53 protein-coding genes, 1 tRNA gene and 1 riboswitch (1 of these 55 only partly in view) are annotated in these 57,333 nt (G+C 74.1%); of the genes, 21 read left to right on the top strand and 33 right to left on the bottom strand.

Annotated elements, in window-relative coordinates:
• The 3 genes from cphA to VF202_04710 all read left to right on the top strand — a co-directional run.
• Positions 1 to 2,353: the 3' portion of a cyanophycin synthetase gene (cphA, locus tag VF202_04720; protein HEX7039397.1), read on the top strand. It extends 320 nt beyond the left edge of the window; only the last 2,353 of its 2,673 coding nucleotides appear in the window; its start codon lies beyond the left edge, outside the window; its stop codon occupies positions 2,351 to 2,353.
• Positions 2,354 to 2,480: 127 nt separating this feature from the next.
• A complete protein-coding gene (locus tag VF202_04715; protein HEX7039396.1) occupies positions 2,481 to 2,819 on the top strand; it encodes a metalloregulator ArsR/SmtB family transcription factor in 339 nt (112 codons plus the stop codon).
• Between the two features lie 45 nt (positions 2,820 to 2,864).
• Positions 2,865 to 3,371 carry an SRPBCC domain-containing protein gene (locus tag VF202_04710; GenBank protein ID HEX7039395.1) on the top strand — a complete coding sequence of 169 codons (507 nt, stop codon included), beginning with the start codon at positions 2,865 to 2,867 and terminating at the stop codon, positions 3,369 to 3,371.
• A gap of 88 nt (positions 3,372 to 3,459) precedes the next feature.
• Here the strand turns inward: VF202_04710 and VF202_04705 are convergent, their stop codons facing one another.
• Complete coding sequence (locus VF202_04705) at positions 3,460 to 3,756, bottom strand: hypothetical protein (protein HEX7039394.1); 297 nt, start codon at positions 3,754 to 3,756, stop codon at positions 3,460 to 3,462.
• A 50-nt stretch (positions 3,757 to 3,806) separates the two neighbouring features.
• Between VF202_04705 and VF202_04700 the strand changes: the two genes are divergently transcribed.
• A complete protein-coding gene (locus VF202_04700; protein HEX7039393.1) occupies positions 3,807 to 5,189 on the top strand; it encodes an amidase family protein in 1,383 nt (460 codons plus the stop codon).
• A gap of 65 nt (positions 5,190 to 5,254) precedes the next feature.
• On the opposite strand, the gene VF202_04695 is transcribed toward VF202_04700, so the two are convergent.
• Positions 5,255 to 5,710, bottom strand: a complete 456-nt coding sequence (locus tag VF202_04695; GenBank protein HEX7039392.1) for a MaoC family dehydratase — start codon at positions 5,708 to 5,710, stop codon at positions 5,255 to 5,257.
• A complete protein-coding gene (locus tag VF202_04690; protein HEX7039391.1) occupies positions 5,707 to 6,636 on the bottom strand; it encodes a VUT family protein in 930 nt (309 codons plus the stop codon). The genes VF202_04695 and VF202_04690 overlap by 4 nt, the downstream gene beginning before the upstream one ends.
• A 110-nt stretch (positions 6,637 to 6,746) precedes the next feature.
• Between VF202_04690 and VF202_04685 the strand changes: the two genes are divergently transcribed.
• Positions 6,747 to 7,178 carry a PaaI family thioesterase gene (locus tag VF202_04685; protein HEX7039390.1) on the top strand — a complete coding sequence of 144 codons (432 nt, stop codon included), beginning with the start codon at positions 6,747 to 6,749 and terminating at the stop codon, positions 7,176 to 7,178.
• 93 nt (positions 7,179 to 7,271) lie between these two features.
• On the opposite strand, the gene VF202_04680 is transcribed toward VF202_04685, so the two are convergent.
• From VF202_04680 to VF202_04665, 4 genes are all read right to left on the bottom strand, one after another.
• A tRNA-Pro gene (locus VF202_04680) sits at positions 7,272 to 7,348 on the bottom strand.
• A 150-nt stretch (positions 7,349 to 7,498) separates the two neighbouring features.
• The gene (locus tag VF202_04675; GenBank protein ID HEX7039389.1) at positions 7,499 to 8,095 is read right to left on the bottom strand and encodes a regulatory protein RecX; all 597 of its coding nucleotides are present in this window, start codon (positions 8,093 to 8,095) and stop codon (positions 7,499 to 7,501) included.
• 31 nt (positions 8,096 to 8,126) lie between these two features.
• The gene (locus VF202_04670) at positions 8,127 to 9,311 is read right to left on the bottom strand and encodes an ABC transporter permease (protein ID HEX7039388.1); all 1,185 of its coding nucleotides are present in this window, start codon (positions 9,309 to 9,311) and stop codon (positions 8,127 to 8,129) included.
• A 163-nt stretch (positions 9,312 to 9,474) separates the two neighbouring features.
• Positions 9,475 to 10,116, bottom strand: a complete 642-nt coding sequence (locus VF202_04665; protein ID HEX7039387.1) for a hypothetical protein — start codon at positions 10,114 to 10,116, stop codon at positions 9,475 to 9,477.
• Positions 10,117 to 10,336: 220 nt separating this feature from the next.
• On the opposite strand from VF202_04665, the gene VF202_04660 reads away from it, so the two are divergent.
• Entirely contained in the window at positions 10,337 to 12,916 is a 2,580-nt protein-coding gene (locus VF202_04660; protein ID HEX7039386.1) for a glycosyltransferase family 2 protein, read from the top strand.
• Here VF202_04660 and VF202_04655 read toward each other — a convergent pair.
• Both VF202_04655 and VF202_04650 read right to left on the bottom strand, forming a co-directional pair.
• A complete protein-coding gene (locus VF202_04655; GenBank protein HEX7039385.1) occupies positions 12,879 to 14,054 on the bottom strand; it encodes a PQQ-dependent sugar dehydrogenase in 1,176 nt (391 codons plus the stop codon). The two genes, VF202_04660 and VF202_04655, sit on opposite strands and share 38 nt — an antisense overlap.
• 164 nt (positions 14,055 to 14,218) lie before the next feature.
• On the bottom strand, positions 14,219 to 15,229 hold the full coding sequence (locus tag VF202_04650) for a glycosyl hydrolase (protein HEX7039384.1): 1,011 nt from the start codon (positions 15,227 to 15,229) through the stop codon (positions 14,219 to 14,221).
• Between the two features lie 84 nt (positions 15,230 to 15,313).
• Positions 15,314 to 15,397: riboswitch (cyclic di-GMP riboswitch) on the bottom strand.
• Between the two features lie 116 nt (positions 15,398 to 15,513).
• Between VF202_04650 and tgt the strand changes: the two genes are divergently transcribed.
• The gene (gene tgt, locus VF202_04645) at positions 15,514 to 16,800 is read left to right on the top strand and encodes a tRNA guanosine(34) transglycosylase Tgt (protein ID HEX7039383.1); all 1,287 of its coding nucleotides are present in this window, start codon (positions 15,514 to 15,516) and stop codon (positions 16,798 to 16,800) included.
• Positions 16,801 to 16,895: 95 nt separating this feature from the next.
• Here tgt and VF202_04640 read toward each other — a convergent pair whose 3' ends face one another.
• From VF202_04640 to VF202_04595, 10 genes are all read right to left on the bottom strand, one after another.
• Entirely contained in the window at positions 16,896 to 17,546 is a 651-nt protein-coding gene (locus VF202_04640) for a hypothetical protein (GenBank protein ID HEX7039382.1), read from the bottom strand.
• Positions 17,543 to 18,355 (bottom strand): pyrroline-5-carboxylate reductase, encoded by an 813-nt coding sequence (gene proC / locus VF202_04635; protein ID HEX7039381.1) that lies wholly within the window; start codon positions 18,353 to 18,355, stop codon positions 17,543 to 17,545. The genes VF202_04640 and proC overlap by 4 nt, the downstream gene beginning before the upstream one ends.
• 143 nt (positions 18,356 to 18,498) lie before the next feature.
• Positions 18,499 to 18,936, bottom strand: coding sequence for a VanZ family protein (locus tag VF202_04630; protein ID HEX7039380.1), 438 nt, complete (start codon positions 18,934 to 18,936; stop codon positions 18,499 to 18,501).
• Positions 18,933 to 19,946: an asparaginase gene (gene ansA / locus VF202_04625; protein ID HEX7039379.1), complete on the bottom strand. Its 1,014-nt coding sequence runs from the start codon at positions 19,944 to 19,946 to the stop codon at positions 18,933 to 18,935. The genes VF202_04630 and ansA overlap by 4 nt, the downstream gene beginning before the upstream one ends.
• Positions 19,947 to 20,091: 145 nt before the next feature.
• Complete coding sequence (locus VF202_04620) at positions 20,092 to 20,673, bottom strand: N-acetyltransferase (protein HEX7039378.1); 582 nt, start codon at positions 20,671 to 20,673, stop codon at positions 20,092 to 20,094.
• Positions 20,663 to 22,060, bottom strand: a complete 1,398-nt coding sequence (gene argH / locus VF202_04615) for an argininosuccinate lyase (protein HEX7039377.1) — start codon at positions 22,058 to 22,060, stop codon at positions 20,663 to 20,665. The genes VF202_04620 and argH overlap by 11 nt, the downstream gene beginning before the upstream one ends.
• Positions 22,061 to 22,136: 76 nt before the next feature.
• Positions 22,137 to 22,613: a GNAT family N-acetyltransferase gene (locus tag VF202_04610; GenBank protein ID HEX7039376.1), complete on the bottom strand. Its 477-nt coding sequence runs from the start codon at positions 22,611 to 22,613 to the stop codon at positions 22,137 to 22,139.
• Position 22,614: 1 nt separating this feature from the next.
• On the bottom strand, positions 22,615 to 23,901 hold the full coding sequence (locus tag VF202_04605; protein ID HEX7039375.1) for an argininosuccinate synthase: 1,287 nt from the start codon (positions 23,899 to 23,901) through the stop codon (positions 22,615 to 22,617).
• Between the two features lie 54 nt (positions 23,902 to 23,955).
• Entirely contained in the window at positions 23,956 to 24,879 is a 924-nt protein-coding gene (locus tag VF202_04600) for an EamA family transporter (GenBank protein ID HEX7039374.1), read from the bottom strand.
• Positions 24,876 to 27,506, bottom strand: coding sequence for a hypothetical protein (locus VF202_04595; protein ID HEX7039373.1), 2,631 nt, complete (start codon positions 27,504 to 27,506; stop codon positions 24,876 to 24,878). Before VF202_04595 ends, VF202_04600 begins: the two co-directional genes overlap by 4 nt.
• Before the next feature lie 89 nt (positions 27,507 to 27,595).
• On the opposite strand from VF202_04595, the gene VF202_04590 reads away from it, so the two are divergent.
• From VF202_04590 to VF202_04575, 4 genes are all read left to right on the top strand, one after another.
• Entirely contained in the window at positions 27,596 to 28,357 is a 762-nt protein-coding gene (locus tag VF202_04590; GenBank protein HEX7039372.1) for a hypothetical protein, read from the top strand.
• Positions 28,358 to 28,373: 16 nt separating this feature from the next.
• Positions 28,374 to 29,123 carry a metallophosphoesterase gene (locus VF202_04585; protein HEX7039371.1) on the top strand — a complete coding sequence of 250 codons (750 nt, stop codon included), beginning with the start codon at positions 28,374 to 28,376 and terminating at the stop codon, positions 29,121 to 29,123.
• Positions 29,124 to 29,202: 79 nt separating this feature from the next.
• Entirely contained in the window at positions 29,203 to 30,075 is an 873-nt protein-coding gene (locus tag VF202_04580) for an aminoglycoside phosphotransferase family protein (protein ID HEX7039370.1), read from the top strand.
• A gap of 87 nt (positions 30,076 to 30,162) precedes the next feature.
• Positions 30,163 to 31,098, top strand: coding sequence for an aminoglycoside phosphotransferase family protein (locus VF202_04575; protein ID HEX7039369.1), 936 nt, complete (start codon positions 30,163 to 30,165; stop codon positions 31,096 to 31,098).
• A 103-nt stretch (positions 31,099 to 31,201) separates the two neighbouring features.
• On the opposite strand, the gene ftsE is transcribed toward VF202_04575, so the two are convergent.
• Genes ftsE through gyrA form a run of 3 tightly spaced genes read right to left on the bottom strand, consistent with a single transcriptional unit; the run spans position 31,202 to position 35,282 of the window.
• Entirely contained in the window at positions 31,202 to 31,882 is a 681-nt protein-coding gene (ftsE, locus tag VF202_04570) for a cell division ATP-binding protein FtsE (protein HEX7039368.1), read from the bottom strand.
• Positions 31,879 to 32,835: a nucleoside hydrolase gene (locus tag VF202_04565; protein HEX7039367.1), complete on the bottom strand. Its 957-nt coding sequence runs from the start codon at positions 32,833 to 32,835 to the stop codon at positions 31,879 to 31,881. Before VF202_04565 ends, ftsE begins: the two co-directional genes overlap by 4 nt.
• Complete coding sequence (gene gyrA, locus VF202_04560; protein ID HEX7039366.1) at positions 32,835 to 35,282, bottom strand: DNA gyrase subunit A; 2,448 nt, start codon at positions 35,280 to 35,282, stop codon at positions 32,835 to 32,837. Before gyrA ends, VF202_04565 begins: the two co-directional genes overlap by 1 nt.
• A 158-nt stretch (positions 35,283 to 35,440) precedes the next feature.
• Here gyrA and purB point away from each other — a divergent pair, with 158 nt between their 5' ends.
• From purB to VF202_04545, 3 genes are all read left to right on the top strand, one after another.
• A complete protein-coding gene (gene purB, locus VF202_04555; GenBank protein HEX7039365.1) occupies positions 35,441 to 36,745 on the top strand; it encodes an adenylosuccinate lyase in 1,305 nt (434 codons plus the stop codon).
• 128 nt (positions 36,746 to 36,873) lie between these two features.
• A complete protein-coding gene (gene purC, locus VF202_04550) occupies positions 36,874 to 38,001 on the top strand; it encodes a phosphoribosylaminoimidazolesuccinocarboxamide synthase (GenBank protein ID HEX7039364.1) in 1,128 nt (375 codons plus the stop codon).
• On the top strand, positions 37,994 to 38,887 hold the full coding sequence (locus VF202_04545) for an alpha/beta fold hydrolase (GenBank protein ID HEX7039363.1): 894 nt from the start codon (positions 37,994 to 37,996) through the stop codon (positions 38,885 to 38,887). The genes purC and VF202_04545 overlap by 8 nt, the downstream gene beginning before the upstream one ends.
• On the opposite strand, the gene VF202_04540 is transcribed toward VF202_04545, so the two are convergent.
• A complete protein-coding gene (locus tag VF202_04540; protein ID HEX7039362.1) occupies positions 38,827 to 39,990 on the bottom strand; it encodes a PatB family C-S lyase in 1,164 nt (387 codons plus the stop codon). The two genes, VF202_04545 and VF202_04540, sit on opposite strands and share 61 nt — an antisense overlap.
• A gap of 38 nt (positions 39,991 to 40,028) precedes the next feature.
• Here VF202_04540 and VF202_04535 point away from each other — a divergent pair, with 38 nt between their 5' ends.
• The 3 genes from VF202_04535 (at position 40,029) to fumC (ending at position 45,111) form a co-directional block, all read left to right on the top strand.
• Positions 40,029 to 41,024 (top strand): alpha/beta hydrolase-fold protein, encoded by a 996-nt coding sequence (locus tag VF202_04535; GenBank protein ID HEX7039361.1) that lies wholly within the window; start codon positions 40,029 to 40,031, stop codon positions 41,022 to 41,024.
• 44 nt (positions 41,025 to 41,068) lie between these two features.
• Positions 41,069 to 43,624 carry a G8 domain-containing protein gene (locus VF202_04530; GenBank protein ID HEX7039360.1) on the top strand — a complete coding sequence of 852 codons (2,556 nt, stop codon included), beginning with the start codon at positions 41,069 to 41,071 and terminating at the stop codon, positions 43,622 to 43,624.
• Between the two features lie 107 nt (positions 43,625 to 43,731).
• Complete coding sequence (gene fumC / locus VF202_04525) at positions 43,732 to 45,111, top strand: class II fumarate hydratase (GenBank protein ID HEX7039359.1); 1,380 nt, start codon at positions 43,732 to 43,734, stop codon at positions 45,109 to 45,111.
• 109 nt (positions 45,112 to 45,220) lie between these two features.
• On the opposite strand, the gene VF202_04520 is transcribed toward fumC, so the two are convergent.
• A complete protein-coding gene (locus VF202_04520) occupies positions 45,221 to 45,934 on the bottom strand; it encodes an outer membrane lipoprotein carrier protein LolA (GenBank protein ID HEX7039358.1) in 714 nt (237 codons plus the stop codon).
• Positions 45,935 to 46,132: 198 nt separating this feature from the next.
• Between VF202_04520 and VF202_04515 the strand changes: the two genes are divergently transcribed.
• The 3 genes from VF202_04515 (at position 46,133) to VF202_04505 (ending at position 48,701) form a co-directional block, all read left to right on the top strand.
• Complete coding sequence (locus VF202_04515) at positions 46,133 to 47,296, top strand: PEGA domain-containing protein (GenBank protein HEX7039357.1); 1,164 nt, start codon at positions 46,133 to 46,135, stop codon at positions 47,294 to 47,296.
• A 71-nt stretch (positions 47,297 to 47,367) separates the two neighbouring features.
• Positions 47,368 to 48,144 carry an NTP transferase domain-containing protein gene (locus tag VF202_04510; protein HEX7039356.1) on the top strand — a complete coding sequence of 259 codons (777 nt, stop codon included), beginning with the start codon at positions 47,368 to 47,370 and terminating at the stop codon, positions 48,142 to 48,144.
• Complete coding sequence (locus VF202_04505) at positions 48,141 to 48,701, top strand: hypothetical protein (protein HEX7039355.1); 561 nt, start codon at positions 48,141 to 48,143, stop codon at positions 48,699 to 48,701. Before VF202_04510 ends, VF202_04505 begins: the two co-directional genes overlap by 4 nt.
• Here the strand turns inward: VF202_04505 and VF202_04500 are convergent.
• The 9 genes from VF202_04500 to VF202_04460 form a co-directional block, all read right to left on the bottom strand.
• Complete coding sequence (locus tag VF202_04500) at positions 48,694 to 49,527, bottom strand: DUF692 family protein (GenBank protein ID HEX7039354.1); 834 nt, start codon at positions 49,525 to 49,527, stop codon at positions 48,694 to 48,696. The two genes, VF202_04505 and VF202_04500, sit on opposite strands and share 8 nt — an antisense overlap.
• The gene (tsaD, locus tag VF202_04495) at positions 49,524 to 50,510 is read right to left on the bottom strand and encodes a tRNA (adenosine(37)-N6)-threonylcarbamoyltransferase complex transferase subunit TsaD (GenBank protein HEX7039353.1); all 987 of its coding nucleotides are present in this window, start codon (positions 50,508 to 50,510) and stop codon (positions 49,524 to 49,526) included. The genes VF202_04500 and tsaD overlap by 4 nt, the downstream gene beginning before the upstream one ends.
• A gap of 10 nt (positions 50,511 to 50,520) precedes the next feature.
• Positions 50,521 to 51,432 (bottom strand): homoserine kinase, encoded by a 912-nt coding sequence (thrB, locus tag VF202_04490; GenBank protein ID HEX7039352.1) that lies wholly within the window; start codon positions 51,430 to 51,432, stop codon positions 50,521 to 50,523.
• Positions 51,429 to 52,982, bottom strand: a complete 1,554-nt coding sequence (locus VF202_04485) for an NAD(P)H-hydrate dehydratase (GenBank protein HEX7039351.1) — start codon at positions 52,980 to 52,982, stop codon at positions 51,429 to 51,431. The genes thrB and VF202_04485 overlap by 4 nt, the downstream gene beginning before the upstream one ends.
• Entirely contained in the window at positions 52,979 to 53,926 is a 948-nt protein-coding gene (locus VF202_04480) for an aldo/keto reductase (GenBank protein HEX7039350.1), read from the bottom strand. Before VF202_04480 ends, VF202_04485 begins: the two co-directional genes overlap by 4 nt.
• Positions 53,923 to 54,288, bottom strand: coding sequence for an HIT domain-containing protein (locus VF202_04475; protein ID HEX7039349.1), 366 nt, complete (start codon positions 54,286 to 54,288; stop codon positions 53,923 to 53,925). The genes VF202_04480 and VF202_04475 overlap by 4 nt, the downstream gene beginning before the upstream one ends.
• A gap of 169 nt (positions 54,289 to 54,457) precedes the next feature.
• Complete coding sequence (gene pyrE / locus VF202_04470; GenBank protein HEX7039348.1) at positions 54,458 to 54,991, bottom strand: orotate phosphoribosyltransferase; 534 nt, start codon at positions 54,989 to 54,991, stop codon at positions 54,458 to 54,460.
• A gap of 84 nt (positions 54,992 to 55,075) precedes the next feature.
• The gene (locus tag VF202_04465; protein HEX7039347.1) at positions 55,076 to 55,399 is read right to left on the bottom strand and encodes an AzlD domain-containing protein; all 324 of its coding nucleotides are present in this window, start codon (positions 55,397 to 55,399) and stop codon (positions 55,076 to 55,078) included.
• Entirely contained in the window at positions 55,396 to 56,109 is a 714-nt protein-coding gene (locus tag VF202_04460; GenBank protein HEX7039346.1) for an AzlC family ABC transporter permease, read from the bottom strand. The genes VF202_04465 and VF202_04460 overlap by 4 nt, the downstream gene beginning before the upstream one ends.
• A gap of 159 nt (positions 56,110 to 56,268) precedes the next feature.
• On the opposite strand from VF202_04460, the gene VF202_04455 reads away from it, so the two are divergent.
• Positions 56,269 to 57,057 carry a hypothetical protein gene (locus VF202_04455; GenBank protein HEX7039345.1) on the top strand — a complete coding sequence of 263 codons (789 nt, stop codon included), beginning with the start codon at positions 56,269 to 56,271 and terminating at the stop codon, positions 57,055 to 57,057.
• Positions 57,058 to 57,333 lie beyond the last annotated feature (276 nt).

The following is a 57,333-nucleotide window of genomic DNA, read 5'->3' as shown; positions in this document are numbered from 1 at the left end:
CTACCACGTCGTCGTGCGCTTCCGCTCGGAGCACGCCATGCGGCGGCTCCTGCGCGGGGCGGTGGCGCTCGTCGAGGCGGTGCTGCGCGGCGAGTCGTTCGACCTGCGCGCGCTGCTGGAGGAGGCCGACGCGGACGCGCGTCACACCGACCTGGGCCCCAGCACCGCCGCGATCGTCGCGGCGGCGGAGCGTCGCGGCATCCCCTGGCGCCGTCTCAACGACGCCAGCCTCGTCCAGCTCGGCCATGGTCGCCACAGGCGCCTCGTGCAGGCCGCGGTGACGAGCGCGACCAGCCACGTGGCCGTCGAGGTGGCCTCCGACAAGGCGCTCACGAAGACGCTGCTGCGCGAGGCCGGCGTGCCGGTCCCCGACGGGTTCGTCGTGGACGACATCGACGGCGCGCTCCGGGCGCTGCTCGACCTCGGCGGGCCCGTGGTCGTCAAGCCCCTCGACGGCAACCAGGGCAAGGGCATCACTGTCGGCGTGGAGCAGCCCGTGCGCCTGCTGGGGGCGTACCAGCTCGCCAGGCGTTTCGCGGACCGCGTGATCGTCGAGAGGCAGCTCTGCGGCCGCGACTACCGGGTCCTCGTCGTCGGCGGCGAGGTCGTGGGCGCCTGCGAGAGGCGGCCGCCGCAGGTCGTCGGGGACGGCGTCTCCACCGTCAGGGAGCTGATCGACGCCGTGAACCGCGACCCGGACCGCGGCGAGGGGCACGAGCGGCCGCTCACGCGCATCACGGTGGACGAGGAGCTCGTCGACCGGCTCGGCGAGGTCGGGATGAGCCTCGACTACGTGCCGGCGGCCGGCCAGGCGGTGGTCCTCAAGCGCGCGGCGAACCTCTCGGTCGGCGGCACGGCCGTCGACGTCACCGACTTGGTGCACCCCGAGGTCGGGCGGGTCTGCGAGCGCGCGGCGCGGGTCGTGGGCCTCGACGTCTGCGGCGTGGACATCGTCACCAGCGACATCGCCGCGCCGCTCGACGGCGGCGTCGTCGAGGTCAACGCCTCGCCGGGCCTGCGCATGCACGTCAGCCCCAGCGAGGGCGCGGCGCGCGACGTGGGCGCGGCCATCGTCTCGCTGCTCTACCCGCCCGGGGCGCCGGCCCGGGTGCCGCTCTGCGCCGTGACCGGCACCAACGGCAAGACGACCGTCACGCGGCTCCTCGGACACGTGCTGGCCGAGGCCGGCGAGCACGTCGGCATGACCACCACCGACGGCATCTACTCCGGCGGTCAGCTCGTCAGGCCCGGCGACAACACCGGCCCGGCCTCGGCCCGTGCCGTGCTCTCCGACCCGCTGGTCACCGCGGCGGTGCTGGAGACGGCGCGGGGCGGCATCCTCAGGCGCGGCCTGGGCTACGACTGGTCCGACGTGGGGGTCGTCACGAACGTCACCATCGACCACGTGGGGCAGGACGGCATCGAGGGGCTCGACGACCTCGTGTGGATCAAGTCCCTCGTCGCCGAGCGCGTGCGGGACGGCGGCACGCTGGTGCTGAACGCCGATGACCCGGAGTCGTCCGGCATGGCGGACCTCGAGAGGGTCGACGCCTCGCGTCTGCGGGTCGCCTACTTCTCCCGCTCCGGCACCGCCGAGCGTTACTGCCGGCACGTCGCCGGCGGGGGCCTCGGCTACACGGTGAAAGGCGGCGCCATCGTCGAGGAGCGCGGGGCGGCGCGGCGCCTTGTGGCGCGCGTCGCCGACGTGCCGCTTCTCGCCTCGGGGACGTCCTTCCAGCTCGAGAACTGCCTGGCGGCCGTCGCCGCGGCGGTCGCGCTGGGCTGCGACCTCCGGGTGGTGGCGCGAGCGCTGGCGACGTTCGACAGCGCCGTCCACAACCAGGGACGAGCGAACCTCTACGCCATGGGCGCCGGCTGCGTGGTCGTCGACTACGGGCACAACCCGGCGGCGTTCACGGCCTCGGCGGAGCTCGGCGCGCGTTGGCCGGGGCCCGTCGTCGGCGTCGTCGGCGTGCCCGGCGACCGGCGCGACGACGTCGTACTCGCGGCGGCCAGGGCGGCCGCCGGGGCGTTCGACAGGCTCTACGTGCGCGAGGACGAGGACCTGCGCGGCCGCGCGCCCGGGGCCGTCGCCGCGCTGATGCTGGCCGAGGTCGCCAGGGTCGCGCCGCGCCTGCCGTGCGAGCACGTCGGGGACGCGCTGGACGCGCTCCACCGCCTGGCTCCCGAGGTCGCCGCCGGCGCGATGCTCGTCTTCTACTACGAGCGCTTCGCGGAGCTCCACGAGGCCCTCCTCGCCCTGGGCGCGCGGCCGATGTCCTCACTGGCCGCCATGACGCAAGGAGCCGGGGCCGTGCCGGCGCCGGCCGAGAGCCCCACGGCCGGCGGCTGAGGCGCGGACCCTGGCGCCGGACCGCGCGCCCTGGCTCCTGCCGCGCGGGCCCTGGCGCCGGACCGCGCCCGCCTGACACTTAAGCGGTCACTTGACTTTCGCGCGCGGCCGGGCCATAGTTAAGTCCGTGCTTCAGCTTCCCGCTCCCGACACGGTCTTCGAGGCCCTCGGGGACGGCACGAGGCGGGCGATCGTCGAGCGCCTGAGCCGCGGGCCGGCCTCGGCGTCGTCGCTGGCCGAGCCGCTCGGCGTGACCGTGGCGGCCGTGCTCCAGCACCTGCGGGTGCTCGAGGAGGCGCGCCTCGTCAGGACGAGCAAGGAGGGGCGCGTTCGCGTCTGCCGGCTCGACCAGGAGGGGCTCGGCGTCGCCAGGGCGTGGATCGACGCGCGTCGCCGGGAGCAGGAGCGCAGGCTCGACCGCCTGGCGCGGGTGCTGGGCGAGGCCGACGAGGAGGAGGGCGGCTGAGCGAGGCGCCGGCGCGCGCCGCGCTGCCGCCCGAGGAGGTGGCGCATGACCACGCAGGTCAGTCCGGAGGTAGTACACGACAGCTTCACGATCACGCGGCGCTACCGCTCGGGCGTCGACGCCGTGTGGCGGGCCTACGCGGACCCGCAGGTCAAGCGGCGCTGGTTCGCCGAGGGCGAGGGGTTCGAGGTCATCGACTACGGCCTCGACTTCCGCGTCGGCGGCCGCGAGCACGTCAGCTTCAGGGTCGTGGACGCTCCCGTCCCGCTCGGCGTGATCGCGAACGAGACCCGCTACTTCGCCATCGCGGAGGGCCGGCGCCTGACGGCGGCCTACTCGATGTCCAACGACGGGGTGCCGTTCTCGGTCTCGCTAGTCACGGTCACGTTCGAGCCGGACGGCGACGGCACGCTGCTCACCCACCACGAGGCCGTGACGTTCTTCGCGGGCGGGGACGGCGTGGAGATGCGCGAGCGTGGCACGAGGACGCTGCTCGAGGCCCTGGCGAGGGAGCTGGGCGAGGAGGCCGCCGCGGTCGCCTGGGTCGACTGAGGGCGTCCGTCAGGCACGCCGAGGCCCGAAGGTAAGCGGACTGCGGCGCGCGAGGACCGGCCCCGCGGCGCCGGCGGCCCGACCCCCTTCAGAACGCCGCGCCGGCCTGGGCGCGCTTGCGCGCGGCGCCCAGCGGGTTCGACACCGCGTGGCGCGCCGCCGCCCAGGCCCTCTTCAGCTCCAGCTCCTCCGGGTCCAGCGTGGCGTCGGGGGCGTCGGCGTAGCGGGCGACCTCCTCCGCCTTGGCGTTCAGCACCGTGTTGAGGACGGCGTGGAGGGAGTCGCGCACGGCCAGGCCCTCCCGCAGCATGTCCTGCAGCTCGAGTACGCGGTTGACCAGCTCCTCGTGGCTCATGGCCTCGAGCTCCGCGCGGGTCCTCTGCATGCCAGGAGTCTAGCGCCTGCCGCTCGGGGCCCGCGGGTTATCGTGCCGACATGCCCCATGACCCCGTCCGCGCGAGCGTGGCGGAGTTGGGCGCCGCCTACCGGTCGGGGAGCCTCGACCCCGTGGAGGTGACGCGCGCCTTCCTGGACCGCGTCGCCGCTCACCCCCACGGGCGGCTCGTCTACCGGCGCGTCACGGCGGAGCGGGCGCTGAGGCAGGCCGAGCACGCCGCGCGGCTCTTCGCCGCGGGCGTCGACCTCGGGCCGCTGCAGGGGGTGCCAGTCGCCGTCAAGGACAACCTCGACATGGCCGGCGAGGTCACCGCCGCGGGCTCGCGGGTGCTCGCCGGGCGCCCGCCTGCCGGCGAGGACGCGCCCGTGCTGGCCCGGCTCGACGCCGCCGGCGCCGTCTTCCTCGGCCGCACGAACATGACCGAGCTGGCCTACTCGGGCGTGGGCATCAACCCGCACTTCGGCACTCCCCCCTGCGCCCTCGACGAGACGAGGGTGCCTGGCGGCTCGTCCTCCGGCACCGGCGTGGCCGTCGCCGCCGGCCTCGCCACGGTGGGAGTGGGCTCCGACACCGGCGGCAGCGTGCGCATACCGGCGTCCGTGAACGGGGTCGTCGGGCTCAAGACGACCGACGGCCTGGTGCCCACTGCCGGCTGCGCGCCGCTGTCGACGACCCTCGACACGCTCGGCCCGCTGGGGCGCACCTGCGACGACGCCTGGACGCTCTTCACGGCCATGACCGCCCAGCGCCACGCCCCGCTGCGCCCGCCCCGGGAGCGGCTCACGCTGCTTGCCCCCACGACGCTCCTGCAGGACGACCTCGAACCGGAGGTCGAGGCGGCGTTCGGCGCCGCCCTGGAGCTCCTCGAGGCGCTGGGGCACGAGGTGCGGTCGGCGCCGGTGCCGGCGCTCGCCGAGGCGCCGGAGCTGTACCGACGCTACGGGAGCTTCGCGAGCCACGAGGCGCTGGCGCTCTACGAGAGGGAGCTGACCGAGCGCGGCGAGGAGATGGACCCGCGGGTCGTGCGACGCGTCATGGAGCACGCCGGACGTCCGGCGACCGACTACGTCCGGCTCAGCCTGGCCCGCGAGTCGCTGCGGCGCGCCTTCTGGCCGAGCCTGGCGGGGGTCGACGCCGTCGTGGCGCCGACGCTCCCGATCCTGCCGCCGCGCGTCGCCGACCTGGAGGAGGACGCCGCCTACTTCCGCTTCAACGCCCTGCTGCTGCGCAACACGGCGCCGTTCAACGTGCTCGGCTGCCCCGCGGCCAGCGTGCCGTGCGGGCGCACGGGCGGGGGGCTCTCGGTCGGCCTGATGATCGCGACCCGCCCCGGCGAGGAGGAGCTGGCCCTCGGCCTGGCCAAGCAGGTCGAGGAGGGGCTGCTCGCGGGACGCGCCTCCGCGGCCCGGTCGGCCACGTAGCCCGGCCGGCGGGGCGTCGCGCCGGCGAGGTCACCGCTCGGCACCGACCGCGTCGCCGCACGGGGTCAGCCCGCCGCGTAGAGGTAGAGGACGTCGGCGACCAGCGCGGGCGCGTCGGCGCCGTCGGCGCGCACCTCGCAGGCGAGCCTCGCCAGCAGGCGACCCTCGCCCTTGGGGGTCAGCTCGGTCAACCTCGCCCTCAGCCTCACGGCGGAGCCGGAGGGCAGCGGGGCGGGGAAGCGCAGCCTGTCGATCCCGTAGTTGATCACCGTGACGCCGGGCGGGAAGAGCCCCAGGTCGGTGCAGAGGTGCACGAGCAGCGAGAGGGTGAGGTAGCCGTGAGCGACGGTGCCGCCGAAGGGCCCGCGCGCCGCGCGCTCGCGGTCGACGTGGATCCACTGGCGGTCGAGGGTGCAGTCGGCGAAGGCGTCGATGCGCTCCTGCGAGACGACGACCGGCCGGCTGGGGCCGAGCTCGCGGCCCTCGAGCTCCCTGAGGAAGTCGAGCGTGGCCGCGCTCACGCCGGACCGACGCTCCCGCCGGCCGCGCCGCGCGGGCTCAGCGGTGCGGCGGGCCCGCCCGGCGGCGGAGCGGGCGGAGCCCCCGGCCCGGACGGCAGGGCCGAACGCACCAGCGCGATCACGCCCAGCGCGGCCAGCAGGCCGCTGGCGTACTTCACGAGCACGTCGGTGACGATCACCTGCGTCAGCCACAGCGGCGTCGCGAAGGTCTCGCCCCAGAACGCCAGCAGCGTGAACACGATCGTGTCGAGGGGCGCGCTGATCGCGTTCGAGCTGGCCACGCGCGTCACCCAGCGGCGCCCGCGCAGGCGGTGGAACACCTCGGTGTCCGCGGTCTCGGCCATGACGATGCTGAGGAAGCTCACGCCGACGTAGCGCAGCGGCGTGCCCAGCGAGGCGGCCAGCGCCACGTTGCTGACGGCGGCGAGCAGGATCATCCGGTAGACGGTCGGGCGCCCGAAGCGGTGGACGCGGTCGCGCTGGGTGAAGGTGATGCCGAAGAACAGCGTGCCGACGTTGACGAGGAAGAACCCGCCCAGGGGCAGGAAGCTGTCGAAGGTGAAGTTCGCGAGCAGCGTGCAGGCGACGTAGACGACGACGGCCGGGGCCAGCCCCAGCGGCCTCGCCTCCCTCAGGGCGGCGGCCAGCAGCACGGCCGTCGCCGGGCAGAGCAGGTAGAAGGCGCCCGCGGCCGGCAGCGCCAGCGTCGCCGACGCCGCGCCGAGGCCGACGGCCAGCGCCGCCGCCAGCCAGGCGAGGGCGACCCGCCGCCGCAGGCCCGCCGTGAGGTCGGTGAGCGGTCCGCTGAGCACCGCGCCGAGGAGCGGCACGGCGGCCAGCGGCAGGCGGTCCGGCGGCTCCTGGCCGAAGCCGGCGAGCCAGTAGAGGACGGCCGGGCCCACGCCGGCCACCGCGGACGTGACCACCAGCAGGGTGGCGGCCCCGGGCCTGAGGCGCCCGGCGGGGGAGGGGGCGCGTACTACTCCGCGCGGAGCTTGCGTCGCGTCGTCACCAAGCACGTCAGCTATCCTTGACCATGCCGACAGAAGCGGGCAAGGGCTCCGCCGCCGCGGGGGAGCCTCGCTACCTGGGGACCGTGCCGGGCACGCTCCTCGAGACGCTGGGCATCGTGGTCACGCGGGCCGAACCGGAGAGGGTCGAGGCCACGATGCCGGTGACGCCGGCCCACCACCAGCCGCACGGGATCCTCCACGGCGGCGCCTCCGTCGCTCTCGCCGAGACGGTGGCCAGCGTCGGCGCCAGCCAGGGCCTCGCTCCCGGCGAGCGGGCGGTGGGCCTGGAGATCAACGCGAACCACGTCAGGCAGGTGTCGAGCGGCACCCTCCACGCCGTGGGCACGCCGCTGCACCGCGGGCGGCGGACGCACGTCTGGCACGTGGAGCTGAGGAACGGCGAGGGCAAGCTCGTCTGCGTCTCGCGCTGCACGGTCGCGATCATCGCTGGGTGAGGCCGGCCGGGGTCTCGACCCGGGACGGGGAAGAGGCCGCGGGCCTGCTGCCGCACACGAGAGAAGCGGCGGAGCCGCAAGGCTCCGCCGATCTGGTCGGGGCGAGAGGATTCGAACCTCCGACCCCATCGTCCCGAACGATGTGCGCTACCAGGCTGCGCTACGCCCCGACGCGAATAGCTAGTTTACTAGGCCGCGCGGCCGCCAGGCAACCTCGGCGGCACCGGCGCCGTCCGCAGGTGCCGGTCCGCGACGCCCCCGTGCCGAGCCGCGCGGTGCCGGCCGCGAGCGCGTCGCCGGGCGGACGGCGCCACGGCCCGCTACGTCTCGAACCAGCCCACGGCCTCGATGGCGGACTGGGTGGCCTCCGGGTCGAACCCGCGGCGCGCCAGGAACGCCCGGGCGCGCGCCTCGGCGCGCTTCAGCCGCACGAACCTGGCGTGCTCGTCCTCCTCGCCCTCGCCCTCGTCCGGCTCCGCGGGCCGGTAGCGCCAGGCGAGCTTGCGCAGCAGCGCCGTCGCGGCCGCCGCCTGCTGGTCAGGGTCGAGCGCGCCCAGGTGCGGCGCGGCCACCTGCTCGTCGACGCCGCGCCTGACCAGCTCGCGCCGCAGGGCCAGCCGGCCGTGCGAGAGGCGCCGGTTCGAGACGTAGCGCTCGGCGTAGGACGCGTCGTCGACGAGCCGCAGCTCCACCAGCCGCGCCAGCAGCTCCACGGCGAGCCCCTCCTCGACGCCGCGCCGCGCCAGCTTCGCGCGCAGCTCCGCCACCGTGTAGTCCTGGCGCGTGAGGAGGTTCAGCAGGTACTCCCAGGCCCGCTCGCGCGAGGCCGGACGCCGGGCGTCCTCCCGCGCTGCGCCCTCACCGGCCCCGCTTCCCGCCCGCCGCCGGGCCGAACGCCCACCGCGTCGGCGGCTCACCCGAGCCACCTCGCGGGTTCGCGTCGGAGGCTCACCTCAGCACCCTCACCGGGTCGAGGCGCGCGGCGCGGCGCGCCGGGAAGACCCCCGCCAGCGCGCTGGTGGCGAGCGACACGCCGCAGACCCAGAGGACGTCGAGCGGCTGCACCTCCACGGGGAGCTGGGTGATGAAGTAGAGGTCGCCGGGCAGCGGGAAGGGCTGCACGCGGAAGTACGTGGCGACGGCCAGGCCGAGCAGCCCCCCGAGGACCGTGCCGAGCGCGCCCAGCAGGAACCCCTCGAGCACGAAGACGGAGACGACCTGCCGCTCCGAGGCCCCGAGCGCCCGCAGGATGCCGATCTCCTCGGTCTTCTCGGCGACCGTGAGCACCAGGACGTTCGCGATGCCGAACGCCGCCACGACCACGATGAGGAACACGACCACGCCGATCACGGCCTTCTGCAGGCGCAGCTGGCTGATGAGGCTGGCGAAGAGGCTCTCCCAGGTGATGGGCCGGAGCGAGAACCTGGCGGCCAGGTCGAGGCCCACGGCCTGCGCCCGCGTGGGCTCCGCCACCCTTACGTGGTAGCCGCTGATGCGCCCTGGCACGCCCATGTACTCCTGGAGGGCCGCGAGCGAGAGGTACGAGGTCACGGCGTCGATCAGCTCGTTGCCCACCCTGAAGGTGCCGGCGACGGTGAAGGTCGCGGTGGCGCCGGTGATGTCGCGCAGGATCACCTCGTCGCCCACGCCGACGCCGAGCTGCTGGGCCAGCGAGGAGCCGAGGACGATGCCTCCCGCGGTGCCGATCGCCTCCGCCTGCGCCTCGAGCACGGGCAGGTCGAGGACCGCGTTCTCCAGGGACGGGTCGATGCCGACGACCTGCGTGTACCCCTGCCTGGCCGAGATGCCCAGGGAGGCGCTGGCCCTCCTGGCGATCAGCGCCTGGGTGCCCAGGTAGGGGGCGACGGCCGTCACGCCCGGGCTGCTCGCGATGGCCTCGCGGACCGCCGGGTCGTCCGGCAGCGTGTCGCCGGCGAGGTAGCTCTGCAGCGTCACCATCGGCGTGGCGCGCAGCGTGCTCGTCACCAGCTCGTCGATGAAGCCGTTCGTCAGGGAGAGCGCGACGATCAGCACGGCCACGCCGGTGGCGACGCCGGCCACCGTCAGCGACGACTGCAGCAGGCGGCGCCTGACGTGCTTGAGCGCGAGGTACGGGACGAGCGGCCTTCTCACTGCCGGCAGGCTATACGGGCGGGGCGCGCGGGCGCCAGGGCCCTTCGGCAGCCGCCGAGCCGTTCCGCGGACACGGCGCTGCGCGCGGCTCCGGCCGCGCCCGCGGCGCCGGCAGGCGAGCCGGGCCCAGGCCTAACCGCGGGCCGACGACCGGTCCCCGGCCTCAGCGCAGCGCGACCAGCTGTGGCACGGCCTCGAAGTCCTCGGCGTGCGCGGTGTCCAGCTCCGGGCCGAAGCGTCCGTAGCGCACGACCTCGACCTCGACCTTCCGCACGCCCCAGCTGATGGCGGTCGAGTAGTCGGGGAACCAGACGTCGATCTGCTGCGACTTCCGCGAGTGCATCGTGTCCTCGACGATGAAGAGCGTCTGCGAGTCGAGGAGCTTCTGGAACGCCCCGGCGCCCCGGCCCGTGTAGTAGCTGCCCAGGTCCCTGAGCCGCACCAGCGAGCCGTAGGGCAGGCTGCTGCCGAGCAGGTCGCGGCTCACGGCCACGACGCCGAACCGCGTCCTGGCGCCGGTGGCCGTGACGTAGGGCGTCGCGTCGGTCTGGCCGGCCACCGAGTTGTAGCCGGTGGCGCGCAGCACCAGGCGAGGCGTCGGCTCGGGCCCAACGCTGACGGTGAAGCGGAGGTCGGCGTCGACGGGCTGGTCGCGCAGGGCGGCGACGGGCTGCAGCGTCAGGTGTACGGGAGCGGGCTCGGCGACCGCCGCGACGGCGGGCTCGCGGGGGGCGCTGAAGGCGGTGATGAGCGCGGTGATCACGACCCCCAGGGCCGCGAGCTTGCCGCTTACGTGCCAGGCCATGAGCCTCCCAACCTGGCGAATGGTATCAGACGCTCATGAGAGGCGGGGTGCCGATGAGTGAAGGGAAGGACCGGCTCTCGCACACCCCGCTCATGAGACCCGTGAGACGTACGTACGTCGGAACCCTCCATGGGCGGGATAGGCTCGGGTCCGTGAGCCGACGCCGGCCGTTCGGGCACTGCAAGACCTCGACCTCACCATCAGAAGGAACGCGCGAGACGTGATCCCCTTCCCGGGCCTCATGGCCATGCCGACGGTCCTCATGAACGCGTGCCTCAACCTGGTCCGCGAGCGGGGGAAGGTGGCGCTGGGACCCGACCGGCTGGCCGTGGTGGCGCCCATGTACGACGAGGAGGCCGGCGCCGCGCGGGCGCTGCGCTCGCTCCTGGCGCAGACGGAGCCCTTCGACGAGGTCCTGGTCAGCATCAACGGCGGCACCGACGACACGCCCGCCGTGGTCGCGGCGACGCTGGCCGCGTCCGGCTACGCGGCGCTGGAGCCGGAGGCGCTGGCCGACTGCACGGTCACGCGCTGGCGCCGCGAGGGCGCCAGGACCGCGGTCGTCGTCGTCGAGTACCGCCTGCCGGTGTCGAAGGCGCGCAGCGTCAACCTGCTGCTCGAGCGGGGCCTCCTCGTCGCCGAGAGGGTCCTCATCGTCGACGGCGACACCGAGCTGCACCCCGGCTTCGCCGCCGCGGCGCGCCGCGCCACCTACCGCCTCGACTTCAGGCGCTTGGGCGACGGCCGCCACGGCTACGTCCTCGAGGACGCCGCCCTGGTGTCGGGCGCCGTGAGGTCGCTGCCCGGCGCCTCGCTGCAGTCGCGGCTGATCTCCGCCGGCCGCGACGCCGAGTACGCGTTCTCGGCGGTCGTGCGCGGCGGCCAGTGCCGCCGGGTCGGCGAGGGCGCGGTGTTCGGGCGCACGCGCCTCTTCACGGTGGTCGGCTGCGGCTTCGTGGCGCGCCGCGACGCGCTGCCGGTGCCCGACGACACGATCACCGAGGACCACGACCTGACGCTGGCCGCGCAGAACGCGCCGGTGACCGAGGAGCTCGCCACCGCCGGCGAGCTCGACGCGCGCGGCTTCCGCCTCGAGGTGGACGGCCGCGAGCGGCCGCTGTCGAGCATCATCGGCCCCCGGACCCCCGTCGTCCTGCGCCGCGGCGCGGACGCGCGGTTCGTGCCCGCTGCGCTCATGCGCACCGAGGACCCGCCGCACCTCGGCGGCTTCCTGCGCCAGGTCGAGCGCTGGAACGGCGGCGCCATCCAGAACGCCCTCAAGCGGCTCTTCGTGGCGGAGCGCCGCCGCGGCCTGGCGCCCAACGTGGCGTTCACCGTCGTCGCCGCGCAGGCCGAGAACGTCCTGGGGCTCTTCCTCGCGCTCCTCCTGCCCGCTCTCCTCGGCCTCCGCTACGCTCTCCCGAACGCCTCGATGCCGGCCACGGCCCTCGCCGCTTGGCTCGGCATCGACGCCCTCGCCAGCCTGCTCATCGTCGTCGCGGGCGCCAGGCGCCTGGGCGACCCGTGGGGGCGGGCGCTGTGGGTGGCGCTGCGCGGCGTGGCGCCGCTGATGCTGCTGCGGGGTCTCAACGCCCTGGCCTACGTGACGGCGGCCACGCGCATGGTGCCGCAGTTCGTGGCCCAGCGGCGGGCGTCGCGGGCCGGGCGCGTCCGCAAGGAGGCCGTGACCACCTGGGTGCGTCCCCGCGCCAGCCTCGGGGTCTCGGCGTACCGCCGCGCCGGCAGCGTGGCCACCGCGGTGCTGGCGCTGAGCCTCTCCGTGTTCGCGGGCACGGCCCACGTGGCACGCACCTACCTCAGGCCCAGCGACGCGTGGCTCTACGTCCACGCCGTCCAGCGCCTGAACCAGGAGGACTTCGAGATCCTCCCGCTGCCGCCGCTGCTCGCCGTCGAGCAGCCGCGGCAGGTCGAGGAGCCCGCGCCCGCGGCGACGCCCTGGCTCTCGTCCTACTGCCCGCCGGGGAGCGTGGCCACGTACGCGAACCGGCTCGCGGACGGCGAGGAGCCCGCGCAGCGGCGGCTCGAGGCACCGGGGGCGTACGAGCCACTCACGCCGTGGGGCCTGTTCATGCTCGCCCGCCTCACGCCGCTGCTGGCCCACCTCGAGGAGGCGGCCACGGCCTACGACGTCGACGCCGGCTTCCTCCTGCAGGTGCTGATCAACGAGTCGTACCTCGACCCGCTGGCGCACGGGCCCACCAACGACCTCGGCCTCTCCCAGGTCACCTCCGACGCCCTGACGCTGCTCGCGGCGATCTCCTCCGACCCGGGCTCGCCGTTCGCCAACCCGGCGCTGTTCGCCCGCCGCGCCAGCGCCTACGACCCCGGGTTCTCGCTGTGCGCCGGCGCCGCGAAGCTCGCGTGGGCGGTCGCGCAGCCGTTCGGGGAGGACCGCCGGGTCGCGTACGCCCGCTACATCAACCCCATCGACGGCGTGCGCGACGGGGCCGTGGCGCCCACGCACGTGGCGCCCGTCGAGGCCATGACGAAGCTCGCCGACCTGGTGCACGGCCTGGCGGCGGTCGTGGCGGCGTACCGCGCCGACCCCGCCGCCGTGGCGCCCGCCGAGCGCGCGCTGCTCGACGTGTCGAGCGCCGTCGCGGCGGGCGAGCTCGGGCTGGAGAGCGCCTACGCGCGCGTCGCCGGGCTCGTCGACGAGCTCGGCATCGACGACTCGGGGTTCTACGCGGCGGTGCTGGACCGGCTCTACGGGCCGGGCCTGGCGTCGGCCGACGGCGAGGTCAGGGCCGTCGCACCAGCCGGGACAGCGTCCCGTTGATCTCGGCGACGAGCACCTCGCCGTGCGGCCCCTCGGCCAGCTCGGTGATGGGTAGGTCGGTGTCGAGCAGCTCCTCGGCCGCCCCGGTCTCGAGGTCGAGCGCCCAGACGCGCCCGGTCACGAAGTCGGCGAACAGGTAGCGACCCGCCAGCTCGGGCAGCTCGGGGTCCCGCACCACGACGCCGCCGGTCGCGGCCTGGCCGCCCGCGGGGTCGATGGCGAGGTGCCCGTAGACGTGGAGGGGAGGCACCTGGTCGAGATCCTCGCAGCGCGGCTCCACCAGGCCGGGGGCGTCGGGGTACGCCAGGCACTCGCGGCCCTCGCGCGCCGGCCAGCCGTGGTCGCCGCCGCGGCGTACCACGTTGACCTCCTCCCAGCGGTCCTCGCCGACGTCCTCGAGCAGCACCTCGCCGGTCTCGGGGTGGAACGAGAACTTCCAGGGGTTCCGGAAGCCGTACGCGTAGATCTCGGGCCGCGCGCCCGGCTGGCCCACGAACGGGTTGTCGGGGGGGACGGCGTAAGGCTCGCCCGGGGCGGCGCCGGAGAGGTCGAGGCGCAGCAGCTTCCCGCGCAGCGTCGACAGGTCCTGCGAGGAGTAGGGGCGGACGCGCAGGTACGCGGGCGAGCGCTCGCCGTTGCCGACGCTGACCCACAGCATGCCGTCGGGGCCGAAGCTCACGTGCCCCGCGTAGTGGAAGGGCTCGGGCACGTCGACGCGCAGGAGGTCGCGCTCGGCGGTCGTGTCCGCGACGTGGGCCTCGTCGTCGTAGGGGAACGCGGAGACGATCAGGTCGCCGGTGTCGCGCTCGGAGTAGGCCGCCACCAGCCAGCGGGGCCTGCCCCTGGCGGCGCCCTCCGGCTCGAGAGCGACCCCGTAGAAGCCCTGCTCTCCCTGCAGCGCGGTGACGCGGGGCGTGACGTCGAGGACCGTCTGCGGGCGCACCCCGCCGTCCTCGAGCAGGTAGACGCGTCCGTCGAGGGAGGAGAGGAGGAGCCCGCCGCCCTCGAGCGCGAGCACGGAGACGGGCTTCTCGAGGCCCTCGTAGAGGACGTCGAGCCCGTAGGCGGGCTGGGCCGCGGCCGTGACTGTGAGGAGCGCGAGCGAGACCGGCAGGAAGAGTGGGAGATGGCGTCTCAAAGCCCCGCAAGCATAGCCCCGGAGGGGCCGGAGGCGGCCGTGACATCCCGCCCAGTGGTCCGGGGCGGGCGCCGGGACCCGGCCGCGGGGGAGGGGGTCACATGGTCCGGGCCAGGCGGCTCCGGGGTCGCGCGTGCGAGCCGCGCCGCGCCCGGTCGCGCGGCTCAGCGCGCCGCGATGTCGGCGCGCGTCAGGCCGGCGCGGAAGGCGTCGGCGACGCGCGGGTCCGCGACCATGCGCCAGTCGGCCTCCTTGTGCTCGTCGAACCAGACGATGGCCTCGAGGCGCGCGAACGCCGTGGAGTCGAGCATGGACTGCACCCAGCCCGCCTTGTCGCCGCCCTCGGTGGAGCTGGCGAGCTCGGCGAACCACACCGGCTGGGGGCCGAGCGCGGTGATGCGCGCGTAGCCGGAGGCGAAGACCTCCTCGAACGCCCGCCACTCGGTCCAGGGGCGCGTGGTGCCCCAGTTGTAGCCGTCGAGCGCGAGGACGTCCACGACGTCGTCGCCCGGGTAGTAGAGCTCCATGCGGTTCGAGGCCACGCGCGGCTCGTCGGTGACGTTGGGGCTGAAGACCCAGCGGACGTTGGTGGCGCCCTCCTCCTCGAAGAGCGCGGCCATGTGCCGCCAGGCGGCGACGAGGCCCGCGGGGTCGCCGTTCCAGCTCACCCACTCGCCGTTCATCTCGGGGAACGGCCGCAGGTAGACGGTGACGCCGGTGCCGGCGAGGTCGCGCGCCCAGGAGCGGATGTAGTCGTCGAGCTTCCCGGCGGCGATGTCCCTGACGTCGACGTCGTGCGGCTGCCAGGAGATCAGCGGGTACCTGCCCGCCTCCGCCACCGCCATGACCATCTCGGGGTAGGCCTCGTTGCGCCAGTTCGTGAACCAGTGGACGACGTCGAGGCGCCGGCCCAGCTCGGCCTCGAGGTCGAGCACGGGCCCCATGCCCTGCCAGACGCCGCCGTAGGTGAACGCCCCCACCATCACGCGCTGGGCCAGGGGCAGGGCGGCGTGGTCGATCACCGCGGGCTCGCCCTCGTCGTAGGCGCTCTCCGGGGCGTTGTCGGGGTTCGCGCAGGCGGTGCCGACCAGTGCGAAGGCGGCCGCGAGGAGCAGGCGAAGGAGGGACGACCGCCGGACACCGTTCGCGGGGAGGTGCGGTGTGAAGACGCTCATCCGACGATCGCCCTTCCGGGCGCTCGACCGGAGCCTTGTTGTCGCTTCGGGCACGTTCGGAACCTATGGGCCGAACGTGAGAAGTAGACCGCTGGCCGGTTGCGCTACTGGCTCCACCTGTCCCAAGCGCCCAAGTGCAGGACAGGCTTCACAGCCTCCAAGGGGGCGAGGCTCGCTGGCCTCGCAACGTGATGCTACTCACCTTGGCCCGCCCTCGTGGTGAGCGAGTTCACCATGCTCTTACGGGATCCTTACACGGGGTCGCCCTGCTAGCATGGCTCCCCGTGCCGGCGCGAGACTCTCCCTCAGCGACGCCTTCCGAGGCCGAGGAGCAGGTCCGCGGCGAGTTCGGGTTCGAGGTCGTCCTCCGCCGCGGGCGAGCGCGCCTCGGCGTGCTGACCACGCCGCACGGCGCGGTGCGGACGCCGGCCTTCGTCGCGGTGGGCACGCAGGCGACCGTGAAGAGCGTGGCGCCCGAGGCCGTGATCGCGACGGGCACGCAGCTCGTGTTCGCGAACACCTACCACCTCTACCTGCGGCCCGGCGCCGAGGTCGTCGCGGCGCACGGCGGCCTCCACAGGTTCATGAACTTCCCGCGGCCCGTCCTCACCGACTCCGGCGGCTTCCAGGTCTTCTCGCTCGGCGCCTCGATCGAGCACGGGGTCGGCAAGGTCGCGAGCATCTTCCCCGACGAGTCGACGCGGGCCCCGCAGAAGGTCGGTGAAGGTCTGGTGAAGGTCGGCGAGGACGGGGTGGTGTTCCGCAGCCACATCGACGGCTCGACGCACCTGTTCACGCCCGAGCGCTCGATCGAGCTGCAGCGGCAGCTCGGCGCTGACATCGTGCTGGCCTTCGACGAGTGCACGAGCCCGCTGCACGACGAAGCCTACACCGCGGCCTCGATGGAGCGCACGCACCGCTGGGCCGAGCGCAGCCTCGAGGCGTTCAGCTCCTCCAGACCGCTGCACGGCTACCGGCAGGCGCTCTTCGGCATCGTCCAGGGCGGCGCGTTCCGGTCGCTACGGGAGCGCAGCGCGGCCTTCGTCTCCGCGCTGCCTTTCGACGGCATCGCCGTGGGGGGCAACCTCGGCAAGGGCCACGAGGAGATGAACCTGGTGCTCGACTGGACGGAGCCGCTGCTGCCGATTGAGAAGCCGCGCCACCTGCTCGGCATCGGGGACGTGGCCGGCGTGTTCGCGGCGGTCGAGAGGGGCATGGACACCTTCGACTGCGTGATGCCCACGCGCAGCGCCCGCGCCGGCGCCCTCCTGACCTTCGCCGGCGAGGAGGAGAGCGCGAAGCGCGGCGTGAACGCCCGCCACCGCATCAACATCTACAACGCGCGCTTCGCCCGCGACCTGCGGCCCGTGGAGGAGGGCTGCGACTGCTACACGTGCGCGCACTACACGCGCGCCTACCTGCGGCACCTGTTCAAGGCCGGCGAGCAGCTCGGCCAGCAGCTCGCGACGATCCACAACCTTAGGTTCATGGCGCGGCTCATGGACCGCATCAGGGAAGCCCTGGCCGCGGACCGCCTCGCCGCGCTGCGGCGCGAGGTGCTGGGCGAGTGAGCGAGCGTCCGGCCCCCTAGAGCTGTCCTCGGCCCGCCGCGGGCCCCTGGACGAGGGCTCGGCCGCGCCCTACCCGGTCCGTCGGTCCGGCGGGCTCAGAAGCTCTTCTCGATGAGGTCGATGACGGTGCCGTCCTGGGTCTCGAACCTGACGATGCCCACCGTAGGGACGAAGTAGATGTCGAGGACCGTGCGTCCGCCGTTGCTCGTCAGCGTCGTCTGCCTGATCAGGAAGGCGTTGAAGCGCCCGGCCGGCGTCGCCACTCCGCGCAGGCCCAGCACCTCGGCGCTGAGGGTGAGGTCGAAGCCCGGCAGCGACGTCGTGCCGGTCCAGGCCTTGCCGGCCTCGAGCGGCGCCGGCGGGTAGACGACCAGCGCGGGCTGGTACTGGTAGACCTGGCCGCCCGCGGCCGAGCCGTAGGTGAACACGCCCTCCTCCGAGTAGACGAGGTAGTCCTCCGAGATCGGCACGCCGTCGAAGTAGTGAGTCAGCACGAGCACCTGGCGTCCGCCCAGGTCGCGGGGCCCTGACAGCGTCTGCGTCTCGCCCGAGGAGTAGGTCCAGCTCATGCCGGGCCGGCTCGGGTAGTAGTCCTGCGCCCACGCGACAGGCGCGGCGAGCAGGGCGACCGAGGCCGCCAGCGCCAGGGCGGCGCGGCGCCCGACGCGGGCACCGAACCCGGCGCCGGCGCGGGGCCGCAGGCGGGCGCCGCGCCAGACGACGGCGTGGGGCCGGAAGCGTCTCATGGCTCCTCCTGGCTGAGCTCGCCGGCGCGCTTGGTGGCCTCCTCGACGGCGTCGATGAGGGCGAAGCGCAGGCGGTGACGCTCGAGCGTGCGCACGCCGGCGATCGCCGTGCCCCCCGCCGACGACACCTCGTCCTTCAGCTCGCTCGGGTGGCGGGTCTCGAGCAGCCTGGCGGCGGCGAGCAGCACCTGCCTGGCCAGGTCCCGCGCCAGCGTCCTGTCGAGACCGACCCGCACGCCGCCGTCGGCGAGGGCCTCGGCCACGACGGCGGCGTAGGCCGGGCCGGAGCCGGCCATGCCGGTGAAGGCGTCGAACTGCTCCTCGCGCAGGTCGTAGACGCTGCCCACGGCGCCGAAGAGGCTCCTGGCCACGCTGACGTCCTCGGGCCGCGCCTCCGGCAGCGCCGCCAGCGCCGTGGCGCTCACGCCCAGGCTGGCCCCGAGGTTCGGCATCGCCCTTATCACGCGGCGGCTGCCGACGCGCTCGGCGATGCGGCGCGCGGGCACGCCCGCCATCAGCGATATGAAGCCGGCGTCGCGGCGCGCCACGAGGGGCGCCACGCGCGGGAACGACTGCGGCTTGACGGCGAGCAGCACGTACTCGGCGCGCGTGATGCCCGCGTCGCCCACGTACGCCACGCCGTGCCGCTCGGAGAGCTCGGCGCCGCGCCGCTCGTTGGGGTGGTAGATGGCCACCTCGTCCGGCGCGATGACGCCGGCGCCGAGGGCGCCCTGCAGCACGGCACCGCCCATGCGGCCGGCGCCGACGATGACGAGCTTGAGGTCGGGGGCGTGCCCGCCGGAGGTCACGGCGGCCATCGTACCCGCCGCCGCGTCCGCGGCCCGCGGGGATAGCGCACACCTCGCGGACTCCGAGGGTCGCATGGCGGCCGGTCCGGGCGTGACGCCTCCCTCGTCCCCGCCGCCCGTCGCCGCGCGCGGCCCACGCGCCCTCAGACCGCTCCGCGCCCCCGCCGGCGCAGGGCCCGGGCCACGAGCCAGGCGCCCAGGGCGGCGCCCGCCGTGTCGGCGACGAGGTCGAGGGCGTCGCTGCTCCGGCCCGGCACGAACGCCTGGTGGACCTCGTCGCTGGCGCCGTAGAGGACCGCCAGCGCGGCCGCGACGAGCGGCCTGCCCGTCGCCAGCGTGAGCAGGCCGGCGAGGACCAGGAACGCGACGGCGTGGGCGACCTTGTCCGAGCCGGGCGGCAGCCAGTCGAGCATCCCGCCGGCGTCAGGCGTGCTCGACTGCCAGAAGATGAAGGCCGCCCACAGCACAGCCAGGGACCAGCCCAGGCGGCGGCGCGTCCGCTGGGGGCGTGCGCCGCGCGGCGCCGGGGTGCCGGCGGCCGGGCGCGTCGGGCGCGCCCCGTGGTCGTCGTCGCCCCTCACGCCGTCAGCTCCCCGCGCAGGTCGCGGGCGGCGAGCTCCCTCACCAGCGCCGGCTCCAGGCCTTGCCCCAGGAGCCAGATCAGCTTGGCGAGGGCCGCCTCCGGCGTCATGTCGGCGCCGGAGACGACGCCGACGCGGCGCAGCGCCGAGCCCGTGGCGTAGCCGTCCATGTCCACGCCGCCGCGCAGGCACTGGGTGGTGTTCACGACGACGACCCCGCGCTCCACGGCCGCAGCGATGGCCTCGAGGAGCGCGGGGTCTCGACCGGGCGCGTTGCCGGCGCCGTAAGTTTCCAGCACCAGGCCGGCGAGCGGCGGCCTGAGGACGTTCGCGACCAGGTCCGGCGTGATGCCGGGGAAGAGCCGCAGCGCCGCGACGCTCACCGGGGCGAGGTCCGCCACGCGCAGAGGGCCGTCCTGCGGCGGACGAGGCGCGGCCGGGCCCGGCTCGATCGTCACGCCCAGACGGGCGAGCGGCGGGTGGTTGGGGGAGTCGAACGCCGCGAAGCCCGTGGACGAGACCTTGGTCACGCGGTTGCCGCGCATCACCAGCCCGCCGAAGCAGACACTCACCTCGCGGATGGCGCCGGCGGCGGCGACGAGCAGGGCGCCGACGAGGTTGTCGCGGGCGTCGCTCCTCACCTCGCCGAGGGGCAGCTGCGAGCCGGTGACGACCACCGGCTTGCCCAAGCCCTCGAGCAGGAAAGAGAGGGCCGCGGCGGTGTAGGCCAGCGTGTCGGTGCCGTGGAGGACGACGAAACCGTCGAACTCCGCGTAGCGGCTCGCGATGAGCCGCGCCACGCGCAGCCAGTCGCTCGGCGCCATGTCGGCGGAGTCGAGCAGCGGGTCGAACTCTATGAGCTGCGTCTCCGGCAGCTCGGGCGCTGAGAGCTCGGGCAGCCCGGCGAGCAGGCCGGCCAGGTGGCCCGGGGCCGGCTCGTAGCCGCCCGGTCCGCGGCGCATGCCTACGGTGCCGCCGGTGTGGGCGAGCAGCACCCTCTTGCGGGTCATGGACCCGAGTATCGCCCAGGACCCGGCCCGGCGGACCGCGCCCGGCGCGTCGGCCGCCTCAGGGCGAGCCGGCGCGCCTGGGACCGCGGCGCCCTGCTCCGCCGCTGCGGCACGGCGGTACGCGCCGCCGCGGGGTGCCCCGGTCTCAGCGGATGCCCGGCGGCACCTGCGCCGGCGGGGGCTCCGGCAGGTTGGCCGGCATCGGCACGCCCTCGAGGCGCTTGACCACGCCGTTCTCGTTGCAGCCCACGTAGAACGGGCAGCGCAGGCACTCCGACCACACGCGCGGGTGGAGGTCGCGGGTCTTGTCGATCAGCGTGAAGCCGCAGCGCTGGAAGAACTCGACCTCGTAGGTCCAGGCGAAGAGCACCGGGATGCCCACGCGCCTGGCCTCCTGCTCGCACGCCGCCACGAGGGCCCTGCCCACGCCGCGGGCGCGCACCTCGGGCGCCACGGCGAGGCCGCGCACCTCGGCGATGTCGCCCCACAGGATGTGCAGGGCGCCGTTGCCGGCGAAGCGCCTGCCCCCTTCCGTCTCGATCTCGGCGACGAAGAAGTCGCGGAGGTTCTCGAAGATGTTCTGCATGGGCCGCACGAGCATGCGCCCCTGGCTCGCCCAGTAGCCGATGTTCTCGAAGATCAGCGGCACGTCCTCGGCGCGCGCGTGCCTGACGGACACGGACGCGCCCTCCGCCGCCGGGGGCGGCTGCAAGGTCTCAAGAGCCACGGTCCAGCTCCTCCTTGGCGGCGGCGATGGCCTCAGCGACGCGCGCCGTCGCCGTGCCGCCGAAGCTGGCGCGCGCGTTCACCACGCTCTCCAGGCTCAGCGCCTCGTACACGTCCTCGCCGATGCGCTCGTCCGCCTCGCGCATCCTCTCCAGCGGGAGGTCCGAGAGGCCCACGCCCTCGTCCAGGGCCAGCGCCACGAGCCTGCCCACGACGTGGTGCGCCTCCCGGAAGGGCACGCCCCGGCGGACGAGGTAGTCAGCGAGGTCGGTGGCGTTCGAGAAGCCGCCCTCGGCGGCCTGGCGCATGCGCCGCTCGTGGAACTTCACGCGCGGCAGCATGCCCACGTAGAGCCGCAGGGAGTCCTCGGCCGTGTCGAGGGCGTCGAATAGACCCTGCTTGTCCTCCTGCATGTCCTTGTCGTAGGCCAGCGGCAGGCCCTTCATCACCGTGAGGATGCCCACGAGCGCGCCGTAGACGCGCCCGGTCTTGCCCCTCACCAGCTCGCACACGTCGGGGTTCTTCTTCTGCGGCATCATCGAGCTGCCCGTGGTGTAGGCGTCGGGCAGGGTGACGAAGCCGAACTCGGCGCTCGACCAGAGGATCAGCTCCTCGCTGAGGCGCGAGAGGTGCATCATCAGCACCGCCAGCGCCGCCACCGTCTCGATCACGAAGTCGCGGTCCGAGACGGCGTCGAGCGAGTTCCTGGCCACGCGCGCGAAGCCGAGCAGCTCCGCGGTGCGCCGCCTGTCGATCGGGAAGGTGGTGCCGGCCAGGGCGCCCGCGCCCAGCGGCGACTCGTCGGCCCGCGCCAGGGCGTCACTCATCCTGCCCCTGTCGCGGCCGAGCATCTCGAAGTAGGCGAGCAGGTGGTGCGAGAGCAGCACGGGCTGCGCGACCTGCAGGTGGGTGTAGCCGGGCATGACGACGCCGAGGTGCTCCTCGGCCAGGTCGACGAGCACGGCCCTCAGCTCGTCGATGAGCGCGATCACGGCCCCGCCGCGACGCTTGAGGTGGAGGCGCATGTCCGTCGCCACCTGGTCGTTGCGGCTCCGCGCGGTGTGGAGCTTGCCGCCGACCGGCCCGATGCGCGCCGTCAGGTGGTGCTCGACGTTCATGTGGACGTCCTCGTGCTCCTCGCTGAGCTCGAGCCGGCCCGCCCTGACGTCGTCCAGCACCCCGCGGAGGCCCTCCTCGATGGCCCTGCCCTCCTCGGCCGTGAGGATCCCCTGCTCGGTGAGCATGCGCGCGTGGGCGAGCGAGCCCGCGACGTCCTCCTCGACCATGGCGCCGTCGACGCCCACCGAGGCGTTGACGCGCCTGACCAGCTCGTCGGTGGGCTCGGCGAAGCGGCCGCCCCACATCGTGGAGCCCTTCTTCGTCGTCATGGCCAGGACCGTGCGCCCCCGCGCCCCGCCGCGCCCGCGGCGAGCCGCGGCGCTCCCGGAGCGCGACCCGCCGCCGTCACGGCGCGACCTGCCGCTGCCAGACGCCGCCCACGCGCTTCGTGAGCCGCAGCGGCGAGGCGCCCTCCTGGCGGTAGCCCAGGCGCCGGTAGTAGGGGAGGAGCGCCTCCTCGTCGAGCTCGAGGTCGAGGAGCGGGACGTTGCCCCGTATCGCCAGCGCCTCCAGCTTCGTCATCAGCCAGCGGCCGAAGCCGTTGCCCCGTTCCTCGGGGCGCGTCGTGACGCGCTCCACGCGCCACCCGGCCTCGGTCGGCAGCCAACGCACGGCGGCGAGCACGGGGCCGTCCACCCGCTCCACGAGGAGCGTGCCGCCCCTCGCCAGCCACGCCCTGATCTCGGCGGCGTCCTGGTGCGGCGCTCCGGAGGCGGCGTAGAGCTCGGCGAGGCGCGCGGCGTCGGCGGGGGTGGCCTCCCTCAGCCTCACCGACGAGCGGGCGGTGCCGGCCTCCCGCGGCCAGATCGCGGTCGCGGGCAACTCAGGAGACCTCGGCGACCGGCGCGGCCTCCGCCGCCTCGTCCGCTGACGCGGCGGCGGAGCGCGCCTGGGCGAGCTGCGTGCGGATGCGCAGGCGCAGGGCGTTGAGCTTGATGAAGCCGTCGGCGTCGGCCTGGTCGTAGACGTCGTCCTCCTCGAACGTGACGACGTCCTGCCGGTAGAGGGAGTTGGGCGACCGGCGGCCGGTGACCGTGACGGAGCCCTTGTAGAGCCTCAGGCGCGCCTCGCCCGTCACGGGCGCCTGGACGTCGTCCATGAGCCGCTGCAGCGCCTCGCGCTCGGGCGAGAACCAGAAGCCGTTGTAGACGGCCGCGGCGTACTTCGGCACCAGCTCGTCGCGGAGCTGCAGGACCTGGCGGTCGAGCGTCAGCGACTCGACGGCCTTGTGGGCGTGGAACAGCAGCGTGCCGCCCGGCGTCTCGTAGCAGCCGCGCGACTTCATGCCCACGAACCGGTTCTCGACGATGTCCACGCGCCCCACGCCGTGCCGGCCGGCGACCTCGTTGGCCCTCTCGAGCAGCGCGTAGGGCGAGAGGCGCTCGCCGTTCAGCGCCACGGGCGTGCCGTGCTCGAACGCCACGACGACCTCCTCGGGCTCGTCGGGGGCGTCCTCCGGGTCCACGGTGCGGCGCCACATGCCCTTGGGCGGCGCGGCCCAGGGGTCCTCGAGGACGCCGCCCTCGTAGCTGATGTGGTAGGCGTTCGCGTCCATCGAGTACGGCTTCTCCTTGGTCACGGGCACGTCGATGCCGTGCGCCTTCGCGTAGGCGATGCAGTCCTCGCGGCCCTTGAGGTCCCACTCGCGCCACGGCGCGATGACCTTGACGTCCGGCTTGAGCGCGTAGGCCGAGAGCTCGAAGCGCACCTGGTCGTTGCCCTTGCCGGTCGCGCCGTGAGCGACGGCGTCGGCGCCCTCGGCCTCGGCGATCGCGATCATCCGCTTGGCGATCAGCGGCCGGGCGAAGGAAGTGCCGAGCAGGTAGTAGCCCTCGTAGACCGCCCCCGACCGCAGCACCGGGAACACGTAGTCGCGGACGAACTCCTCGCGGAGGTCGTCGGCGTAGGCGGCGCTGGCGCCGGTGCGCAGCGCCTTGGCCTTGGCCTCCTGCACCTCGTCGCCCTGGCCGATGTCGGCGGTGAAGGCGACGACCTCGGCGCCGTAGGTGGCCTTGAGCCAGTGGAGGATGACCGAGGTGTCGAGCCCGCCCGAGTAGGCGAGCACCACCTTGCCGACGTGCTTGCCGCCCTGCTTCATCCTGGTGATCATCCCTCTGCGCCGGCCGGTATCTATGCACCGACCATGAATAAGGATGCAAGACTATCACCGCGGCCGGCGCCCGACAAGGGCCCGCGGGACGCCAGGGGCAGAGGCGAGGACGGCGGCGGCGAGGACGAGCAGCCCGCCCAGCACGCCCAGCGCCCCGAGCCGCTCGCCGAACAGGGCCGCGGCGAGCAGCGTCGCCAGCACCGGCTCGAGCGTGGCGACGAGCACGGCGCGCGACGCCTCCACGGACCGCAGGCCCGTGTAGTAGACGAAGTAGGCCACGTACGTCGAGAGCACGGCCATCAGAGCCAGGTCGAGCCAGGCGCCGCCGCCCGCCTCCACGGCCTCGAATCGCACGAGGGGCAGCAGGCCGAGGGCGCCGACGGGCATGACGTAGGCGAACACCGTGGCGGGCGCGTAGCGGCGCAGCGCCCACTTGCCGAAGAGGTAGTAGCTCGAGTACGACAGGCCGGCGGCGAGTCCCCACGCCACGGCCGCCGGCGACGGGCGCACCCCTGCGCCGCCGGAGGCGCTCACCAGCGCGACCCCGACGACCGACAGCGCCACGAGCGCGCCCTTGAGGCGGGTCAGCCTCTCGCCGAGCAGCGCCGCGGCGAGCAGCGCCACGAAGGCGGGGGCCGTGTAGAGCAGCACGAACGCCAGGCTCACGCCGCCCGCGTCGATCGCCAGGTTCAGGCTGGCGTAGAACAGCGTCACCCCGACGAGGGCGAAGCCGACCACGGCGGGCAGGTCGCGCGGACGCACGCGCAGCGCCCGCGTGCGGGCCGCGTGCGCCAGGAAGAGCGGCGAGGCCAGCGCCGCGCGCCAGAACGCGACCTCGGTGGCCGGCACGCCCGACGCCAGCAGGCGCTGGGAGAACACGCCCAGCAGCGCCCACAGGACGGCGGCCGAAGCGACGAGCCAGTAGCCGCCGACCGCGGGCGCGCCTGGCGCCGCGGACGCGGGGGCGGCCGTCCTCAGGGCCTGAGGCCGTACGCCGCGGCGAGCTCGGGGTGCTCGGCGCGCAGGTCGCGCATCCGGCGGCTGTACGACGCGTACTCGACGGCGAAGGCCACCGTGTTCACCACGTAGATCAGGACCAGCGCCACGATGTCGGTGTCGTAGGGCAGCGCCGGGGCGCCGCCGAAGCCGGTCAGGTGCCGCAGCGTGTCGAGGCCGAAGATCGCCCACGGCACGAGCAGCACCACGCCCCACAGCTCGTCCGCCAGGCCGCTGCCAGGCAGCAGCAGGGCGAGCAGGTGGTAGACGATCGTGCGCGGGGCGTTGAGCGCCGCCTGCGGACGCGGGAAGAACACCGTCAGGAACGTCCAGGCGGCCCAGGCTAGGAACAGCACGACGACCGCCGTCCACAGCCACGGCGGCGCGATGGGGTTCAGCTCGCGCAGCTCCGCGAACGGGTTCGTGAACGCCGCGCCGAGGGACTCCCAGGGGCTGCCGCCGAAGGCGCGGGCCAGCCGCTCCCGGTCGGGCGCCGCCAGCAGGGGCTCGTCGGGGCGGTACGCCTCCATGAGGCGCGACGGGTTCGTCCTCTCGCCGAGGTTGAACGCGGCCTCCGGGTGACCGGGGCTCAGGTCGAGGGCCAGCCGGAACAGCTCCGGCTCGCCGCGCAGCACGCCGAGGTTGTTCATGGCGTCGGGGTCGCTCGTCAGCTCGCGGTAGAGCGCGTTGGCCGCCTCGTCGTCGCCCGCGGTCTGGGCCGCGTAGGCCAGCAGGAACACCGTGTCGGGGCCCTCCCTTGCCTCCCGCAGCAGCGCCGCGGCGGTCGGCGTGGCCAGGCTCCCCGAGCCGAGCGCCTCCGGCAGGTCGTCGGCCCGCTCCGCCCAGCCGCCCAGCGCCGCCACGGCGACCATCGCGGCGAAGAGCAGGAGGACGACGAGCTTCTCGGTGAACGTCGCGTAGCGCAGCGTCAGCGCCCGCGCGAAGCGCCCGGTGCTCCGGCCGGCCTCGCGTCGCTGGCGGAGCGTCAGCGTCTGCGCGCGCCAGTACTTGGCGAGGAGCGTCAGCCGCAGCGCGACCGCGGCGACCAGGAGAGCGAGCACCCCGTACCACCCGGTGCTGCCCACCGCGGCCGCGGCCCTCTCGAGGGCGGTGGTGGTGTCGGCGCCGCTGCTGGCGGCGGCCAGCTCGCGCCAGGTGGCGGCGGCATCGTCCTCGCCAGCGGCCTGCAGCACGTCGGCGTAGCGGTCGAGCAGCTCCCGCGCGCCCGGCGCGCCGTCGCCGGCGAGGCGGTTGAGCCACGGCGCCCAGAAGTCGGCTGACGCGCGGTCCTCGGCCTCCAGGGCCCGGCGCAGGCCCACGTGCGGGAAGCCGTACGCCTCGACGAGGCCCGGGTCGAGGAGCAGCGAGCCGCGGTAGCCGCGCGCCGCGAAGTCCTCCAGGGCCGCGTTCATCGCCTGGGCCGCGAGGGACTCGTCGCGCGACGGGGCCGCCATGAACGCCTGGGCGAGCTGGGCGTGCTCGTAGAACGTCTGCGCCTGCGCCAGGGCGCCGCGCCGCAGCGTCGCGGCCTCCTCCGGCCGCTGCCTGGCTACCGCCACGTAGAGCCAAGGGTTGGTGGGGTCGCGCGACAGCTGCGCCTCCGGGTCGGCCACCTCGGCCTCGGCGCGGAGCCAGGCGTAGAGGCTCGGGTCGGGGTCGAACGCCGGCGGACGTTCGGGCGGCCAGGCGAAGCGCGCCTCCTCGCCGCCGGAGTAGCGCACGGTGACGACGATCCCGTCCTCGCCCTCGGCCACGTCGGTCACCTGGGCAGGCAGGCGCTCGCGCCTCTGCACCGTGCCCGTGAGCCTGTCGACCTGCAGCAGGTGGTTGCCGTGCCCGACGAGCACGGTGTCCCCGTCCTCGAGCAGACCGGCCGTCTCCCCGCTGCCGGCGCCGAACGAGAGGCGCCAGGCCTCCACGCCGTTGCGTCGGCCGACGAGGTCCCCGCGCTCGAGCGCGACGTCTATGGCGCCGCGCGCCTGCGCGGGCGGGACGACGGGCTCGCCCGGCAGGGGCGCGCCCTGGGCCCCAGGGGCCTGGTCCTGCTCCTCGGCTCCGGCGCCCTGCTCCTCAGCCCCGCCGTCAGGCTCATCGGCTGCGGCGCCCGGCTCGTCCGCTCCGGCGCCCGGCTCGTCGCCTCCGGCGCCCGGCTCTTCCGCTCCTCCGGCCCGCTCCTCGGGGCCAGGCTCCCCGGCCCCCTGGCCCGGCGCCGGCTCCTCCGCCGCGGGACCGACGACCCTCACGCCGAGGCGCGCGTCGACGCCCGGGCCAGTCAGCGCCACCGTCCAGGCGCCGGCCTCGTCGAGCGTGGCGCTGGCGGTGAGGGTGCCGGCGCGCGTCGCCGTCACGGACGTCTCGGTGACCTCGCCGCCCGGCGAGGTGAGCCTGACGACGTAGCCGGCCGCCGGCTCGAGCCCGCTGCCCCTCACCGTGAGGGTGTCGCCGAGCTCGTACCTGAAGGCGTCGACCATCACCGTCGGCGTGCCCTGCGCGGGCGGCGGGGCCGCCGGCGCGGCGCCCGCGCCGGCGCACGAGAGCGCCAGCGACAGAGCCAGGACGACCAGGAGGGACGGTGCCTTAACGCCCGAGGCGGCTCCGGAACGGGACATGAGACTACCTTACAGCACCCTCCCGAACGCCCATCCACACGTGGAGGATGCCTCGTCGGGCGCGATGGGGACGCTGTTATCATGAGCCGATGTCGCGCCCCGTTTGGGCCCGTCTCTCCGCGCCGTTCCCGCCCTCGGCCCGCGCATGGGCGCTCCAGGAGCTCTCGCCGGACCGTCGGCGGGCGCTCGTGGCGCCGCGGCTCACGGCCGCGGCCGTGCGGTCGCGCCTCGACGAGGCCGTGTCGCCCGATGGCTGGTCGTGCCAGCTCCTGCCCCTGGGTGGCGCGGCGCTCGTCTGCAACCTGACCGTCGAGGGCGTGACCCGCTCCGCCGTGGCCGCGCTGCCCGCCGGCGCGGTGCCCGGCTCGGAGCTATCCTCGGCCTCCGCGCTGGCCGAGGCCGCGCTCTCCCTCTGCGCCGCCCAGTTCGGCATGGCGGCTGGCGGCGCGTCCGGCTGGGCGCCGCACGACCCGGAGACCGGCGACGTGCTCGTCGAGGAGCTGGAGGAGGCGATCGACGGCCCCGGCGCTCCGGTCCGGCCCGGTGAGGACGCGTGGCTCGGGACGCCGGTCGACGGGCCCTCCCCGGCGGAGGCGGCCGCCGCGACGGCGGGGTCTGCGTCTGCGGGAGCCCTCGGGGAGCGCCCCGAGACGGAGCCGCGGGAGGACCGCCCCGAGGCGCACCAGGTCATAGACAGGCTCGTCGAGAGGCTGAAGGAGGAGGGGCTCGGCTCCCAGGCCGCCAGGCTCGTCGTCCGCTACGGCGGCTACGGGCGCACGCCGGAGGAGTCGCGCGAGCTCTACGGCAAGCTGAGGTCGCTGCTCGTCGGCAAGGTCGCGGTGGGCTCGTGATCGGCTGGGGCGACCCGTGATCAAGGTCATCGCCGTGGGCGACGTCCACGGGCAGTGGCCCGAGCTGTGGCGCGTGCTCAAGGCGGCGGCCGCGTGCACGCCGGCGCTCGAGCCGACGGCGCCGGTGCTCGAGGGCCGCTACCAGGTCGTGTGCGTCGGCGACCTCGTCCACTACAAGGACGAGCGCGCCTACGCGAACGCCGTGGGGGAGGAGCCTTACGACCCTGCCAACCCCGACCACCTCAGGCGCGCGGCGAAGGCGCAGATCCGTGAGCTCTACCGCTTCAAACGCTTCGTCGACGCCGCCGCCGGCAACGTGACCGTCATCCTCGGCAACCACGACGAGGTCGCCATGGACCACCGCTACGAGCTGAGCACGCGCGGCGGCCTGAAGCACGTGGAGTTCGACGAGTCGCACGGCGGCCTGGCGCTGCCCGATGACCTCGTGGCCTGGTTCAGGGAGATGCCGCGCGAGCAGGTCTTCCACGGCGTGCAGTTCGCCCACGCCGGCCCGCTGCCGGGCATGCAGGTCTTCGACGACTTCTTCTATCACGACCCCGACACGAAGACCTGGTGGTACAAGAAGCCCGAGCTGGTCAGGCAGGCGGGCCACAGGTTCGGCGTCTACGGCCACACCGTGATGAAGGAGGGCGTCTACGTCGACCGCGACAACTGCTTCGCGATGATCGACGCCCTGGGCAAGCTGCAGTTCCTCGAGCTCCTCCTCGACGAGGACCGGCTCGACTACAGCGTCATGCAGCTGTGACGGTCAGGGCACCGGCGGGGCGAGCGGGACGCTCGTCGGCCGTCCGCGGGGCGCGGCCGCGCCGAGCGAGGAGCGCGCGTTGACGGCAGGGCTCCTGGTGCCGGCGCGGGTCAGGGGGCTCGCCGAGCGGGAGCCGGAGGGAAGGGCGTGGCTCGCCGGCCTGCCGGCGCTCGTCGCGGACCTCTCCCGCCGTTGGGGGCTCTCGCTGGGCCCGGCGTTCGACCACGGCGGCTACACGGCGGTCGTGCTGCCGGCGGAGCGCGAGGACGGCACGCCGGCCGTCCTCAAGCTGTCGTTCCCGCACATGGAGGGTCTCGACGAGGCCGCGGGCCTGCGGTTCTGGGACGGCGACCCCACGGTCCGGCTGCTCGAGGCCGACGACGAGCGCCACGCCCTGCTGCTGGAGCGCTGCCTGCCAGGGCACGACCTGAGGGCGCTGCCGGAGCCCGAGCGCGACGCCGTCCTGGCCGGGCTCCTGCGCCGGCTCTGGCGACCCGCCTCACCGCGGGCCGGCTTCCGGCACCTGGAGCGGATGATCGCCTACTGGAGCGAGGGGACGGAGGCCGACGAGGCCAGGTGGCCCGACCCGGACCTCGTGAGGGAGGGGCTGGCCGCGTGGCGCGAGCTCGCGCGACCGGGCCGCGACGACGTCCTGCTGGCCACCGACGCGCACGCCGGCAACGCGCTCGCCGCCCAGCGCGAGCCCTGGCTGCTCATCGACCCGAAGCCGTTCGTGGGCGACAGGGCCTACGACGCGACGCAGCACCTCTTCGACCAGCGGGAGCGGCTCGAGGCGGACCCGAGCGGCTTCGTGCGGAGCTGGGCCGCCCTGCTCGACCTGGACGAGGCGAGGGTGAGGTCCTGGACGTTCGCGCGCTACGCCGCGGAGCGCCGCGACGACGACGAGGATTGGCGGCGCGCCAACGACCTGGCGCGCCGGCTGGCCCCCTGAGGCCGGGTTCCGCACCCCGCCGCGACCCTGCGCGGGGTCGTGGCGGCCGCCCGCGCCGACCCCGCGGACCGTGTAAGGTGTCCGCCCGTGAGCGAAGGAGGACCTGAGGAGGCGCGCGGGGGTGACGCGGCGGGGTGGCTCGCGGGGCCCGCGACCGGCTCGCCCCTGATCCCGGAGCGCGTGCGGATGGTGGTCATGACGGACCCGCGGGGGCCCGCTTGGCTCGACTCGGTGCCGGGTCTCGTGGAGGAGCTGGCCCGCCGCTGGGGGCTCTCGCTCGGCAGACCCCTCGACCACGAGGGCTACACGTCCGCGGTGGTGCCGGGGGAGACCAGGGACGGCACCGCCGTCGTGCTGAAGGTCGGGTTCCCGTTCATGGAGGACCGCGACCAGGCCGCCGGCCTGCGGTTCTGGGACGGCGACCCGACGGTCAGGCTGCTCGCGGCTGACGAGGAGAGCGGGGCCCTGCTGCTCGAGCGCTGCGTCCCGGGACACAGCCTGAGGACGCGTCCGGCCGAGGAGCGCGACCGCGTGCTGGCCGGCCTCCTCCGCCGCGCCTGGCGACCGGTCGGTCCCGATCACGGCTTCAGGCACCTCTCCGAGCTGATCGACCGCTGGAGCGCGGTCACCGCGGAGGAGGAGGCCCGCTGGCCCGACCCCGGCCTGGTGCGGGAGGGCATCGCGTCGTGGCGGGAACTGTCGCGTCCCGGGCCGGACGACGTCCTGCTGGTCACCGACGCCCACGCCGGCAACGTCCTCGCCGCCGAGCGCGAGCCGTGGCTGATCATCGACCCCAGGCCGTTCGTGGGCGACAGGGCCTACGACGCCACGCGGCACCTCTTCGACGTCAGGGAGCGCTTGGCGGCGGACCCAGCGGGCTTCCTCCGGTACTGGGCGGACCTGCTGGGCCTCGACGTGGTCCGCGTCAGGGCCTGGGCCTTCGCGCGCTTCGCGGCCGAGTACAGCGAGAGCGACGAGTGGTGGCGGTGGGCGGCCGGCATGGCGCGCAAGGTGGCGCCGTGAGGCGCGCGGAGGCCAGCCGCCCAGGGCCCGTGGAGCCCGTGCCTCACGGCCGCCGATGGTCGGCGCCCGTAGCTTCGCGGAGGAGCGCGCCGGCGGACGACCCTCAGAGCGAGTAGCCGCCTCCGGCGTCGTCGCGCACCAGCTCGCCGTTGCGCAGCACCAGCGTGCGGCGCTTGAAGCGGTCGACGAGCTCGCGGGCGTGCGTCGCCACCAGCACCGTCGTGCCGCGCAGGTTGATGTCGTTGAGGAGCTCGAGGATCTCCATCGCGGTGTCGGGGTCGAGGTTGCCCGTGGGCTCGTCGGCCAGCAGGAGGGGCGGGTCGGTGACCATGGCGCGCGCGATCGCCACGCGCTGCTGCTCGCCCAGGCTGAGCTCGATCGGGTAGGCCTTGCGCTTGTGCGCCAGGCCCACGTTGCGCAGCGCCGCGAGCGCCTTCTGCTCGTGGTTGCCGCGCGTGGCCGTGGCGCGCAGCACGAACGTGAGGTTCTCGAACGCGGTCAGGTGCGGCAGCAGCCTGTGGTCCTGGAAGACCATGCCGATCTGCCGCCGCAGGTGCGGCAGCCGGCTCTCGCGCAGGCGCGCGACGTCGTTGCCGCCGATGATCACCCTGCCCTCGCTGGGCAGGATGCGCCTGAGGATCAGGGCCAGCAGCGTCGACTTCCCCGCGCCCGAGTGGCCGGTGACGTACACGAACTCGCCGCGGCCCACGTGGAAGTGGACGTCGCGCAGCGCGTGCGTGTGCGTGCGCGGGTAGGTCTTCGTGACGTGGCTGAACTCGATCACGCCCGCACCCCCTCGGCGCTCGCGGCGCCCAGCGCCTCGAGTATCAGTTCGAACGCGGCCTCGGCGTCTATCGTCTCGAGCACGGTCGCGTTCGGCTCGCCCACGAGCCGTCCCGTGCGCCTGTCCACCACCGTCATGCCGCGCGTGAGCTCGGAGGTCGTCTCCACCTCCACCCGCCGGCGGCTGGCCGTGAAGAGCCGCGGGTCGGTGACGGCCAGCACCGCGCAGGGGTCGTGCAGCGGGCCCTCGGCCGGCACCCGGTAGACGCTGGCGTAGGCCTGCGAGAAGTAGTCGAGCAGGTCGGCGGCGAAGCGCGCCAGCGTCGTGCTCAGCGCGCGCACGCGCTCGCGCCGCTGCGCGTCGACGACGAGCTGGTGGGTCAGGTCGAGGCCGGCCATGACGACGTTCGCGCCGGACGCGAACACCGCCTCCGCGGCCTCCGGGTCGGCCCAGACGTTGAACTCGGCGACCGGCGTGATGTTGCCGCCGCCCCAGGCGCCGCCCATCAGGCTGATGCCGGCGAGGCGCCGCGCCAGGCCCGGGTCCTCGCGCAGCGCCAGGGCCACGTTCGTGAAGGGCCCGACGGCGACGAGCCACAGGCCCTCGACGCGCCGCGAGGCGTCGATGATCGCCGCCACCGCGTGCTCGGGGCGCGGCTCGAGCTCGACGGGCGGCAGCTCGGGGCCGGCGAGGCCCGACTCGCCGTGGATGTGCGGCGCGTACCTGGGCTCGCGCGCCAGGGGACGCTCGGCGCCGCGGTGCACGGGCACGTCCCGCGCGCCCGCGAGCTGCAGGGTGACGAGCGCGTTGGCCAGGCACCTGTCGACGGGCGCGTTGCCCGACACCACCGACACGCCCACGAGGTCGGCGCGGTGCAGCGCCGTGAGTATCGCGAAGGCGTCGTCGTGGCCGGGGTCGCAGTCGAGCCAGACAGGCTGCCTGCGCGCCGGCATCACTCGGCCCCGGCCAGGTCTTCGTCGCTGGGCAGCACCATCGCGGCCACCACCCTGTCGCCCTCGTCGAGCCTCTTGATCGTCACGCCCTGCGAGATGCGCCCGTAGACGCTCACCTGGTCGACGGCCGTGCGGATCAGCTGGCTGCCCTCGGCCAGCACGAAGAGCTCCTCGCTGCCGAGCACCTTGGCGAGGCTGACCATCGCGCCGGTGCGGGCCGTGAGCTTGTGGGCGATCACGCCCTGGCCGCCGCGGTTCTGCACCGGGAACTCCCTCAGGGGGGTGCGCTTGCCGAGGCCGCTCTCGGTGACGGAGAGGAGCTGCGCCTCGTCCTTCTCGTCCTTCGGCACCACGGCCAGGGACACGACCTCGTCGCCCTCCTTTAGCCTGATGCCGATCACGCCCTGCGTGGCGCGGCCCGTCTGGCGGGCGCCGCCCTCCTCGAACCGGATCGCCTGGCCGCCGCGCGTGCCGAGCACGATGTCGGCGGCGCCGTCGGTGACGCGCACGGCGACGAGCTCGTCGCCGCCCACGAGGTTGATGGCCACCAGGCCGGCGCTGTTGATGTTGCCGTACTCGGAGATCGCGGTGCGCTTGACGAGCCCGCGCTTGGTGGCGAACACGAAGTAGCCGTGGCGCTCGAAGCTCTCGATGCCCAGCACGGTCTGGACGAACTCGTCCTCGCCCAGCCGCGGCAGCACGTTCCTGATGTGCCCGCCGCGCGCGTTCCTGTCGTACTCGGGCAGGTCGTAGATCTTCTCGCGGAACACGCGCCCGCGGTTCGTGAAGAACAGCAGGTAGTCGTGCGAGCTGCCCACCAGCAGCATCGTGTTGAGGTCGTCGTCCTTCGTGCGCTGGCTGGCTACGCCGCGCCCGCCGCGTCCCTGCGACCTGTAGGCGGTGATGGGCGTGCGCTTGATGTAGCCCTGGCGCGTGAGCGTGACGACCATCTTCTCCTCGGGGATCAGGTCGTCGTCGTCGAGGTCGTCGAAGCGGTCGACGATCTGCGTGCGGCGCTCGTCGGCGAAGCGCTTCCTGACCTCGAGGAGCTCGCCGCGGATCACGCGCCACAGCTCCGTCTCGTCGGCGAGGATCAGCTCGAGCCTGGCGATCTCCTCCTGGAGCTCGCGGTACTCCTCGTTGATCTTCTCGCGCTCGAGGCCGGTGAGGCGCTGCAGGCGCATGTCGAGCACCGCCTGCGCCTGCACCTCGGACATGTCGAACTCGCGCATCAGCCCCTCCTTGGCGGTGGGGCCGTCCTGCGAGGAGCGGATCAGCGCGATGACCGCGTCGAGGTTGTCGAGCGCGATCAGGTAGCCCTCGAGCACGTGCGCGCGCTCGCGGGCCTTGGTGAGGTCGTAGCGCGTGCGGCGCCGCACGACGCCGGCGCGGTGCTCGAGGAAGTGCTTGAGCATGTCGCGCATCGGCAGCAGGCGCGGCGAGCGGTCGACGATCACGACGTTGTTCACGGCGAACGTCGTCTGGAGCTGCGTGAACTTGTAGAGCCGGTTGAGGACCGACTGCGCCTTGACCCCGCGCTTGAGCTCGAAGACGATGCGCATGCCCTGCCTGTCGGACTCGTCGCGCAGCGTCGCGATCTCCTCGATCTTCTTCGCGCGCACGAGCTGGGCGACGGTCTGGATCAGCGAGGTCTTGTTGACCTGGTAGGGGATCTCGGTCACGACGATCAGCGAGCGACCGCCGCGCTCCTCGATGCGCGCCCTGCCGCGCACGCGGATCGAGCCGCGGCCCGTCTCGAGCGCCTCCCTGATGCCCTCCCTGGCGATCATGCCGCCGGTGGGGAAGTCGGGTCCCCTGATGTGCTCCATCAGGGTCTCGGTGGTCGCCGCCGGGTCGTCGATCAGCGCGACCAGCGCGTCGACCACCTCGCCGAGGTTGTGCGGCGCGAGGTTCGTCGCCATGCCCACGGCGATGCCGGCCGCGCCGTTGACGACGAGGTTGGGGACCGCCGAGGGCAGCACCTCAGGCTCGGTCGAGGTGCCGTCGAAGTTCTCGAGGAAGTCGACCGTGTCCTTGTCGATGTCGGCGAGCATGGCCTCGGCGACCGCGGTGAGCCGCGCCTCGGTGTAGCGGTACGCCGCGGGCGGGTCGCCGTCGACGGAGCCGAAGTTGCCCTGCCCGTCGACGAGCGGGTAGCGCAGGTTCCAGGGCTGCGCCAGCCTGACCATGGCGTCGTAGATGGCCTGGTCGCCGTGCGGGTGGTACTTGCCGATCACCTCGCCGACCACGCCGGCGCTCTTCGAGTGCTTGCGGTTCGACGCCAGGCCCATCTGGTTCATGGCGTGCAGGATGCGGCGCTGGACCGGCTTGAGACCGTCGCGCACGTCCGGCAGCGCGCGGTCGACGATCACCGACATCGCGTAGTTGATGAAGCTGCGCTTGATCTCGTCCGTGATCTGGACCGGGACGACTTCTCCTTCGTTCACGAACCCTCCTGGCCCTCGCGCAGCCCGCGCGAGGCGCCGGTCTTGGGCGGACGACCTGCACGAAGGGACGGCCACGCTCGGCCTGACTCCCGAGTCTACCATCCGCGTCCCCAGCGGCACGAACCCGGCGCTGCGGGGCCCGTGGTAGCTTCGCGGCGATGATCGACAGGTACTCGACGCCGGAGATGAAGGCGCTGTGGAGCGAGGCGGAGCGCTACCGCGCCTGGCTCGAGGTGGAGCTCGCCGCCACCGAGGCGTTCGAGGAGCTGGGGGAGGTCCCGAGCGGCACCGCCGCGGCGATCAGGCTGGCGCTCGCGGACCGCCCCCTCGACGACGACTTCGCGGAGCGCGTCGCCGCGCTCGAGGCCGTCACCAGGCACGACGTCGTCGCGTTCACCCGGGCCCTCGCCGAGCGGGTGGGCGAGCCGGCCAGGTACCTGCACTACGGCCTCACCTCTACGGACGTCGTCGACACGGCCCAGAACGCCCTGCTGGTGCGCGCCGTCGACCTCATCGCGGACGATCTCGAGGCCGTGATCGCGCGCCTGCGCGAGCTGGCCGCCGAGCACAAGCGCACGCTCACGATCGGCCGCACGCACGGCGTCCACGCCGAGCCCACGACCTTCGGGCTGAAGCTGCTGAACCTCATGGCGTCCTTCGAGCGCGACAGGCGCCGGCTCGCGTCCGCGCGCGCGTCCGTGGGGGTCGCGATGGTCAGCGGCTCCGTGGGGACGTACGCCCACGTGCCCCCGGCCGTGGAGCGGCGTGTGGCGGAGCGGCTGGGCCTCACGCCAGACCCCGTCACGAACCAGACCGTCGCGCGCGACCGCCACGCCGAGCTGCTGGCCGCCCTGGCGCTCATCGGCACCAGCGTCGAGCGCGTCGCCCTCGAGGTCAGGCACCTGCAGCGCACCGAGGTGCGCGAGGCCCAGGAGGGCTTCGGGCGCGGCCAGACGGGCTCGTCCTCGATGCCGCACAAGAAGAACCCCATCGCCAGCGAGAACCTCACGGGCGTGGCGCGTCTGCTGCGCGCGCACCTCCAGGCCGCCCTCGAGGACGTGGCGCTGTGGCACGAGCGGGACATCAGCCACTCGTCGGTCGAGCGCGTGGTCCTGCCCGACGCCACGACCCTCGCCAGCTACGCGCTGAGGCGGCTGCGCCGCGTGCTGGACGACCTCGTCGTCTACCCGGAGCGCATGGCCGCGAACGTCGACCTCCTGCGCGGCCTCGTGTTCTCGCAGCGCGTGCTGCACGCGCTCATCGGCGCCGGGCTCTCGCGCGAGGAGGCCTACGACGTCGTGCAGTCGGCGTCGCTGAGGAGCCTCGAGACCGGCGAGCACCTGAGGGACCTCGTGGCGGCCGACCCGCGCTGTCGCCTCGCGCCGGAGGAGCTGGACGCGGCGTTCGACGCCGGCTGGTACCTCAGGCACGTCGACGAGGTCTTCGCCCGCTTCGGGCTCTGAGCCCCCGGCGGGCGACCTCCGGACCTCGAGCGCCCGGCCCTGCCTCACCCTCTCCCGACGCCGCGACCGGCCCGCCGGAGGAGGCGGCGCGCCCGCGCCCGACCCCGGGCCGGTCGTATCATCGCGGCGTGACCGCACCCGAGCGCAGGCAGCTGCTCTACGAGGGGAAGGCCAAGCGGCTCTACGCCACCGACGAGCCCTCGCGCCTCCTCGTCGAGTTCAAGGACGACGCCACGGCCTTCAACGCCCAGAAGCGCGGCACGATCCCGGGCAAGGGCGCGGCGAACAACGCGATAAGCCAGCGCGTGTTCGCCGCCCTCGAGGCCGTGGGCGTGCCCACCCACTTCGTCGCGGGCGTCTCGGAGACCGAGCAGCTCGTCGAGAGGGTCGCGATCGTGCCGCTCGAGGTCGTCGTGCGCAACCGCGCGGCCGGCAGCTTCGCCAAGCGCTACGGGGTGGAGGAGGGCGGCGTCCTCGACCCGATGGTCGTGGAGTGGTGCGTGAAGTCGGACGCCCTGGGCGACCCGCCCATCAACGACGCCGCCGCCGTCGCGCTCGGCCTCGCCACCGAGGAGGACCTGGCCGCGCTGTTCGACCTGGCGACGGCCGTCAACGACGCGCTGAGGGCCTACTTCGGCCGTCTGGGGCTCGACCTCGTGGACCTCAAGCTCGAGTTCGGGCGCACCGAGGACGGCGCGCTGGTCCTCGCCGACGAGGTGAGCCCCGACACCTGCCGGCTGTGGGACGCCTCGAGCGGGGAGAGGCTCGACAAGGACCGCTTCCGCCGCGACCTGGGCGGCGTGGAGGAGGCCTACGCCGAGGTGCTGAGGCGGGTCACCGGCGAGGCCGGCGACCCGGAGAGGTTCGCCGCCGAGTACCGGCCGCCCGAGGACAGCCCGGTAGGAGCGGTTGGCCACGGCGGCCACGCCCACGACGGTGGAGAGGACGCGGCTCGGGAGCGGCCCGCGGGCGCCGGCCGCGACGGGCACGACCACGGCCGCTCGCACAGCCACCGCGCCGTCGTGAGCGTGATGCTCAAGCCCTCGATCCTCGACCCCCAGGGCCGTGCCGTGCTCGAGACGCTGCGACGCCTCGGCTACGACGCGGTCAGGGACGTGCGCGTGGGCAAGCGCGTCGAGGTGGCGCTGGAGGGCGAGCCGGAGGACGCGCTGCGGCAGCTCCGCGACATGTCGGAGAAGGTCCTCTCGAACCCGGTGATGGAGACCTACGACCTGGAGCTGGAGGAGGGTGGCTGAGCCGACCCGGTTCGAGCTGAGCGCGCCCGGCGTGGGCTCCCTGGCCGCCTACCGCTGGGAGGCGCCCGGGACGGGCCGGCCGCTGGTGGTCGTCCACGGCTACGCCGAGCACGCGCTGCGCCACGGGCGCCTCGCGGAGGCGGCCGCCGCCGCCGGCCACCCGGTGGTGGCCGTCGACCTCCCCGGCCACGGACGCAGCCCCGGTCCCCGGGCCCTGGTGCGGTCGTACGCGCCGCTCGTCGCCGCGGTGGGCGCGTCCGTCGACGCCGCGACGGCGCTCGGGCGCGGCCTTCCGGTGCTCTTCGGCCACTCGATGGGCGGCGCAGTGGCGCTCGCCTACGCGCTGGAGAGGCCGGCGGCGCTGGAGCGGCTCGTCCTCTCCGCGCCCTACCTGCTCGACCCCGTGCCCCGCCCCGGCTGGATGACCGCGCTGGCCGGCGCCCTCGCCGCCGCGCTGCCCACGCTGCCCGTCGCGCGGCTCGACAGCGGCGCACTGGCGCGCGAGCCGCGCGTGGGCGCCGACTACGTCGCCGACCCGCTGGTCCACTCCGGGCCGGTAGCTGCCGTCACAGGACACACGCTGATCGCCGGCGGCCGCGAGCTCCTGGCGCGCGCCGGCTCCCTGGCGGTGCCGACGCTGGTGCTGCACGGGGAGGCAGACAGGGTGGCGTCGCCGGAGGGCAGCCGGCGCCTGGCCGCGGACGCGCCGCCCGGCACCCTGGAGCTCGTCAAGTTCCCTGGCGCCTACCACGAGCTGCACAACGAGCCCGCGGACACCGGCGTCCCGGGGCGGTTCTTCGCGTCCGTGCTGGCTTTCCTGGCCGGTCAGGCGGCGGGCGCCAGCGCCGAGGCCAGCCGCGCGAGTGCCTCCTCTAGCACCTCCTGACAGGTCGCGAAGTTCAGGCGCGCGAAGCCCTCGCCGCCGGCGCCGAAGTCGGCGCCCTCGTTGAGGCCCACCTTGGCGGTCTCGGCCAGACGCGCCGCGGGCGCGTCGCCCAGGCCCGTCGCGCGCAGGTCCAGCCAGGCGAGGTACGTGGCCTCCGGCACGTGCACGGAGGCGCCGGGCAGGCTCTCGCGCACGAAGGCCACCACGCGGTCGCGGTTGGCGCGCAGGTAGGCGAGGGCCCGCTCGAGCCAGTCGTCGCAGCCGCGGTAGGCCGCGAGCGCCGCCGCCTCGGCCAGGCGGCTCGGCCACGAGTGCAGGCCGCCCGTCGAGGACGCCAGCCGCTCCTTCACCTCCGGGCCGCTCGTCAGCGCGAAGCAGATGCCCAGGCCCGGGAAGTTGAACGCCTTCGTCGGCCCGTAGAGGGTCACAGTGCGCGCGGCGACCTCCGGCGCGAGCGAGGCGAACGGCACGTGCCTGCCGCCGTAGCTGATGTCGGCGTGGAGCTCGTCGGACACGACCCACAGGTCGTGCTCCAGCACCAGCTCGGCGATCGCCTCCAGCTCCTCGCGCCGGTACATGATCCCGATGGGGTTGTGGGGGTTGCACAGCATCAGGAGCCTGGTCCGCGGCGTCACGGCGGCCCGCAGCGCGTCCATGTCGACCTCGTAGCGCTCGGGTCCGCGCACCAGCTCGACCTCCACGGGCACGCGACCGGTCTCGACCACCGAGCGCTTGAACGGCGGGTAGAGCGGCGTGAGGAGGAGGACCTCGTCGCCCGGCTCGGCGAAGGCCCGGCAGCCGTAGACCATGCCCGCGACGGTCGAGCCCAGGGCCGAGATCCCGTCGACGGGGAAGCGCGCGCCGTAGCGGCGCTCCAGGCGCTCGGCGACGGCCTCGCGCAGGCCCGACATGCCCTCGCGGGGCGGGTAGCCGAGGTCGTCCGAGTCCACGTGGGCCTTGATCGCCGCCTTGATCCCGTCGGCGAGCGCGAAGTCCATCTCGGCGACCCACAGAGGCAGCACGTCTGACGGGTAGTGCCGCCACTTCGCGCACTCCCGCGCCCTCAGCTGCGTCACCGAAAGCGGTCTGAACTCGTTCGGCACCCGGCGAGTGTAACTCCGGCCGCCTATAGACTCGGCGCATGGTGCTGAGGGTCACTGTCCCCTCCTGGGCGCGGCAGCTCGCCAGCGACCTCACCGACATGGCCAGGGCCCCGCGGCCCGTCACGCCCGGCGAGACCCTCGAGCTCGAGCTGCCCGACGACGTCTACTTCGAGTACGGCTTCATCGGCGAGGACGGCGCCGTGAGGCCAGACCCCGCGGGCCGATGCCGCGCGCCCAGCGTCTGGTACGGCGAGGTCAGCTGCGTGACCGGCCCCTCCTACCGGCGTCACGAGCTCGCCGACCCGCCCGCGGACCTCGGCGGCGGCACGGAGGAGAGGCTGCGGATCGAGAGCCGCGCCCTCGGCCAGACCCGCCGGGTCGCCGTCTACACGCCCGCGCGGGTGGCGGCGGACGAGGCCACGCCGCTGGCCGTCGTGCAGGACGGCGTGGCCTTCAAGCGCGTCGGCGCGCTGCACCTGGTGCTGGAGGCGCTCCTCCGCCGCGGCGAGGTCCGCCCCGCGCGCCTGGCGTTCGTCGAGCCCGTCGACCGCATGGTCGAGTACGCCTTCTCGGAGGCTTATCAGCGCTTCGTGGAGGAGGAGCTGGAGCCGGAGCTGGCCGCGCGCTACCCCCTCACCCCCGAGCGGGTCTGGGTGGGCGCGAGCCTGGGCGCCCTCGCCTCCGCGACGCTCGCGCTGCGCCGCGCCGCGCGCGAACCTGACGCGGCACGCGACGACGCCATGCTCTCGCTGTCGGGGGCGTTCCTCGGCACGCCCGAGTCGTTCGACCCCTACCGTGCGCGGGAGTCGTGGCTGGTGGAGCGCCTGCGCGACCCCGGCACGCCGCTGCCGCGCACCTGGCACCTCCACGTGGGCACGCTCGAGTGGCTGCACGGGGTGAACCGCGAGGCCGCCGCGGCCCTGGCCGAACGCGAGGGGGTGAGGTGCGCCTACACGGAGAGCAGCGCCGGCCACAACTGGCCGAACTGGAAGGACGCCCTGCCCGCGGCGCTGCGCACGGTGTTGTCGTCATGAGGTCCGCCACGAACGTCGCCCCCGCTGACGAGTACCTTCTCGGGATGCGCCTGCTGAGCGTCCTCTCCCGCGCCGCTCTCGCGGCGCTCGTCGTCGTCCTCGCCGCCTGCGGCGCCCAGGAGCCGCCGCCCGACCGGGGCGCCGCCCCGCGGCCGCGCGACCCCAGCCCCCCGCCGCCGGAGCCCACGGCCCTGTGGTCCGACCCCGCCGCCTGGCCGGGCGGCGAGGTGCCCGCCGCGGGGGACGACGTCGTGGTGCCGGAAGGCACCGTGATGCTCCTCGACGTCACCCCGCCGCCGCTCGCCAGCCTGACGATCGACGGGGCGCTGGTCCTGGGCGAGGGCGAGGTCGAGCTGACGGCCGGGTGGATCCTGGTCCACGGCGGCCTCTACGCCGGCAGCAGCGCCGAGCCCTACCGCGGACGCGCCGTCATCACGCTCACGGGCCCGGAGAGCGAGGCGGACCTGATGGGCATGGGCACGAAGTTCCTGGCGACCATGGGCGGCGTCATCGAGCTCTACGGCGACATGGTCGGCTCGAGCTGGACGTGGCTGGCGCGCGACGCGCACCCGGGCGACAGCCAGGTCTGGCTGCAGGACGCCACGGGCTGGCGGCCGGGCGAGAGGATCGTCGTGGCCTCCACGGACTTCGCCGGCTACGGCGAGGACGGCGACGACCAGGTCGAGGAGCGGACCGTGGTGTCCGTGGCGGGCGACACGGTCGAGCTCGACGCTCCCCTGTCGTTCTTCCACCAGGGCACGCTGATGGAGGTCGGGGGGATCGTCGTGGACCAGCGCGCCGAGGTGGCCCGCCTCAGCCGCAACATCGTGATCAGGGGCGACGCGCAGAGCGACGATGGCCAGTTCGGCGGCCACGTGATGGTGATGGGCGAGGGGCGCCTGCGGCTCGACGCCGTCGAGCTCTACCGCATGGGCCAGCGCGGGCGCCTGGCGCGCTACCCGGTGCACTTCCACCAGGTCGGCGACGGCGGGCGGGAGAGCTTCGTGAGGCGGACCAGCGTCCACGACGCCTACCACCGGTGCGTGACGGTCCACGGCACGAACGGCGTGCTCGTCGAGGACGTCGTCGGCTACTCGACCTACGGCCACTGCTTCTTCCTCGAGGACGGCGACGAGACCGGGAACGAGCTCTACCGGAACCTGGCGCTGGTGGTCATGAAGCCGCCCGCCGACGACGCGGTGCTGCCCTCCGACCACTCGTACCTGGGCCCCGCCGGCTTCTGGGTCACGAACCCCGCGAACGACCTCGTCGGCAACGTCGCGGCCAGCTCCCGCGGTACCGGCTTCTGGTACGCGCTGCCCGAGCACCCGACGGGGCTCGCCGCCGACGAGACCGACGTGTGGCCGCGCCACACGCCCCTGGGCAGGTTCGAGGGCAACGCCGCCCACTCGAACCGCGAGTTCGGCCTGCTCGTCGACAACGGCCCCACCGCCGACCTCGGCGACAACCCGCCCACGCGGTACGAGCCGCGCCTCGACCCGCTCGACGAGGACAGCGCCGTGACGGCGGTGTTCGCGGGGTTCGTGGCCTACAAGCACCGCGGCGGCGGCGCCTGGTTCCGCGGCTCCCACGCCGTGCTCGCGGGCGGGGTGCTGAGCGACAACGCCCGCGGCGTCACCTTCGCCTCCGACGAGAGCGGCGCCGAGGGCGTGGCCTTCGTGGGCGAGACGCCGAACGTCGGCACCTGGCCGGAGTGGGACGACGAGAGCGCGGCGGCCGGACGCCACCTGCCGCGGCCCTGGGACCCCAGCTTCACGCTGCGCGGCTTCGAGTTCTACGACGGCACCGTCCACGTGAAGGACAGCCGCTTCGCCGGCTACGTCCCCAACGCCCGGCGCCAGGCGGCCGCCCTGAGCTACCTCGACTTCACGCACTACGCCACCGCCGCGGACAACTGGGCCAGCGGCCTCACGTTCGCCCCCGGCGTGAACCGCGTCTACCTGCACAGCCGCGTCGGGAACGCCGAGGCGGGCGAGGACGGGTACCGCAGCGCCGTGTTCCGCGACGCCGACGGCAGCGTCACGGGCACGCCGGGTCTCTGGGTCACGGTGAACGACCCGTTCCTGGCGTCCGCCGACTGCACCCTCAGGGCCGAGTGGAACGCCCTCGCCTGCCGCGGGCCGTACGTGGGCCTCTCGCTCGACGTCGTCGCGGGACCGGCCGAGGGGCTCGGCCCGGTCACCGTGCGGCGCGGCGACGGCGTCGCGCACGTGATGTACGGCTCGCCCGCCGAGCCGCCCCACCTCTTCAGGACGGTGGCGCGCTACGGCGACGAGTACTCGTACGAGTACGCGGGAGCGCCGGACCACCTGCGCCTGGGGCTCACCGAGGGCGTCGCGCCCGGGGACGCGGTCGTCGTGTCGCTGCCGTGGCAAGGCGCCGAGGCGTACCCGTACGTCGACTGGTGGGTGGACGAGCGCAACGTGGCGCCGGAGGTCGCGTCGCTTGACGAGCTGCGCTCCCACGCCGGGCCCGCCTACCTCGTGGAGGACGGGCGCCTGTGGCTGAAGCTCTCGGTGCGGGGCGGCCACGAGTGGGCCTACCTCGACGTCTGCACGGCGCCGCTGTGCGGGTCGTAGCGGCCCCGTGGCGTCGCCCGCACGGTCCGCGGAGCCGACCGGTAGGCGGTAGCCCCCGGCTCCCCTGGCGGTGCGGGACCCGCGGCGGCCGCGGGTAGCATGGGCCCGTGGAGCACCGCGTAGAGAAGGACACCCTCGGCGAGGTGCGCGTCCCCGCCGACCGCTACTGGGGCGCGCAGACCGAGCGGTCGCGCCAGAACTTCAGGATCGGCGGGCAGCTCATGCCCCGCGAGGTCATCTACGGCTTCGCGGTCCTCAAGAAGGCGTCCGCGCTGGTGAACGCCGAGCTGGCCGGCCTCGAGCGGGACAAGGCCGACCTCATCGCGCGCGTCTGCGACGAGATCCTCGCCGGCGAGCTGGACGACCACTTCCCCCTGGTCGTGTGGCAGACGGGGTCGGGCACGCAGACGAACATGAACCTCAACGAGGTCATCGCGAACCGGGCCAGCGAGCTCACCGGCCACCCGCTGGGCAGCAAGGTGCCCGTGCACCCGAACGACGACGTCAACAGGAGCCAGTCGTCGAACGACACCTTCCCGACGGCCATGCACATCGCCGCCTACGGCAAGCTCGCCGACCACACCCTGCCGGCCATGCGCCGGCTGAAGGAGGCGCTGGCGGCCAAGTCGCGCGAGTTCGCCGGGCTCGTCAAGATCGGCCGCACCCACCTGATGGACGCCACGCCCCTCACGCTCGGCCAGGAGTTCGGCGGCTACGCGACGCAGGTGGCGAAGTCGATCGAGGCGGTCGAGAACGCGCTGCCGCACCTAGCCGAGCTGGCCCTGGGCGGCACCGCCGTCGGCACGGGCCTCAACGCCCCGCCGGGCTTCGCCGCGGCCGTGGCCGCGAAGATCGCCGAGCTGACCGGCTACCCCTTCCGCACCGCCGACGACAAGTTCGAGGCGCTGTCGGCGCACGACGCCGTCGTGGAGGCCTCCGGCGCGCTGAAGCGCGCGGCCGTCGCGCTGATGGCCGTGGCGAACAACATCAGGCTGCTGGGGTCAGGCCCGCGCTGCGGCATCGGGGAGATCAGGCTGCCCGCGAACGAGCCGGGCTCCTCGATCATGCCGGGCAAGGTCAACCCCACGCAGGCCGAGGCGATGACGATGGTGTGCGCCCAGGTGATCGGCAACGACACGACGATCAGCGTGGCGGGCAGCCAGGGGCACCTGCAGCTCAACGTCTTCAAGCCGGTGATGATCCACGACCTGCTGATGTCGGCGCAGCTCCTCGGCGACGCGTGCGAGAGCTTCAGGGTCAACTGCGTCGAGGGCATCGAGGCCGACCGCCAGCGCATACGCATGCACCTCGACAACTCGCTGATGCTGGTGACGGCCCTGAACACGCGGATCGGCTACTACAAGGCCGCCGAGATCGCCCAGAAGGCGCACCGCGAGGGCACGACCCTCAAGGAGGCCGCGGTGGCGCTGGGCTACCTCACGCCCGAGGAGTTCGACGAGGCCGTGGTGCCGGAGCGGATGGTCTAGCTAGGAGGCACCAGGGTGACGGTCGAGGGGCGCCGGCCGCCCGGTCGGCGCGCGCTGCGCCCGCTCGTCCCGGGACGGCGCTCAGGGGACGGCGCTGACCCCGGCCGCGTCAGTCAGAGCGGTTGTCGATGACCTCGGCGTCCTCGGGCAGGGCCCGCACCTCCGCGGGGTCGAGGCCCTGGTTCACGACGAGCTGCTCGGCGTTCAGCTCGGCGACGACGCGGCCGTCCTCCTCCTTGAAGACGAGGCGGCGCGGCAGCCAGTCGGCGGCCAGGACCCAGGCGTCGACGTCGAGGATCATCGCCTCCCTGTCGCGGTTCGCGAAGGCCAGCCGGTAGACGGGACCGTCGGGGCCGTCCTCGACGCCCACGAGCTCGGCGTCGTAGCCCTCCAGGATCTGGCCGAGGTCGAGCGACAGGTTCGCCGTGGCGCCGTCCTGCCCCGTGGGCAGGATGCCGCCCAGCGCGTCGGGGTCGTCGGCGTCGAAGATCGTCACCTGGTTCGTGAGGAACGAGTAGCTGTACACGGACGCGCCGTCGAGGACGATCTGGTTGTCCGCCAGGGCGTCGGGCTGGATGATGTACGCGCTCGCCAGGTCCTGGCCCGGGATCACCTGCACCTCGATCTCGAGCGCGAACTCGGTGCCGTCGGCGTCGATCACGCGCCCCGTGAGCAGGAACGACGCGTCCTGGAGGTCCCGGGCGGCCTGCGTAACGTTGTCGAGGATCGTCTCCACGGACGGGGGCTCCTGCGCGGCGGCGAGGCCGGCCAGCAGCGCGGCGGCCGCGGCCAGGCGAAGCGATCGTGGCGTGATGGCTCGCATGGGGCACAACTTAGCCCACGCCCGCACGCCGCGACGCGGGGCTGCGACATCCCCCGCACAGGATGAAGAAGCCGTTAGGAGGTCCATAACGAGCGTATGTGGGCCGGTGCTACCCTCCTGCCAGAAAGGAGGCAGGCCATGCTCAAACGACTCTTAGGCCTAGCCTTGCTCTTCGCCTCCGCGGCGTCCGCTCAGATCGTGGTTAGCCCGCAGGCGATAGTCGTGAACCCGCGTCCGAGCTTCGGCGTGGACGTTTGGCTCGACCGCGACCCCACGGGCGAAGGCGCCCCCTCCTACCAGGTGGGCGAGGAGGTGAGGATCTCCGTGCGCCCCGCCGAGGACAGCTACGTCTACGTCTTCGACGTCAAGCCCAACGGCGAGATCACGCAGATCTTCCCGAACCGGTTCGACGACGACAACTTCGTGCGCGGCGGCAGCACCGTGACGCTCCCGCCGCCCCGCGCGCGCTACGTGTTCAACATCGCGCCGCCGCGCGGCCTCTCGAAGGTCATCGCCGTCGCCAGCCGGTCGCCGCTGGACACCAGGCAGCTGGCGCGCTTCGACGACGAGGACGACCTGTTCGCCCACAGCTCGATCGGCGAGGAGGGCTTCGTCCAGGGCTTCCGCATCATCGTCAACCCCATCCCGCAGGAGGACTGGGTCACCGACACCGCGCTCTACTACGTCGGCGACCGGCCGCCGCAGGCGGCTTACGGCACGCTGCAGCTGCGGTCGAACCCCAGCGGCGCCGAGGTCTACGTCGACGGCAGCTTCGTCGGCTACACGCCGGTCTCCTTCGGGACCAGGCCCGGGCGCCACGACGTGCGCTTCGTGCTCGCCGGCTACGAGGAGTTCACGACCTCGGTGAACGTCTCGCCCGGACGCACCGAGCCCGTCACCGCGAACCTGCGGCAGCGCGTGCGGGCGGGCAGCGCCTCGTTCACGAGCTCGCCCTCGGGCGCCGACGTCTACGTCGACGGGCGCTACGTCGGCACCACGCCCACCGGCTCGATCCGCTTCGAGCCCGGCCAGTACGAGGCCACCTTCGAGCTCCCCGGCTACGAGAGCCAGGTCATCGGCTTCCGCGTCTCCGAGGGCCGCGACACCGTCGTCGACGTCACCATGCGCGGCACCAGCTCGGTCGTCGTGATCCAGGCGAACGTCGGCGGGGCGACGGTCTTCCTCGACGGCAGCTACGCCGGCAACATCCCCTCGGGCAGCGGCCGCCTCGAGCTGCGCGACGTGCAGCCCGGACGCCACGAGATCGTCGTCATCGCGCCCCGCTACTCGACGTACGTGACGACGTTCACCCTCGAGCCGGGACGCACCGTCGAGCTGAACGTCAGACAGTCGCGCTTCTGAGCCTGCCCCCTCCCGTCCTCGACGCCGGAGCCCGCACGGTCGCGGGCTCCGGCACTTAGGTAGACTCCGCCATGCCGCCGGGAGGGGTGACAGCCGTGGTGCTGGCCGGGGGCGACCCCGGCGACGCGCTAGCCGTCGCCGCCGGGGTCCCCGCCAAGGCGCTCCTGCCCGTGGCGGGCCGTCCTCTCGCGGCCTACGTCTTGGACGCCCTGGCGGGCTCGGGACGCGTGGACGAGGTCGTGTACGTGGGCCCTGGCGAGCTCGAGCTCGCCGGCTACGACCTCGTGCGCCTGCCGTCCGGACGGCGGTTCGAGGACTCGTTCGCCCTCGGCCTCGGCGCCGCGCTGGGCCGCGGGGCCACGGAGGTGCTGCTGGCCACCGCCGACCTGCCCTGGCTCGTCCCCGACGCCGTGGCCAGGTTCGTCGACGGCGCCCGGTCCACGGGGGCGCAGGTCGTCTACCCGGTCGTGTCGGAAGCGGACATGGCGCGCGCTTTCCCGGAGCAGAGGCGCACCTACGTGCGGCTCAGGGACGGGCGCTTCACGGGCGGGAACCTGGCCCTGCTCGCCGCGGAGGCGGTCCCGGCGGTGCTGCCCCTGATCGCGCGGGCCTTCGGCGGACGCAAGGACCCGCTGCGCCTCGCCGCCCTCGTCGGGCTGGGCGTGCTCCTGCGGCTGGTCACCGGCACGGCGACGCTGGCGGCCCTCGAGGCGCGGGTCGGCCGGCTCCTGGGGGTGAGCGCCCGCGCCCTGCCCACCGAGGACGCGTCGGTGGCGGCCGACGTCGACAGGCTCGACCACCTGCCCGGGGTCCTCGACCCCGCCCAGCCTGAGTGGAGGAACGCGTGAGGAGACCCTCTCAGCTCCGCCTGGCGGCGCTCCTCGGAGCGCTCGCCGCCGTGGCGTTCGCACTGCTAGTTTCCCTCCTCGTCTCGCTCGTCGTGCCCGGCCAGGGCCGGCTGGGCTTCCGCGACTTCAACGCCGCCGGCCTCCTCGAGGGCGCCGTGTTCGTGCTCGCCTACTCCCTGGCGCTGATCTGGGTGCGCAGCTCGCTGCGCATCCCCAGCCCCACGCTGCTCTCCTTCGGCCTCTCGGCGCCGCCCACCGCCGGCGACGCGGCCATGAAGGTCCCCGTCGTGGACGCCGCCCAGGCGGTGCAGACGCTGTTCGAGAACCGCGTCGTGATCGTCCACCAGGACCGCGTGCCGATCGGCGTCACGGGCCTGCACCACGACCGCATCACCTCGTGGGAGGAGCTGGCCAAGGCGCCCTCCGACGTCGCCGTCACCGAGCTCCGCAGCATGCTCGCGCACGAGCAGCTCGTCGTGATCGTCGACGGGCAGGAGGTCAAGGGTGTGGTCACGCAGGAGATGTACCTGGCCGGCCTGTGGGGGTCGATCAGGTAGGGGCGGCCTGGTCCAGCGAGCCCACCAGCTCGCGCAGGAGCGGCACCTGCTCGGCCAGCACGTCGGGGTCCGTGCGCCACTCGAAGACCGGGCCGACACCGCCGTACTCGAACGCCACCGTCTCCGGCGCCGGCCAGGCGCCGGCGCGCACCCGCGCCAGCGCCGCGCGCAGGCTCGCGACGTCGTCCTCGGTGAGCGGCAGGTGGTCGCGCAGGCGTCCGTCGACGGGACGGACGCCGGACACGTGCAGCTCGCGCAGGGCGTGCGTGGGCAGCGCGTCGACGTACCCCCAGAGCCCCAGGCCCAGCGTCCGCGCCGTCAGGAGGGCGTGCGAGAGGTCGAGCAGCAGGCCGCAGCCCGTGGCCTCCACGACCGCCGCGACGACCCGCGGGTCGACGCCCGCGCGCAGGAGGCCGTGCTCCTCCCCGCGGTAGGGGACGTTCTCGACGATCACGCTCTCGGCGCCCACGACCTCCGCCAGTACCTCGACGTCCGCGACCAGCGCCTCGGTCACGCGGCGCCGCGCCGCGGGTGAGACGTCGCCCACGGCCACGTCGGGGAAGCGCTCCCGCGACGGCACGAGGTGGGCGTTGAGGTGGCGGGTGCCGGTGCGGCGCATCAGGTCGGCGGCGCGCCGCGGGTCGAGTCCGAGGCGCGTGGCCCCCAGCTCGGCGGGGAAGTGCACGTAGCAGGGCGCCGAGACGCACGCCGCGGCGATGAGGTCGTCCCAGTCGGGGACCTTGTAGATGTCGATGGAGACCGCCCCGGCCTCCACGAGGCGGGCCAGCGGCGGCGAGTAGTTGACGGCTAGCCGCGGGCGGCTCACGCGGCCGCCAGCGGGAGGTACGGCCGCGCGTCGGCGGTCCAGGCGCCCGGCGGCGCGGTCCCGCCGGGCAGCCGGTCCAGCGTCCTCTCGGCGGCGAGCGCGATCATCGCGCCGTTGTCTGTGGAGAGCGCCGGCGGCGGGAACGAGACCTCGAGCCCGCTGTGCGCCAGCTCCGCGCGGAGACGCCGGTTCGCGGCCACGCCGCCGGCGACGACGAGGCGCCGCGCGCCGGTGCGCTCGGCGGCGCGCAGCGTCACCTCGACCAGCGAGCCCACGGCGACGCGCTCGAACGTCGCGGCCACGTCCGCCTTGTCGACGTCCGGGCAGCGCTCGAGCAGCAGCGCCACTGCCGTCTTGAGGCCGGAGAAGCTGAAGCTGAGGCCGTCGTCACCCTTCAGCGGCCAGGGCAGCTCGACGCCGTGGTCGTCGCCCTGCTCGGCGAGCCTGGAGAGCGCCGCGCCGCCCGGGTAGCCGAGGCCCAGGAGGCGGGCGACCTTGTCGAAGGCCTCGCCGGCGGCGTCGTCGCGGCTGCGGCCCAGCTCGGTCACGCGGTCCCAGCCCTCCACGTCGAAGAGGACGGTGTGGCCGCCCGAGGCTATGAGGGCCAGGAACGGCGGCTCCGCGTCGGCGGCGGCGAGGTGGCCGGCGAGGTGGTGCACGGGCACGAACGGCACCTCGAGCCCGAAGGCCAGCGCCTTGCCGTAGCTCAGCCCCACGAGCAGCGCCCCCACGAGCCCGGGACCGTGCGTGGCGCCGACGGCGGTGAGGTCCGCGAGGTCGACGCCGGCCTCGTTCAGCGCGCGGAGCACGGCGCCGTCGATGACGCTGAGGTGCTCGCGGCTCGCCTGCTCGGGCACCACCCCGCCGAAGGCGGCGTGGAGAGCCGTCTGGCCGAGCACCACGTTCGACAGGACCCGCCCGCCCGAGACGACGCCGACGCCGGTGTCGTCGCAGGAGGTGTCGATGCCGAGGACCACGCCCACGCGGGCGATGCTAACACCGGGTCACGGCGTAGCCGGTCGCCGGACCCGGCTCCAGGACGCGACCTTCCGCGCCCACCCAGGCGGCCAGCACCTCGCGGCAGGCGTCCGCCGACTCGTCGCCGGTTATCGCCCCGACGGTCGGTCCCGCACCCGAGAGGTAGGCCGCGTCGGCGCCGGCAGCGCGCAGGTCGGCGAGGAGCCCGTCGAGGCCGGGCACGAGCGCGGCGCGGTGCGGCTGGTGGATCACGTCGAGGGAGGCCGTGCGCAGCAGCGAGCGGTCGCCCGTGGCGACGGCGGCGACCCACAGCGCGGTCCGGGAGGCCGTGAGGGACGCGTCGGCCAGCGAGCACGAGCCCGGCAGCGCGGCGCGCGCGGCGGACGTGGGGAGGGCGAAGCTCGGGACCCCGAACAGCAGGCGCCAGTCCGCGGGGACCGGGAAGGAGCGTGCCACGAACGCGCCGTCCTCGCCCCGCGCCGCGACGACGAAGCCGCCGTAGACGGCGGGACCGACGTTGTCCGGGTGCCCCTCGAGCTCGGCCGCGAGCCTGAACACGCCGTCGCGGCCCAGCTCCCCGCCCAGCGCGGCGTCGGCGGCGGCCACGCCGGCGACGAGCGCGGCCGACGAGGAGCCCAAGCCCCGCGCCAGGGGCACCGGGTTCTCGACCTCCAGCGCCACAGCCGGGGGCTGCCTGCCCACGGCGGCGTAGGCGGCGGCGAAGCCGCGGTGCACGAGGTTCCCCTCGCGCGAGGGCGGCGGTCCCTCGCCCGCGTAGGCGAAGGCGTCGTCGCCGGCGAGGGTCGCGCGCACCGTGAGGCGCAGGTCGACGGCCAGGCCCAGGGTGTCGAAGCCGGGACCGAGGTTCGCGCTGGTCGCCGGCACCGTGACGAGGAGGCGCGGCGGTCCGTCGGGGGCGTCGTTCATGGCTGCAGCTCGGCGCGGACCTCGGCGATGGCGTCCGCGACGTCAGAGGCTACCAGCCCGACGCCCAGGTCGCGCGCCGCGCGCTCCCCGGCGAGCCCGTGCAGGTGGACCGCGGCGCAGGCGCGCTCGAACACGTCGCCGCCCGGCGCGGCGAGCAGGGCGCCGAGGGCGCCGGCCAGCACGTCGCCGGTGCCGCCGCTCGCCAGGCCGGGGTGGCCGGCGTCGCTCACGGAAGCGCGTCCGTCGGGGGACGCCACCACCGTCGTCGCGCCCTTGAGGACCACCACGGCGGCGGTCGCCGCCGACAGCGCGCGGCCGGCGCCGAGCTGGTCGCCGCGGACGTCGGCGTCGATGCCCAGGCCCTCGAGCAGCCGCGCGGCCTCGCCGGCGTGTGGGGTGAGGACCGCCGGGGCGCCGCGCTCGGCCAGGCGGCGTAGCGCCGGCAGGTGCGGCGCCAGCGCCTCCGGGTGGAGCGCTGTCGCGTCCAGCACCACGCGGCCTGGCGCCCAGTCGAGCAGGGCCCCCAGCCCGCGGAGGGGAGAGCCCGTCTCCTCGGGGTCGAGCCCGGGCCCGACGACGAGCGCGGCGGACGCTCTCGCGCTCGAACCCGGGGGAGGCCAAGACCCGTCGTCGGCCGGCGGGACGAGCACGGTCTCGGGCCAGGCGGCGGGGTGGCGCTCGCGGCTCACCAGCGTGACCAGGCCCGCGCCGGCGCGCCACGCGCCGCGGCAGACGAGCTCGGCGGCGCCCAGGTAGCGCCGGGACCCCGCCACCACGGCGACCGTGCCCACCTCGTACTTGTGCGCGTCGGGCGCGCGGTCCGGGAGCCAGGGGGCGACCGTCTCCGCGTCGAGCCAGAGCGTGGGGGAGACGGACGCCAGCACCTCCGCTGGTATCCCGATGTCGGCGACCACGACCCCGCTCGGGCGCCCGGGGCGGGCGCCGGCGAACGACGCGCGCGCCGGGTGGAACGCCGAGGCGACCTTGGCGCCGGCGAGCTGGACCGTCACGTCGGCCCTCACGTGCTCGCCGGGCGGCGCGGCCCTGTCGGCGTCAACGCCCGTCGGCACGTCGACGGACACCACCGGCACGGCGCCGGCGTTCAGCGCCGCGGCCGCCTCCGCGTAGACGCCCCCGAGCGGGCGCGCGAGCCCGCAGCCGAGGAGCGCGTCGACGGCGACGGCGGCGTCGGGCTCGGCGGCGGCGAGCCACGCGGTCACGGCGCCCGCGGACAGCGGGGCGGGCGCCAGGCCGGCGCGCAGCGCCGCCTCCCGCGCGCCGCGGGCCGCCGGCGTGCGCGGCTCCTCCGTCGCCTCGAGGAGCGCGACCTCGAGGTGGGCCGCGAGCGTCGCGGCGGCCACGTAGCCGTCGCCCCCGTTGTTGCCCGGTCCGCACAGGACCAGCGCTCGTCGGGCGCCGGGGAAGCGCTCGCGCACCTCCCGGGCCACGGCGCGTCCGGCGGCCTCCATCAGCGCCTCGACGGGCACGCCGCTCGCGGCGGCGAGCCTGTCGGCCTCGGCCATCTGGGCCGCGGTGTAGAGCCTCCTCAGGCGACGGCCTCGGCGATGCGCTCGAGCACCTCGGCCGACAGCTCGACGTCCGAGGCGGCGGCGTTGTCCACCACCTGCTCGACGCGCGTCGCGCCCGTGATCACGCTGGACACGCCCGGCTGGTGTAGCAGCCAGGCCAGCGCGAGCTGCGCCCTGGTGATGCCGAGCTCGTCGGCGATGGGCTTGAGGGCCCGCACGCGCCGGACGTTCTCGTCCGTCATGAAGCGGTTCCTGAACTGCTCGAAGTTCGCGAAGCGCGTGCCCTCCGGCACCCCGTCGTCGTACTTGCCCGTGAGCATGCCCTGCGCCAGCGGGCTGAACACGACGATCCCCAGGCCCTTCGGCTGGGCGACGGGGAGGACCTCCTTCTCGAAGCGCTCGCGGTCGAGCAGGGAGTAGCTCGGCTGCTCCGCGACCGGCGCGACGAGGCCGTTGCCCTTGGCGAACGCGACGGCCTCGGCGATCTTCGCCGGCGGCCACATGCTCGTGCCCCAGTAGTGGCTGCGTCCGCTGCGGACGACGTCGGTGAACGCCTCGACGATCTCCTCGAGGGGCGTCTCGTCGTCGTAGCGGTGCGCGAAGTAGATGTCGACGTGCTCGACCCCGAGCCTCTCGAGGCTCATGTCTATCGACTCGAGCACGTGCTTGCGGTTCAGTCCCCTGTCGGTGACGGCGTCGGACATCGGCCAGTACACCTTCGACGACAGGACGTAGGACTGGCGCGGCAGGCCGAGGTCGCGCAGGGCCACGCCCATCGTGCGCTCGCCCTCGCCGCGGCGGTAGGCGTCCGCGTTGTCGAAGAAGTTCACGCCGAGCTCGACCGCCTTCTCCATGATCGTCGTGATCGTGCGCTGGTCGTCGACGGTGTGCCCGAACGTCGTCCAGGCGCCGAGGCTCACCTCGCTGACCTTGAGCCCGCTGTTGCCCAGCCTGCGGTACTTCATCGCTTCCCCTCCTCCGCCTGCGGCAGCATCCGGCCCAGCCTGCGGCCCCCGACCAGGTGCATGTGCAGGTGGTAGACCTCCTGTCCGCCGTGCTCCTTGCAGTTGACGATCAGCCGGTAGCCCTTCTCGAGCCCCTCCTGCTCCGCCACCTTGGCGGCGACCGTGAACATGCGCCCGAGCGCGGGCTCGTGCTCGGGACGCACGTCGGCCACGGTGGGGATGGGCTCGTTCGTCACGATCAGCACGTGGGTAGGGGCCTGCGGATGGATGTCGCGGAACGCCGTGACGAGGTCGTCCTGGTAGAGGACGTCCGCCGGCACCTCGCGCCTGACGATGCGGCTGAAGATCGTCTCCTCTGGCATGAGCCGAGTTTACGCAGTCGGGAGAGGTGCTCGGGTTGCCGTCCTGGGCGGAGGGAGCGCTGCCGGTTCCGGCGGGGGCGGGCGCCGCTGGTCTCGCCCGGGCCCCTGCAGCGAGCAGCCCGGCAGCGGGCTACAGGCTCGAGCGTCCGAGGTTCGGCTCGGCCCCGCCTCAAGCGTGGCCGGCGGCCCGCTCGAGGTCGGTCATCGTGAAGAGGGCGGCCAGCGCCACGCCCGCCTCCGCCAGCGCCGCGGCACCTCCCGCCTCGCGGTCGATGACGCAGACGGCGGAGTCGACGACCGCCCCGCGCTCGCGCAGGTCGTTGCTGGAGATCACGACCTGCCCGCCCGACGTCACCACGTCCTCCACGACGAGCAGCTTCTTGCCGGCGATCTCGCCGCCCTCGGCCAGGCGCATCGTGCCGTACTCCTTGGCCTTCTTGCGCACGAACACGACCGGGAGGCCCGTGAGCTGCCCCAGCATCACGGCCAGCGGCACGCCGCCGAGCTCGAGGCCGGCGAGCATCTCGGTGTCGGGCGGGACGAGCCGCGCCAGCGCCTGCGCGACCTCGGCGAGGAGCTCGGGGTCCGACTCGAAGAGGTACTTGTCGAAGTAGCGGTCCGACCTGGCGCCCGACCGCAGCACGAACTCCCCCCGCAGCAGCGAGCGCTCGTAGATCGCGCGGGCGAGCTGGTCCCTGGTCACGCGCGCGATGTTATCAGGGTGCTCGCGGCCGGCGGACCGGAGCGCGCCAGAGGGGAACCGCCGGACTCCGGCGCGCCGACCCGCTCAGCCCAGCGCCCAGCTCAGCAGCCACAGCGCGGCCATACCCGTCAGGAACGTGAGGGTCACGTTGCGCGTGCGCCAGGCCACCACGCCCGCCACGACGCCGGCCAACAGGCGCACGTCGACCGGCCCCAACGCCACGCCCGAGGGCCTCACCAGGGCAGGCAGCGTGATGGCGGCGAACACGGCCGCCGGCACGTAGCTCAGGGCTCGCTGCAGCACGTCCGGCAGGCGCCTGTCGGTGGCGGTGACGAGGAAGATGCCGCGCTCGGCCAGGGTGATCAGGGCGGCCAGCACGATGGCGAGCCAGACCTCGGGGCGGCTCACGGCGCCCTCGCCGCCTCGGCGCGGCGCGCCAGGAGGCTCTCGGCGAACATGCCGGCCGCGATGCCCGCCAGCACGCCGACGATGAGGCCGAGGTTGTAGGGGAGCGGGGCCAGCACCACGGCCAGGGCGCCGGCCACGGCTGCCGCCACGAGCAGCGGCCGCGTGGTCACGGCCGGCACCAGGAGCGCGAGGAAGATGAGCGGCACCGCGAAGTCGAGCTGCCACTCGGGCGGCAGCTGCGCCCCCAGCACGGCGCCGGCCGCCGTGGTCGCGACCCACGCGACCCACGCGGTCACGCCGTTGCCGAGGAAGTACGCCACGCGCGGGAAGCCGTCGTCGGCCCTGGGGTACTTGACGATGGCCAGGGCGAACGCCTGGTCCACCATCAGGAACGAGACGAGCGCGCGGCTGAGCACCCCGTAGCGCCGCAGCCAGGGGGAGAGGGCCAGGCCGTACATCAGGTGGCGCAGGTTCACCATGGCCACCGTGAGCACGACGGCCCACGCGGCCGCGCCCGTGGCGATGAGGGAGATGGCGGCGAGCTGTGCCGCGCCGGCGAACACCAGCGCCGACATCAGGACGATGTCGAACGGGTGCATCCCGGCGCCCACGGCGCTCACCCCGGTGATGAGCCCGAACGGCGCGATGCCGAGCAGTATGGGCAGCACGTCGCGCAGGCCCTCGAGGAACGCGCGCCTCTCAGCGGTCACGCGAGAGAAGCTAACCCGATGAGACGTGGTAGTTGCCGAGATATCACTCCAGGCGCCAAGCTGGGTTCCAGCGGGTACCTGGTGCGGCACTGGATCCCACCCTACGAGCGACTGCAGGGCTCGGTACGGGACGGCGGACGGGGGGCTGACCATATGTCCATGACGTTCAGACGGGTAGTAGCGTTCACCTTGCTTTCGGCTGGATGGGCTGCAGCACAGGACCAGGAGCTTGCGACGCGCACCCAGGTGTTCGTCGTAAGCGGAAGCCGGCTCGTGCCTGCGACGGCTTCGAACGTCGGGCCGGGAGCGATCTTGGAGTATCAGATCGAAGCCGTGAACGACGGGTCTTCGACTGTGCCAGCGGGGGACGCTGTCGTAACCAGCCGAATCGTACCGGGCTTCGAGTACGTGCGCGGTTCTTGGCGCGCTTCAGAAGAAGCGGTGATGGCTACGTTTTCTGTCGATGGGGAGAACTTCTACGTTCCGCCGATCGCTTTTGGCGGCACAAGGGACAGAAGGGTGTACGAACCTTACGAGTACCGCGCCGTTCGATGGCGAGTGCTAGACCCCGTGGACAGCGGTCAAGTCCTCACATTCAGGTACCGAGTTCGCGTGGCCGACGATGACGCTGGAGGGCAGCCGGCCCACGCTCCGGCGCCCTCGGCAGACGGGCTCGGGTTCCGGATCGTGTCCTATGACATGCGTTGGGAAGGCGACACGTTGTGGGTTGTCGGCGAGGTGCTGAACGTCGGGGCCGCTGCAGCTGGCGTCGAGCTGCAGATAATCGCCAGAGACGCGACCGGTCGACTCGTCGACGTAGCGACGTTCTGGCCCGCGAGCACGAGAAACATCAGGCCAGGCACTAGTTACGGCTTTCGCTATCCGGTGACCCGTGAGAGGTCTGCGGTGCGGATCGAGGTGCAGGTCGTGGGGTCCGAGGTGTGGTGAGCAGACTCTCCCCGATGTAGCGAAAGTCGAACGATCCGGCTGACAAGTGAAAGGGAGACGAGCGGTTCCGAGGCAGGCTCTCCGTGGCGCACCTCCCGCCTTCCGTGCTAACCTGTGACGTTCTGTGGGCGCAGGGTCGCCCCGTCACGACAGCGAACCGCACCGGCGCCAGCCGGGCCTGCCACGGAGGAGAGACATGCCGCGCGTCTGCGCAGTCACGGGCAAGAAGACGAGGTCGCAACAGACGAGCACCCGCAAGGGCTCGGCGAAGCGGAA

The organism is Trueperaceae bacterium, from assembly GCA_036381035.1.
Classification (GTDB): Bacteria; Deinococcota; Deinococci; order Deinococcales; family Trueperaceae; genus DASRWD01.
Note: the sequence above shows the minus strand (reverse complement) of the source record. Positions and strands in the feature narration are given on the sequence as shown.

Coding starts and splice junctions, on each gene's coding strand:
- ansA (HEX7039379.1), bottom strand. CDS start 19,946: ATGACCCGCAAGAGGGTGCTGCTCGCCCACACCGGCGGCACCGTAGGC.
- VF202_04640 (HEX7039382.1), bottom strand. CDS start 17,546: ATGAGACGCTTCCGGCCCCACGCCGTCGTCTGGCGCGGCGCCCGCCTG.
- VF202_04520 (HEX7039358.1), bottom strand. CDS start 45,934: ATGCGAGCCATCACGCCACGATCGCTTCGCCTGGCCGCGGCCGCCGCG.
- VF202_04710 (HEX7039395.1), top strand. CDS start 2,865: ATGACCACGCAGGTCAGTCCGGAGGTAGTACACGACAGCTTCACGATC.
- purB (HEX7039365.1), top strand. CDS start 35,441: ATGATCGACAGGTACTCGACGCCGGAGATGAAGGCGCTGTGGAGCGAG.
- VF202_04685 (HEX7039390.1), top strand. CDS start 6,747: ATGCCGACAGAAGCGGGCAAGGGCTCCGCCGCCGCGGGGGAGCCTCGC.
- VF202_04480 (HEX7039350.1), bottom strand. CDS start 53,926: ATGAAGTACCGCAGGCTGGGCAACAGCGGGCTCAAGGTCAGCGAGGTG.
- VF202_04475 (HEX7039349.1), bottom strand. CDS start 54,288: ATGCCAGAGGAGACGATCTTCAGCCGCATCGTCAGGCGCGAGGTGCCG.
- VF202_04650 (HEX7039384.1), bottom strand. CDS start 15,229: ATGAGCGTCTTCACACCGCACCTCCCCGCGAACGGTGTCCGGCGGTCG.
- VF202_04510 (HEX7039356.1), top strand. CDS start 47,368: ATGCCGCCGGGAGGGGTGACAGCCGTGGTGCTGGCCGGGGGCGACCCC.
- VF202_04700 (HEX7039393.1), top strand. CDS start 3,807: ATGCCCCATGACCCCGTCCGCGCGAGCGTGGCGGAGTTGGGCGCCGCC.
- VF202_04665 (HEX7039387.1), bottom strand. CDS start 10,116: ATGGCCTGGCACGTAAGCGGCAAGCTCGCGGCCCTGGGGGTCGTGATC.
- thrB (HEX7039352.1), bottom strand. CDS start 51,432: ATGAACGACGCCCCCGACGGACCGCCGCGCCTCCTCGTCACGGTGCCG.
- VF202_04590 (HEX7039372.1), top strand. CDS start 27,596: ATGTCGCGCCCCGTTTGGGCCCGTCTCTCCGCGCCGTTCCCGCCCTCG.
- VF202_04705 (HEX7039394.1), bottom strand. CDS start 3,756: ATGCAGAGGACCCGCGCGGAGCTCGAGGCCATGAGCCACGAGGAGCTG.
- VF202_04455 (HEX7039345.1), top strand. CDS start 56,269: ATGACGTTCAGACGGGTAGTAGCGTTCACCTTGCTTTCGGCTGGATGG.
- VF202_04595 (HEX7039373.1), bottom strand. CDS start 27,506: ATGTCCCGTTCCGGAGCCGCCTCGGGCGTTAAGGCACCGTCCCTCCTG.
- argH (HEX7039377.1), bottom strand. CDS start 22,060: ATGACGACGAAGAAGGGCTCCACGATGTGGGGCGGCCGCTTCGCCGAG.
- VF202_04535 (HEX7039361.1), top strand. CDS start 40,029: ATGGTGCTGAGGGTCACTGTCCCCTCCTGGGCGCGGCAGCTCGCCAGC.
- VF202_04605 (HEX7039375.1), bottom strand. CDS start 23,901: ATGATCACCAGGATGAAGCAGGGCGGCAAGCACGTCGGCAAGGTGGTG.
- VF202_04565 (HEX7039367.1), bottom strand. CDS start 32,835: ATGCCGGCGCGCAGGCAGCCTGTCTGGCTCGACTGCGACCCCGGCCAC.
- VF202_04530 (HEX7039360.1), top strand. CDS start 41,069: ATGCGCCTGCTGAGCGTCCTCTCCCGCGCCGCTCTCGCGGCGCTCGTC.